The following is a 57,203-nucleotide window of genomic DNA, read 5'->3' as shown; positions in this document are numbered from 1 at the left end:
CGTCCACAGGTCGCGGAGCATCCAGTCGCAGGTCTCCAGCGCGACGCGCCGCGCGAACGGCGACCCGGTCAGCCGCCACCAGTGCGCGTACACGCGGGCCAGCAGCGCGTTGTCGTAGAGCATCTTCTCGAAGTGCGGGACGACCCACTGCGCGTCCACCGAGTACCGCGCGAACCCGCCGCCGAGCTGGTCGTACATCCCGCCGCGGGCCATCGCCTCCAGCGTGTGCCCGGCCATCGCGAGGGCCTCCGCGTCGCCGGTGCGGGCGTGGTGGCGCAGCAGGAACTCCAGCGCCATCGACGGCGGGAACTTCGGCGCGCCGCCGAACCCGCCGCGCGCCGCGTCGTAGGACTGCGCCAGTACCTTCACGGCGTGCGCGAGCCGCTCCGGGCCCGGCACCTCGCCGCCTGCGAGGCCCGTCCCGCGCGACGTCAGCGCGGCGACGACCTGCTGCCCCTGCCCGACGACCTCGTCGCGCTGCTCCGTCCACGCCTTGTGGACGGCTTCCAGCAGCGCTTGGAACTGCTGCCGCGGGAAGTACGTTCCGCAGTAGAACGGGTGCCCGTCGGGCGTCATGAACACGGTCATCGGCCAACCGCCCTGACCGGTCATCGCCTGCGTGGCCTCCATGTAGACCGCGTCGATGTCGGGGCGTTCCTCCCGGTCCACCTTGACGTTCACGAACATCTCGTTCATGAGCCGCGCGGTCTCGCCGTCCTCGAAGGACTGGTGCGCCATCACATGGCACCAATGACAAGCGGCATATCCAACAGAAAGGAGCACCGGGACATCTCGCCGGCGCGCCTCGGCGAACGCCCCGGCGCTCCACTCCCACCAGTCGACCGGGTTGCCGGCATGCTGCAGCAGGTACGGGCTGGTGGCGTCCTTGAGCCGGTTCATGCCCCCGATCCTGCCCGATCCGGCGGCCGGTTCACGGCCCGGGCGGACCCGTTTCCGCGGGTTGCCTTCGAGCTCGCCGCCCCTATGATGACGTCCCCGACGACCGTGTCCGTCCGCGGACGGACCGTGACCTCGACACGCGCAAGAACTTCGACTCGTGTCCCTCGCTCCCGCACACGATGAAGTTGGAGCTTCACCATGACCGAAACCCGGCCCCCGCTCCCCGCCTCCCTCGACGACGTCGACGGCTGGTTCCCCAAGGTCGACCAGCGGCTGTTCACCTGGTTCCTGGAGCGCCAGGAACGCCTCGGCCAGCCCGGCGACCTCGTCGAACTCGGTTCCTACCTCGGCAAGAGCGCCATCCTCATGGGGCGCCACCTGCACGACGGCGAGACGTTCACCGTCTGCGACCTGTTCGACTCGCAGGCCCCCGACGCGTCCAACCAGGCCGAGATGGACGGCTCGTACTCCACCCTCACCCGCGCCGCGTTCGAGGCGAACTACCACGCCTTCCACGACGGCCTCCCCGAGATCGTGCAGGCGCCGACCTCGGCGATCCTCGACCACGTCCGGCCGGAGAGCTGCCGGTTCGTGCACGTCGACGCGTCCCACCTGTACGAGCACGTGCGCGGCGACATCCAGGCCGCGCACGTCATGCTCCCCGCCGAGGGCGTCGTCGCCTGCGACGACTACCGCTCCGAGCACACCCCCGGCGTCTCCGCCGCCGTCTGGGAGGCGGTGGCCGTCGAGGGCCTGCACGCGGTGTGCGTCACCCCGCAGAAGTTCTACGGGACGTGGGGCGATGTGAAGGAGGTCCAGGACGAGCTGCTGGAGTGGCTCGGCGACCAGGACGACCTCTGGCACGAGGTGCAGCAGGTGGCCGGGCGGCGGCTCCTGCGCGTCAAGGGCAAGGCCGCCCCGAAGGCCCCGAAGAAGGACCGGGTGCGCGAGCTCAAGGAGCGCCTCGCCCGCGTCGAGGACCAGCGGGCCCGCGCGCAGCACGAGCTCGACTCCGTCCGGAACTCGGTCAGCTTCCGGGTCGGCCGGGCCGCGACCGCGCTGCCGCGGGCGATGCGCCGCCGGCACCCGCACTAGCGAGTCCGGCCGGTCAGCCGTCCAGCGCCGCGAGCGCGGTCTCGATCGCGCGGTGGAAGGTGGGATAGGCGTAGATCATCTCGCGGAGGGCGGCGGTGGGGGCCTCGGTGTGCACGGCCACGGCCAGCGCGCCGAGGACCTCGCCGCCGGCCGGCCCCATCGCGGTCGCGCCGACCAGCACGCCCCACTCGGTGCTCTCGACGAGCTTGATGAAGCCGTCGTTGCCGACCTTCTGGATCCAGCCGCGCGTCGACTCCGGGATCGGCGCGGTCCCGGTGCGGACGGGCAGGTTCTGGTCGCGGGCCTGCGCCTCGGTGAGCCCGACCGACGCGATCTCGGGGTCGGTGAACGTCACCCGCGGCACGGCCCGGTAGGCGGCCTGCGGCCCCTCCTCGCCGAGGATGTCGCGGACCGCGACGGACGCCTGGTACATCGACACGTGCGTGAACGCGCCCTTGCCGGTGATGTCGCCGATCGCCCAGACGCCGTCGGCGGCGCGCATGTGGCCGTCGACGTCGATCTGCCGCGCGTTCTCGTCCAGGCCGACGGCGTCCAGGCCGAGGCCCTTCAGGTTGGGACGGCGGCCCGTCGCGACGAGCAGCCGGTCGGCGGTCAGGGTCTCCTCGCCCAGGTGCAGGTGGAACTCGCCGTTCGCGTACGACGCGCCGGTGACCTTCGCGTCCGTCCGCACGCCGATGCCCTCGCGCTCGAACACCTGCCGCAGCAGCTCGCTCGACTCCGGCTCCTCGTTCACCACCAGCCGGTCGCCGGCCTCGACGACCGTCACGCGGCTGTCGAAGCGCGAGAAGACCTGCGCCATCTCCACCCCGACGACGCCGCCGCCCAGCACCAGCAGCGACTCCGGCACCTCGGTGGCCTGCACGGCCTCCCGGTTCGTCCAGAACGGGACGTCCGCGAGCCCGTCGACCGGCGGAGCCGACGGCGCCGTACCGGTGTTGAGCAGGATGCCGCGGCGGGCCCGGAACACCCGGTCGCCGACCGTCACCTCGCGGGGCCCGGTGATGCGGCCCTCCCCGCGCACGAGCTGCGCGCCCTTGCCGGTGAGCCGGTCCGCGGCGGCCGTGTCCGTCCACGAGTCGGTCGCCTCGTCGCAGATCCGGGCGGCCACCGGCGCCCAGTCCGGCCGGATGATCGAGTCGCCCGCCATCCCGGGGATGCGGGTGCCGTCCGCGATCAGCCCCGCGGCGCGCACCATCATCTTCGTCGGGACGCACGCGTAGTACGGGCACTCCCCGCCGACCAGCCGGGACTCCACGGCCGCCACGGACAGGCCCGCCTCGGCCAGCCGGCCCGCCGCGTCCTCCCCGCCGGGCCCGAGACCGATGACGACGACATCGACTTCTTCAGCCATGCCCGGAGTCCTGCCCATGTTGAGCCGGGGTCTCACTGTGACGGGCGAGGTTTTGCGGCCCGCCGGGGCGGCAGCGGGATGCGGTCCAGGTCGTGGACGAGCGTGATCGCGCCGCCGAACGCGGCGGCGGCCTCGTCCTCGAAGCGGTGCTCGTCCTCGGCGCGGTAGCGCTCGGAGAAGTGCGTGAGGACGAGGTGCCGGGCGCCGGCGTCGGCCGCGACCCGGCCCGCCTGCCCCGCCGTGAGGTGCCCGAACCGGGCTGCGAGCGGGGAGTCCTCGTCCAGGAACGTCGACTCGATGACCAGCATGTCGACGCCGTCGGCGAGGTCGCGGACGCCGTCGCAGCGGCGGGTGTCCATGACGAAGGCGACCTTCTGCCCCGGGCGCCGGGTGCTGCACTCCTCCAGGGCGACCGTCGTGCCGTCCGGCGCGGTCACCCGCCCGCGCTCCTGGAGCTCGCGGACGAGCGGCCCCCGCACCCCCTTCGCGGCGAGCCGCTCGGGCAGCATCGTCACGCCGTCCGGCTCCTCGACCCGGTACCCGTACGCCTCCACCGGGTGCGACAGCCGCCGCGCGACCAGCGAGAACGGCGCGTCGTCCAGGTCCAGCTCGGTCCGCTCGCCCGACACCGGCCACTCGCGGACGACCTCGGTGTCGTGGAACGCCGACGCGTACCGCAGCCGCTCCCAGTACTCCGCGCCGCTCGCCGGGAACACCGCGTTCACCGGGTGCTCCACGCCGTCGCGCGCGATCCGCTGCACGATGCCGGGCACCCCGAGGCAGTGGTCGCCATGGAAGTGCGTCACGCAGATCCACGTCACGTCGTTCGCGGCGACCCCGGCGTGCGCCATCTGCCGCTGCGTCCCCTCGCCCGGGTCGAACAGCAGCCCCTGCCCGTCCCAGCGCAGCAGGTACCCGTTGTGGTTGCGGGCCTTGGTGGGCACCGCGCTGGCGGAGCCGAGGACGATCAGATCGCGAACCGACATCCCCCCATGGTGCCGGGTGAGGGCTCATGCAAGCGCTTGGTTATTCTGACCGCGTCCTGGACCGATGCGAGCAAGGGAGAGCCGCGTGGCCGGAAGCAAGCGTGACAAGATCAAGATGACTCCGGACGAGGTCGCCGCCTACCTCGCGGGCAACTTCAAGGTCCAGGTCGCCACCATCGGCAAGGACGGCGAGCCGCACCTCGTCACCATGTTCTACGCGCTGCTCGACGGCAAGATCGCGTTCACCACGTACCACTCGTCGCAGAAGGTCGTGAACCTGCGCCGCAACCCCACGATGACCTGCCTCGTCGAGGACGGCGTCGAGTACAACGAGCTGCGCGGCGTCGCGCTGTACGGCCGCGGCCTGGTCATCGACGACCGCGACGAGCTGCACAAGGTCGGCTACGTCGTCGGCTCCCGCATGGCGGGCCTGCCCGTCCCCGAGATCGGCGAGCCGATCGACCCCGCCATGGCCGCCGGCATCGAGCAGGCGATGTCCAAGCGCGTCCTCATCGTCATGGACCCCGACACCGTCGTCAGCTGGGACCATCGGAAGGCGTGAGGCCCTCCCGGCGGCGCGCCGCGGCCTCCGCCTTCGCGGCCTCGACCGGGCCGTAGAGCGCGATCGCGCGGTCGAGGGCGGCGCCCTCGGCCGCGGCGTCGCCGCGCTGCCGCGCCGCGTCCGCGAGGTGCACGAACGCGTCGCCCTCCCGCTCCGGTGCCTCCTCCGCCCGGACGATCTCCAGCGCCTGGCCGAAGAAGTTGGTCGCCGCGACGGGCCGTCCCGCCCGCAGGTATGCCTCGCCGAGGGTGGTCAGGGCGCGGGCCCGGTCGTGGTCGTCGGAGAGCGCGGCGAACTCGTCCGGCAGCGAGCCCAGCAGCCCGATGGCGCGGTCGAGGGCGCCCGTCTCCATCAGCGCGCGGCCGAGGTTGTGCCGCGCGAGCAGCACCGTGCGGCGGTCGCCGTCCCGCTCGGCGAGCCGCAGCCACTCCTCCAGCGCCTCGGCGGCCTCCGCCCAGCGCTCCCGGTGCAGCAGCGCCAGGCCCTCCGCCTCCAGCTCGGCCTCTCCCGCGGCGGTGCCGGCGAGGTAGTGGTCCAGGACGCGGTGCAGCGCCGCGTCCCGCTCCTCCTCGGTGTCCTCGCGGGCGGCCCATTCCCGCGCGTAGTCGCGGACGGGCCCCGGCAGCCGGTACCGGCCGCCGCCCGCGTCCTCGACGAGATCGCGATCGGCGAGCGTCCCCAGCAGGTCGCGGACGCCGTCCTCCGGGACCCCGGCGAGGACGGCCGCAGCGGCGACGCCGAAGTCGTCGCCGGGCTGCAGGCCCAGCAGCCGGAGCAGCCGGGCGGCGTCCGGCGGGAGCGCCCGGTAGGACTCCTCGAATTTCGCGCGCACGTCCGGGTCCTTCCCCCGACGCGGCGGGCCGGAACCGGGCGGCTCAGCGTCCCGCGGGCGCCTCGCCGGTCTCGGCGGGCTCTCCGGCCTCGGTGAACGCGCCGGTCTCGGCGGTCTCGCCGAACGCGACGGGCCGCGTCCCCGGGACGCCGAGGACGCCGAGGTCGCGGCGGTACAGCCGGTAGGCGCGCACGTCCCACAGCGCGAGGGCGGCGACCACGGCCGTCGTGCAGATGTGCAAGGTCAGCGGGTTCAGCGCGGGCGAGATCGCCGCGAGCCCCGCGAGCGCGACCAGCGCGGTGAGGCGGGCCCGGGTGAACTCCCCGAAGACGGCCCGCTTGAACAGGGCGTGCCCGAACACGAACAGGGCCGGGCCGCCGGCCGCGACGGCCGCGAAACCGGCCGTCATGTGCCCGCCGGGATGCGCCATCACCATCTCGTCCGCGACGGCGCCGACGATGATGCCCGCGACCATCACGATGTGGATGAAGGTGTAGGCGGACCGGCCCAGCCGTCCCGGGTCCGGGGACCCGGCGATCCGCTCGGCAGCCTTCTCCGCCGTGTGGTCGAAGTAGATCCACCAGAGCGCGACGGCGCCGGCGAACGCCGACACGAACCCCGCCGCGACCCCCGCGCCCGGCGTGTGCGCGCCCAGCGTCGCGCCCGTGACCAGCACCGACTCGCCCAGCGCGATGATCACGAACAGCTGGCAGCGCTCGGCCATGTGGCCGCCGTCGATGGTCCAGTCGGCCGTGCTGGACCGGCCCAGCAGCGGCGTCGTGTACCCGTGCCACGGGGCCAGGTACTCCAGGACGACGGCGAGCACCCACAGCCCGGCGCGGACGTCCGCCGCGTCCACGAGCGCGCCGCCGATCCACAGCACGGCCGACACCGCCTGCCAGAACAGGACGCGCTGGAAGTTGCGGCCGAGCTCGTGCGCCCAGGTGGCGGCGACGACGAAGACGGTCCGGCCGACCTGGATGGCCACGTAGGCGGCCGCGAACCACACCCCGCCGGAGCCGAACGCGCCGGGCAGCATCGCCGCCATGAACAGCCCGGCGACCATCACGCCGACCAGCACCAGCCGGACCGCCGGATGGTCCGGGTCGAACCAGTTGGTGGTCCAGCACGTGTACATCCACGCCCACCACACCGCGAGCAGGAGCAGCAGCGTCTCGGCGGCGCCGCGGGCGGTCAGGTGCTCCAGCAGCCGGTGCGACAGCTGGGTCACCGCGAAGACGAAGACCAGGTCGAAGAAGAGCTCGAAGAAGGTGACCCGCGCCGCGCCGCCGCGCGACCGCAGCAGGGCGTCCGCCCTGGACGGCCGGCGGGCGGGCAGGGCGGCGGGCGCGGCGGGCCCGGTGCGCGCGTCGCTCATGGGGGGTGCCCGGCCGGCGCGGGCTAGGCGGTGCCGGCGGACTCGTCGCCGGCCTCGCGGTCGGCGGCCGCGGCGGCCTTGGCGGCCTGCGCCCGCTCCCACTCCTGCTGCTTGAGGTCGGCCTCGCGGGGCGCCTGGATCTTCCTCATCTGCTTGTTCATCGAGCGGACGAGGAACACCAGCGCGACCAGCAGCGCCAGGAACACCCCGAAGCCGAGGAAGCCGGGGCTGACCGTGTCGTTGTTGAGCGGAATGGCGTGGGCGAGCGGAAGCACTACAGACACACCTTCTCCCGGATGCCGGCGAACAGGTCGCCCTCCGGCAACTCGGTGTCGACCAGGGACCTGGCCAAATGGTAGTCCTCGGTCGGCCATGCCTCGCGCTGGACGTCCAGCGGGACGCGGAACCAGAACCCGTTCGGGTCGATCTGGGTCGCGTGCGCGAGCAGCGCGCGGTCCCGGGTCTCGAAGTGGTCGGCGCACGGGACGCGGGTCGTGACCTCCCACGTCGCGCGCTTCTCCTTCTCCTCCTCGAAGCGCTCGATCCACTCGTGGTACGGCGACTCCAGGCCCGCCTTCTCCATCGCGGTGTGCAGCGCGAGGATGCGGTCCTTGCTGAACGTCATGTGGTAGTAGAGCTTGAGCGGCTGCCACGGCTCGCCCGCGTCCGGGTAGCGGTCCGGGTCGCCGGCGGCCTCGAACGCCTCCACCGACACCTCGTGGCACTTCACGTGGTCGGGGTGCGGGTAGCCGCCCTTCTCGTCGTAGGTCAGCATCACGTGCGGGCGGAACTCGCGGACGGCGCGCACCAGCGGCTCGCTCGCGGTCTCCAGCGGCTCCAGCGCGAAGCAGCCCTCCGGCAGCGGCGGCAGCGGGTCGCCCTCGGGGAAGCCGGAGTCGACGAAGCCGAGCCAGCGCTGCCCGACGCCGAGGATCTCGCGGGCCCGCGCCATCTCCGCCTCGCGCACCTTGCCGATGTCGGCCTTGACCTCCGGGCGGTCCATCGCCGGGTTGAGGATGTCGCCGCGCTCCCCGCCGGTGCAGGTGACGACCAGGACCTCCACGCCCTCCGCGACGTACTTGGCCATCGTGGCCGCGCCCTTGCTGGACTCGTCGTCGGGGTGGGCGTGCACGGCCATCAGGCGCAGCGGTTCGGCGCCCCCGTCCGGCCCGGCGCACGTCGTATCGTCGATGACCTCGGACACCTGGGGTTCTCCCTCTCAGCGAGCGTTTCTTACCGTGAAGGCGGACCCCGGTTCGGAGCATCCGCGCCTACAGACGAGAATTGTCCCTGACAACGTCCGCACCCCGCACGGAGATTCCCCGCGATGACGACGAGCGTGCCGGCGCCCGAGGCGCCCGCCGAGCCCAAGCGCGGCCGGCTCGGCCTGGTGATCATCGGGATCGTGTGCGCGGTCGCCGCGGGGGGCTTCGGGTTCATCGCCGCGCACGTGGGGCAGACCCCGGGGATCGACGCGCAGCTGATCACCTATGACGCGCGCCCCGCCTCCATCGAGGTGAACTTCTCCATCGCCAAGCCGAAGGAGGACGTGGTGCACTGCACGCTGCAGGCCTTCGACGAGAACATGACCGTGATCGCGAAGAAGGACGTCACGGTCCCGGCGGGGACCTCGAAGGCGGGCATGTCGGAGACGCTGCCGACGCCGCACAAGGCGACCAGCGCCCAGGTGCAGGGCTGCCGGAAGGCGTGACGCCGCGGCGGGGCGGCCGCGCCCGGATCGTCCGTTCGGCGGGCGAAACCCGATTGGCCGGTTGCACACGCCGAGTTCAGGGAACCTTTACCCGCACACACCGGATAGGCTAGAGGTTTCACCCGGCCGCACTTCATGTCGATGTGGCGCCCGCCCGGAAGGGCCGGCGAGGATCGCAACATGTGGATGAGGAGTACCCGTGACCGAGACCCGCGCTGACAACGTCACCTGGCTGACCCAGGAGGCGTACGACCGGCTCAAGGCTGAGCTGGACCACCTGTCGGGCCCGGGCCGCATCGAGATCGCTCAGAAGATCGAGGCGGCGCGGGAGGAAGGCGACCTGCGCGAGAACGGCGGCTACCACGCGGCCAAGGAGGAGCAGGGCAAGATCGAGGGCCGGATCCTCCAGCTCCAGGGCATCCTGGAGAACGCCCGCGTGGGCGAGGCGCCGCGCACCGAGGGCGTCGTCGGCCCCGGCATGACCGTCACGGTCACCTTCGAGGGCGACGACGAGGAGGTCACGTTCCTGCTGGCCTCCCGCGAGGAGGTCGGCGCGCCCATCGACGTCTACTCGCCGAAGTCGCCGCTCGGCGCGGCCATCAACGGCAAGAAGGTCGGCGACAAGGCCACCTACACGCTGCCGAACGGGCGCAGCATGACCGTCGAGATCCTCGACGCGACCCCCTACGGCGGCTGACGCACAGCCGCGATCGCCGCTCCCCGAGCGGCGTCACCGGCCGGGAACCACATCGCGGTCCGCCGTCCCGTTCACCGGGGCGGCGGACCGTCGTTTTGCCCAGGGCCGCCGTCTCGGCCCGGGCCGCTCCTCTGTCCCGCCGCCTCCCGGACGAGGGGGAGGGTGCGGTACGGGATCTGGGTGGCGAGGGAGATCACCGAGGAGGCGCGCTCGACGCCGGCGACGTCCACGAGGACGTCGATGACGCGCTGCAGGTCGGTGTTGCTGCGCGCGACGATGCGGCAGAGCATGTCGCCGGGGCCGGTGATCGTGTGCGCCTCGATCACCTCGGGGACCTGGGCGAGGCGGCGGGCGACGGGGTCGTGCCCGCCGGCCTGCCGCAGCTGCAGGGTGACGAACGCGGTGACGCCGTAGCCGAGCGCCGCCGGGTCGATCTCGGGGCCGAACCCGGCGATGACGCCGTCGCGCGACAGCCGGTCCAGGCGGGCCTGGACGGTCCCGCGGGCGACGCCGAGGCGGCGGGACGCCTCCAGTACGCCGACGCGGGGCTCGGCGGTGAACATCTCGATCAGCCGGCCGTCCAGCTCGTCGATGGGCACGGCGTCCTCCCCGGCTCCTGTGGTCCTGGTCACGCTGTACAGAGCGACCGGTCGTTTCCGGCAGCGACTGTACAGGTTGTGCAGTGATTTCGACGACTCTTGCGCACCTTGTCGACGTCCGTCGAGATTGGTGGGCATGGATGAGTTTCCGGTCAAGGGCATGGACGCCGTCGTGTTCGCCGTGGGCAACGCCAAGCAGGCCGCCCACTACTACTCGACCGCCTTCGGGATGCGCCGGGTCGCCTACCGCGGCCCGGAGAACGGCAGCCCGGACGAGGCGGTGCACGTGCTGGAGTCGGGCGGCGCCAGGTTCGTGTTCCGCGGCCCGGTGAAGGCGGGCACCGCGATCGGCCGGCACATCGCCGAGCACGGCGACGGGATCGTCGACCTGGCGATCGAGGTGCCGGACGTCGAGCACGCCTACCGGCACGCGCTCGCCAAGGGCGCGACGGGCCTGGAGGAGCCGCACGTCCTGGAGGACGAGCACGGCAAGGTGACGATCGCGGCGATCGCCACCTACGGCGAGACGCGGCACTCGCTGGTCGACCGCTCCAACTACACCGGCCCGTACCTGCCGGGCTTCGCGGCCGCGGACCCGATCGTCGAGCCGCAGGAGAAGAGGTTCTTCCAGGCGATCGACCACTGCGTCGGCAACGTCGAGCGCATGGACGAGTGGGCCGAGTTCTACCACCGGGTCATGGGCTTCACCGACATGGCCGAGTTCGTCGGCGACGACATCGCGACCGAGTACTCGGCGCTGATGTCGAAGGTCGTCGCGGACGGCACCCGGAAGGTGAAGTTCCCGCTGAACGAGCCGGCGGAGAGCAAGCGCAAGTCGCAGATCGACGAGTACCTGGAGTTCTACGGCGGGCCGGGCGTGCAGCACATCGCGCTCGCCACGAACGACATCCTCGCGTCGGTCGACCGGATGCGGGCCGCGGGCGTGGAGTTCCTGGAGAGCCCCGACTCCTACTACGAGGACGCCGAGCTGCGCGAGCGCATCGGGCAGGTGCGGGTGCCGATCGAGGAGCTGCAGAAGCGCCGCATCCTCGTCGACCGGGACGAGGACGGCTACCTGCTGCAGATCTTCACCAAGCCGGTGCAGGACCGTCCGACGGTGTTCTTCGAGCTGATCGAGCGGCACGGGTCGCTCGGCTTCGGCAAGGGCAACTTCAAGGCGCTGTTCGAGGCGATCGAGCGCGAGCAGGAGCGCCGCGGCAACCTGTGACGCGGCCGCCGCGCGGCTTGACCGGCCCGGGGACGGCCGGTGTCCGGGGCCGGTCAGGGCCGCGGCGGGCGGACGGCGGCGCGGACCGGCACACTGTGGCGCTATGACCGAACCGCCGAAGAACGCCGAGCCGCCCGAGGACGCGGGGGCGCCGCCGCGCCCGGAGCCGCCGGACCAGGGCTGGGCCTCCCCGGACGCACCGTCCGCGCACACGCCGTCCGGGGAGGCACCGTCCGGGGAGGCTCCGGGCGGCGAGGCACTGCCGGGCGTCCCCGCACCGGCGGAGCCGGCCGACGACCGGCCGCCGCCGTACCAGGGCGCGTACGGCGCGCCTCCCGGGCGCCCGCAGCCGGTGTTCGCGCCCCCGGCCGGGTACCCCGCGCCCGGAACCGGCCAGGCCGGATATGGCCAGGCCCCCTACGCGCAGCAGGCCCCCTACGGGCCCGGGCAGCCGGGCTACGGCCAGGCTCCCTACGCGCAGGCGCCGTACGGCCAGGGCGGCTACGGCCCGCCGTCCTACGGCCCGGGCGAACCGGGCGCGCTCGCGAGCCGGGGGCTTCGGTTCGCCGCCGGGCTCATCGACAGGTTCATCGTCGGCATCTTCAACGTGCCGGTCGCGCTGTTCGCCATCCGCTGGGATCGGTTGCGGGAGGCCGCCGACACCGGGCAGAGCCTCAAGAACCCGCTGGACGCCTACGACATCCCGCGCCTGGTGGTGGGCTACGCCGTCGTGATGCTCCTGAGCGTCGCCTACTACACCGTCCAGCACGCCCTATGGGGCAAGACGATCGGGAAGCGCGCGGTCGGTATCCGCGTCGTGCGGGCGGACGACCACACGGCCGCGAGCTGGGGGCAGATCATCGCCCGGCAGGGGTTCGTCTTCCTGGCGAGCGCGATCACGACGGCGCTGACCTTCCTGGTCCCGTTCGGGGGCCTGTTCGGGTTCGTCGCGATGCTCGACAACGCCTGGATCCTGTGGGACCGCGACCGGCAGGCCGTGCACGACATGGTCGCGGGGACGGTGGTGGTGCGGGCGCCGGCGTGGGCGCCGGACCCGTACGCGCGTACCTGATCCCCGGCCCGGCGGCAACCCTTGATCATCCAGGCGGTAAACATTCCGGTCTCCGCCGACGCGGCGAGGTTTGGACGGACGCGGCGCGGCGAACCTCTCAGACATGACGCAACCGCCCAATGACCCCCAGTCCGGGGACCAGCCGGAGGACCGGCCGCACGGGCAGCAACCACACGGGCAGCCGGGACAGCCGGAGCAGCCGGGCCCGTACACGGGTCCGCCGTACGGCGGGCAGGACCCCTACGGCGGGCAGCCGGGATACGGCCAGCAGCAACCGGGTTACGGCCAGCCCGGCTACGGCGAGCAGCAGCCCTACGGCGGCCAGCCCGGGTACGGGCAACCCGGGTACGGCCAGCCCGGGTACGGCCAGCAGCCGGGGTACGGGCAGGAGCAGCAGCCCTACCCCGGTCAGGGCGACCCGTACGGCGGGCTCCCCCGGTACCAGGGCGGCCCGGGCGAGTACGCCGACCCGTCCGCCGGGCTGGCGAGCCGGTGGGCGCGCCTCGGCGCGGCCATCATCGACGGCATCCTCGTCGGGATCGTCGTCGGGCTGATCTCGCTGCCGTTCGTCAACTGGGACCACGTGTTCCACAACAACGGCACCATGTACGACGGCGCCCGGGTCGGCACCAACGCGGTCAGCATCGTCCTGGGCTTCCTCTACTTCTGGCTGATGACGGCCAGGTGGGGCCAGACGCTCGGCAAGATGCTGCTGAAGATCCGGGTCGTCCGGCAGGACGACGGCATGGCGGTCACGACCGGGCAGGCGGCGGGCCGGGCGGCGTTCTACACCGTCCTCGGCGGCATCTGCGGCTGCATCGGGCTCATCGACGTGCTGTGGATCCTGTGGGACCCGCGCAAGCAGGCGCTGCACGACAAGGTCGCCCGGACGGTCGTGATCAAGGCGGGCGCGCACCTGCCCGACCCGTACGCGCACCGCTGAGGGCGTGCCGCGGGACGGGCCCGAGGTGCCGGGCACGGGCCTGAGTTGCCGGGCACGGCCCGTCCCGGGCAGGCTGGGCGGCGTGCATATGGCCGGAAAGTCCCCCAGCCCCCGCCGACGCGGCCGGGGTGCCGCCCGCCGCGGCGCCGCGCCGCGCGGGATCGTGCCGCGCGGCCTCGCGCTCCGCGGCGGCGCCGCGCTGCGCGGCACCGCCGGGCTGGCCGCGCTCGCCGTCGCGGGCTCGCTGACCGCCGCCTGCGAGGTCTCCATCGGGCACGGGAAGTCGGGGTCCGGGCCGTCCTCGGCCGCCGCCGCGGGCCCCGCCGGGCCGACGACCGCCGGCGACCCGTACGTCCCCGGCGACGGGAACGGCGGCTACGACGTCCAGAACTACGACCTGAAGCTGAACATCACGCCGGACGCGTCCACGGAGCTGACCGCGACGGCGACGATCACGGCGACGGCCAAGGAGCAGCTCGGCCGCTTCAACCTGGACCTGACCGGCCTGACCATCTCGTCCATCACCGTGGACGGCAAGCCGGCGCGGCAGCAGCGGGCGGGCAGCGAGCTGGAGGTCACCCCGGCCAAGGAGCTGGCGAAGGGCGCGAAGTTCACCACCGTGGTGAAGTACTCGGGGACGCCGCGCACCATCTCCGACCCGATCCTCGGCACCTACGGGTGGGTCCGGACGTCCGACGGGGTGTTCATCGCCTGCGAGCCGAGCGGCGCGCACACCTGGTTCCCCGCCAACGACCATCCGAGCGACAAGGCCACGTTCGACTTCGAGGTCACGGTGCCGCAGGGGCTGACGGCGATCGCCAACGGCGAGCCCACGACGCCGGTGACCGGATCGGACGGAGGCGGCACGCCCGGTCTTCCCGGCGCGCCCGGCGGCGGCTCGGGCGGCGGTCCGGGCGGCGGGGAGTCGCCCGGCGGCGGGTCGCCGAACGGCGGCCCGCCGGTCGTGCCGGCCGCCGACCGGCGCGCCACGACCACCACGACCTGGCACGTCAAGGAGCCGATGGCGACGTACCTGGCGACCGTGGACGTCGGCCGGTTCGCGGTCCGCACGGGCAAGACCGCCGACGGCAAGCCGGTGATCACCGCGGTGGACCCGAGCGTCCCCGGCGTGAACGTGGACGCCTTCGCCAAGCTGAACGCCGACGTCATCGACCAGTGGTCGAAGCTCTTCGGCCCGTACCCGTTCGACTCCGCCGGCGGGCTGATCGACAACGCGCAGGTCGACTTCGCGCTGGAGACCCAGACCCGCCCGGTGTACGGGGCGTTCGGGCTGCAGCCGACGGTCGTCGCGCACGAGTTGTCGCACCAGTGGTTCGGCGACAGCGTGAGCGTCGGCCGCTGGCAGGACATCTGGCTGAACGAGGGCTTCGCGACGTACGCCGAGTGGCTGTGGGGCGAGAAGTCCGGCGGGCCGAGCGTCCAGCAGCAGTTCGACGAGCGGTACCGGGAGGGGTCGGCGGGCGAGCTGTGGGACGTGCCGCCGGGCAACCCGGGCCGCCGCCAGATGTTCGGCCGCTCGGTGTACGACCGGGGCGGCATGACGCTGGTCGCGCTGCGGAGCCGGATCGGCGAGCCGACGTTCTACAAGCTCCTGCAGACGTGGACGAAGCAGCACAAGTACTCGACCGGCACGACGAAGGAGTTCATCGCGCTGGCGAACGAGGTGTCCGGCAAGAAGCTCGACGCGTTCTTCGACGCGTGGCTGTACCGCAAGGGCCGTCCCGCGAAGTGACCTAGGGACGGCAACGGTCTCGGAAAATGCGGCCGGTTCCCGCACCCGCGGGCCGCGCGTACGGCACCATCCAGCAGTGAACGGACCTTCCGGACCGTCCGCCGTCCGCGGCGGGCGGCCCCCTGGTCGGCTCGCCGGAGCGGCGGGCGGCGGCGCCTTGTCCACAGCCCGCACCGCCGGCCCCCGTTCCGGTTCCACCGCGAAATCCGTCCCGGACCAACGAATTCGAGATGGAAACGCGCTTGAACACCGCCCTGGCACCGGAAATTCTTGATCCACTTGTGTCGTCTCACCCGAGGACGAGATCGATGAGCAGAACCCCCAGAGCTCTTGCCGCCGTGGTGCTCGGCGCCGCGGCGGGCCTCATGGTGTCGGCGGCGGTCCCCGCCGACGCCGACGCCGTGCGGTTCACGCCGGGCGCGCCCGGTGCCGGCGACCCCTACTTCCCGGACATGGGCAACGGCGGCTTCGACGTCTCCCACTACGACATCGCGCTGCGCTACGACCCGAAGAGCAAGGCGATCCAGGCCGTCACCACCGTCACCGCGCGCGCCACGCAGGACCTGTCGCGGTTCGACCTGGACTTCCAGGGCCCCTTGAAGATCTCGTCGCTGACCGTGGACGGCCACAAGGCCGCCTACACGCGCTCCGGCGCGCAGGAACTGGTGATCACGCCGCGGAAGGGGCTGCGCGAGCACCGCCGGTTCCAGGTCCGCGCCGTGTACTCCGGCGTCCCGCAGACCATCAACGACCCGGCGCTGGGCGTCTCCGGGTGGATCCCGACGGCCGACGGCGGGATCATGCTGAACCAGCCGATCGGCGCCGCCACCGTCTACCCGGTGAACGACCACCCGACCGACAAGGCGACGTACTCGTTCACGCTCACCGCGCCGCAGGACCTCACCACGCTCGCCAACGGCGACCTGACGGACAAGCGCACCAAGGCCGGGCTGACCACCACCCACTGGGAGATGCGCAGCCCGATGGCCAGCGAGCTGGCCATGGTCGCGTTCGGCAAGTACGACGTGGTCACCGGGCGCACGAAGGGCGGCGTGCCGAACCTCACCGCGACGGACCGCGCGATGGCGATCTCCGCTGCGGACGCCAAGAAGTTCAACCAGCAGACGGCCGAGGTCGTGGACTTCGAGTCCGGGCTGTACGGCCGCTGGCCGTACTCCTCCACCGGCGGCGTCACGGTGAAGGCGGGCGTCGGCTACGCGCTGGAGACGCAGGGCCGCCCGGTGTACGACCTGGGCCGCCACCCCGGCGCGATCCCGTCCGGGGACCTCCTCGCGCACGAGCTCGGCCACCAGTGGTTCGGTGACTCGGTGTCGCCGAAGCGGTGGGCCGACATCTGGCTGAACGAGGGCTTCGCGACGTACTCGGAGTGGCTGTACAACGCGGCGCACGGCGGCAAGACCGTCCAGCAGGCCTTCGACGACGACTACGCGACCCCGGCGAGCGACGACCTGTGGAAGGGCAAGGTCGCCGACCCGGGCCGCGACCACATCTTCGACGGCCTGGTGTACGACCGCGGCGCGATGGCGATCCACAAGCTGCGCGACACCATCGGCGACAAGGCGTTCTTCAAGCTGCTGAAGGCGTGGCCCGCCCGCTACCGCTACGGCAACGCCTCGACGAAGGACTTCGTCGCGTTCGCCCAGCAGATCTCGCACACGGACGTGAGCGGCTGGGCCGCCAAGTGGCTCTACTCCGAGGGCAAGCCGGCCCTCTGACGTCCCGAACGACGTTCACCTGTGACGTGCCGCCCTCGTCGCCATGTGCATGAGGGCGGCACGCACGCCGCAACCGAAGATCAGCTCAGCGTCAGCGTGTAGCCCTTGGCGCGGAGGCGGCCGATGACGTCCTCGGAGTGGTCGGCGCCGCGGGTCTCCAGGTGCATGAGCACCTCCGCCTCCTCGACGTGCAGCCGCGCGGCGACCCGCTCGTGCATCACGTCCAGCACGTTGACGCCCAGCTCGGCCAGCTCGCTGAGCAGCGTGACGAGCGCGCCCGGACGGTCCTTCAGGCGGCAGCGGACGACCAGGTACCGGCCCGCGCCCGCCAGGCCGTGCCGCAGCACCTTCGACAGCAGCAGCGGGTCGATGTTGCCGCCCGACAGCAGTACGACGACCGGCGGCTTCACCGCGTACGAATGCTCCAGCAGCGCCGCGACGCCGGCCGCGCCCGCGGGCTCCACGACCTGCTTCGCGCGCTCCAGGCACAGCAGCAGCGCCTGCGAGATCGACTCCTCGGTCACCGTGACGACGGCGTCGACCAGCTCGCTGACCAGCCCGTAGGTGATGTCGCCGGGACGGCCGACGGCGATGCCGTCCGCCATGGTGGGCTGCAGCTCGACGCGGACGGGCTGCCCGGCCGCGAGCGACGGCGGGAACGCGGCGGCGCGCTTGGCCTGCGCCCCGACGACCTTGACGCCGGAGTCGCGGCCGAGCTCCTTCGCGGCGCCCTTCACCGCCGCCGCGACGCCCGACATCAGCCCGCCGCCGCCGACGGCGCCGACGACGGTCGCGACGTCCGGGCACTGCTCGAGGATCTCCAGCCCGATCGTCGCCTGCCCGGCGACGACGTCGAGGTGGTCGAACGGGTGGATGAAGACCGCGCCGGTCTCCTCGGCGTGCTTCTGCGCGGCGACGAGGCAGTCGTCGACGGTCGGGCCGGGGAACCGCACCTGCGCGCCGTACCCCTTGGTCGCGGCGATCTTCGGCAGCGGCGCGCCGACCGGCATGAACACCGTCGACGCGCAGCCCAGCATGGACGCGGCGAGCGCGACGCCCTGCGCGTGGTTGCCGGCGCTGGCGGCGACGACCCCGCGGGCGCGTTCGTCCGCGCTCAGCCGGGCGATCCGCACGTACGCGCCGCGGATCTTGAAGGAGCCGGTGCGCTGCAGGTTCTCGCACTTCAGCAGCACCGGCCCGCCGATGAGCTCCGACAGCACCCGGGAGGAGATCAGCGGGGTGGGCACCGCCACGTCGCGCAGGAGGTCCCGTGCGGCGCGTACCTCGTCGATGAAGACGGCACTCATGCCACGATCTTCCCACGGGCGGCACCGGGCCCCGGCCCGCCCGGTTCGGCCCCGCCCGGTTCAGTCCCGCACGGGCCGGCCACGCACGGTCCGGTCGCCGCCCGGTTCAGTCCCGCACGTTCCAGTAGCGGTCGGCGGCGAAGACCAGCGCGGCGGCGCCGATCAGCCCGGCGGTCTGCCCGAGCGCCGCCGGGACGATCTGCGTCTTGCGCGCGAAGGCCATCCACGCGTGCGCCCGGAACGCCTCCTCCACCGGGTCGAACAGCAGCGCGCCCGCCTGCGACACGCCGCCGCCGATCGCGACGACGTCCAGGTCGCACAGGTGGGTCGCCGACGCGATCGCGACGCCGATGGCGTGCCCCGCGCGGCGCATCGCGGCGACCGCGACCGGGTGGCCGCGGCGCGCGTCGGACGCCAGCTCGACGCCCGTGACGTCCTGCCCGCCCGGCCGCCAGCCCTCCCCGCGCGCCCAGGCGACCAGCCCGGGGCCGCGGGCGATCGCCTCCAGGCAGCCGTGCCCGCCGCACTCGCACGGCGGCCCGGACGGCTCGACGACCACGTGGCCGATGTGCCCCGCGTTGCCGCTCGCACCGTCCACGAGCCGCCCGCCGAGGATCAGGCCGCCGCCGACGCCGGTCGACACCACCATCCCGAGCAGGTTGCTGCGCCCGCGCCCCGCGCCGCGCCAGTGCTCGCCGATCGCGACGCAGACGGCGTCGTTGTGCACACGGACGGGCAGCCCCGGGTACCGGTCGCGGAGCCGCTCCCGCAGCGGAAAGCCCCGCCAGGCCGGGATGTTGAGCGGCGACACCTCGGCGGCGGGCCAGGTCATCGGGCCGCCGCAGCCGCAGCCGACGCCCGCGAGCGCCGGCGAGCCCGCGTCGGCGTGCACCTTGTCGAGCAGGCCCTGCAGCGTCCGCCACAGGCCCTCGGCGTCCAGCCCCTCCCCGTTGGGGGTGGCGACGCGGTCGTAGGCGACGACGCGCCCGCCGGGCTCGACGACCGCCGCGGCCAGCTTCGTCCCGCCGATGTCCACCGCGAGGACGGGCGCGGCCCTCCCGCCGCCCGCCGCCGCGGCCTCGGCCGGATCCGCAGCCGCCATCACCGGTCCCCCGCCCGGCCGAACGCCAGGATCGACGCGGTGAACCCGTGCACGTGGTTGCGCCCGGCGACCGGGCCGATCTCGCCGGCGGCGAAGAACCCGCCGACCCCCGCCGGCCCGAACGCCCGGTCCAGCACCTTGGCGTCGTGGTCGGAGTCGGGGAACATCGCCTGCCCCCGCCCGTTGCAGGAGATCAGCAGCGCCCCCTCGACGGGCGCGAGGTCGAACCGGTCGAGCAGCGCGGTCAGCTCCTCCTCCGCGGCGCCCGCGTCGCGGACCTGGAACCGGACGGTCCGCCCCACGTCCACCACGTCGCCGATCGCGATCGCGCCGCTGTCGGTGTCGGCGCCGACCACCCCGCGGACGAGGAAGTCGCCGCGCTCGTGCTCGTCGGCGTACTCGTCCATCGCGACGCCGATCAGCAGGCCGCGGCCGGCCAGCTCCTGCTCGTCCTCGGGCAGCTCCAGGACGATCTGCTCCAGCTTCTCCAGCGCGGGCACGCCCGCCAGCTCGTACAGCACGTTCTCGTCGGCCTTCGTCACCACCATGTCCGGCCCGATCGGGCGGGCGCCCTGGCTGACGACGGTCGCGGCGCTGACGGCGCCGCCGATGACCACGCCGACCGCGCCGTCCTCGTACACGTCGCCGTCCACGAACAGCCGCGCCTCGCCGTGCTCGCCCGCCTCGGCGAGGCCGCCGACGAGCGCGAGGCCGGGCAGCGCGTCGTCGGAGCGCTCGACGAACGCGTCCACCGGGAAGCTGTAGGGGTCGGCCAGCAGCAGCCCGACCACGTCGTCGTCCTGTCCTTCCGGCATGCCGACCACGATCAGCTTGTCCTCGGCCTTCAGCGTCTCCAGCCGGAACGCCTCCAGCCGCGCGCCGGGCAGCACCGCCGCCCACGCGCTGACCGCGCCCGCGTCCTCCACGCCCCGGCCCCCGCCGATCACCCCGGACGCGCTGCAGCCGATCACCAGCGCGGGCGCCACGGCCAGCGCCGCGCGCCGCGCCGCGGCCGCGATCTCCTCCGGGTCGTCCCCGGAGATGAAGACGCAGACCAGGTCGGGCGCCGCGGACAGCGGCGCGAGCGCCTGCTCGACCGCGGACACGGCGGCACTGGACAGATCGGGGCCGAGGGCCAGGCCGTCACCGAATCGCGCCATCGGCGCCGCCTCCCTCTCTCCGTTCACCGGGTCGCATCACACCTCCCAGTCTCCCCCGCCGGACGCATCTGACCCAACATCGAGGTCTCGCTCGGGTCTCGGCGCGCCCGGGCGCGGGGGCCGAGGAATCCGCGGCGGACGGGTGCGATCGCGCGCTCCGGCGACGTAGTGTCGATCGCGTGCGTTCATCCACACCACGCGAGACCACACTGGGCGAGCTGCGCACCAGCGGCCACGTCCAGCGATCGGTGAAGGCCGAGATCCGCCACAACCTGCTCGCCCGGCTGAGATCCGGCGAGCCGCGCTTCCCCGGCATCCTCGGCTTCGACGACACCGTGCTCCCCCATCTCGAGCGCGCCCTGCTCGCCGGCCACGACCTCGTGCTGCTCGGCGAGCGCGGGCAGGGCAAGACGCGGCTGATCCGCACCCTCGGCGGGCTGCTGGACGAGTGGACCCCGGTGGTGGCCGGCTGCGAGATCAACGACCATCCCTACGACCCGGTGTGCGTGCGCTGCCGCCGGCTCGCCGCCGAGCTGGGCGACGAGCTGCCGGTCGAGTGGCGGCACCGCGACGACCGCTACGGCGAGAAGCTCGCCACGCCCGACACGAGCGTCGGCGACCTCATCGGCGACGTCGACCCCATCAAGGTGGCCGAGGGCCGCACCCTCGGCGACCCGGAGACCGTGCACTTCGGCCTCGTCCCGCGCACCAACCGCGGGATCTTCTCCATCAACGAGCTGCCCGACCTGGCCGAGCGGATCCAGGTGGCGCTGCTGAACGTGCTGGAGGAGCGGGACGTGCAGATCCGCGGCTACGCGCTGCGGCTGCCGCTGGACGTGCTGCTCGTCGCGTCCGCCAACCCGGAGGACTACACCAACCGGGGCCGGATCATCACCCCGCTGAAGGACCGCTTCGGCGCGGAGATCCGCACCCACTACCCCCTGGAGCTGGACGCCGAGCTGGCGCTGATCCGGCAGGAGTCCGACTTCGCGGACCTGGCGGGCCTGCCCGCCGAGGTGCCCGACCACCTGATCGAGGTCATCGCCCGGTTCACCCGGCTCGTCCGGGAGTCGACGGCGGTGGACGCGCGGTCGGGCGTGTCGGCGCGGTTCGCGCTGGCGGGCGCGGAGACGGTCGCGGCGGGCGCGGTGCGGCGCGCGGCGCTGGCCGGCGAGGAGCGCGCCGTCGCGCGGGTCTGCGACCTGCCGGCGGTGGTGCCGTCGCTGATGGGCAAGGTGGAGTTCGAGGTCAGCGAGGAGGGCCGCGAGCAGGAGGTGCTGGAGCACCTGCTGCGCCGCGCGGTCGCCGAGACCTACCGGCGCACGCTCGGCCCCGCCGACCTGTCCGGGCTGCTGGACAAGTTCGACTCCGGCGACACCGTCGAGTCGGGCGAGCTGGTGCCCTCCACCGAGCTGCTGCGGCGGATCGGGCAGGTGCCCGGCCTCGCCAAGATCATGGAGCGGCTCGGCATGTCCGGGGAGTCCCCCGAGCAGGCCGCGGCCGCGCTGGAGTTCGCCCTGGAGGGGCTGTTCCTGACCCGGCGGCTGTCCAAGGACGTGCAGGGCGGCCGGGCCGACGGGACGGCGACGTACCGGACCTGAGCGCGGGTCCTGGAGGCGCCATGTCCGAGGAGGTTCGATGAGCCGGTACAGGTACGGCGCGTACGAGGACGGGCCCGACCCGCTCGCACCGCCCTACGACGTCCGCGACGCGCTGGACGCGATGGGCGACTCGGTGCTGGACGGCACCCGTCCCGACGACGCGCTGCGGGAGCTGCTGCGCCGCGGGCTGCCGAACGCGCAGGGCCGCCGCGGCCTCGACGACCTGCTGCGGGAGGTGCGGGAGCGGCGGCGCGCGCTGCGCGAGCGGGGCCGTCTCGACGGCACGCTGGAGGAGGCGCGGGCGCTGCTCGACACGGCGATCGGGCAGGAGCGGGCGGAGCTGTTCCCCGACCCGTCCGACGACGCGCGGCTGCGCGAGGCGGAGCTGGACGCGCTGCCTTCCGACACCTCGCAGGCGATCCGGCGGCTGTCGGACTACCAGTGGCGGTCCGACGCGGCGCGGCGGACGTTCGAGCAGCTGAAGGACCTGCTGCGGCGGGAGGTGCTGGACTCGCAGTTCCAGGGCATGAAGCAGGCCCTGCAGAACCAGGATCCGGCGGCGATGCAGCGCGTCAAGGACATGATGGCGTCGCTGAACGAGATGCTGGAGAAGGACGCGCGGGGCGAGCACACCCAGGCCGACTTCGACCGGTTCATGGACGAGTACGGGGACATGTTCCCCGACCGTCCGGAGAACCTGGAGGAGCTGGTCGACCAGCTCGCCCGCCGCGCCGCCGCGATGGACCGGCTGCTCGCGTCGCTCAGCCCGGAGCAGCGCGCCGAGCTGGCGGGGCTGATGGAGCAGGCCATGCAGGACGCGGGCCTGGCCATGGAGATGACGCGGCTCGGTGACGCGCTGCGCGCGCGCCGTCCCGACCTCGGCTGGGGGCAGCCCGAGCAGATGGACGGTGAGAACCCGCTCGGGATGGGCGACGCGACGACCGCGCTGGCGGAGCTCGCCGACCTGTCGGAGCTGGAGGCGGCGCTCGGCCAGGACTACCCGGGCGCGCGGCTCGACGACATCGACGAGGACGCCGTCCGGCGGGCGCTCGGCCGGCAGGCCGTCGACGACCTCGACGCGCTGCGCCGCCTGGAGAAGGAGCTGGAGAAGCAGGGCTACCTGCGGCGCAACCGCGGGAAGCTGGAGCTGACGCCGAAGGCGGTGCGGCGGCTCGGCGAGACGGCGCTGCGCCGGGTGTTCTCGCAGCTGACGTCCGGCCGGCAGGGCGACCACGACCAGCGCGACGCCGGGCAGGCGGGCGAGCTGACCGGGGCCAGCCGGGAGTGGCGGTTCGGCGACGAGCAGCCCCTCGACGTCGTCCGGACGGTGAGCAACGCGATCCGCCGCAGCGCGATGGAGGGGCCCCCGCCCGGCGCGGCGGCCGGGCTCGTCGCGGCCCCGGCGGCGTCCGTGGAGTCCCTCGCCGCGGCCGAGGTGCTGGAGCCGGTGGGCGCCGACGCGGTGGACCGGCGCGGTCCGGCGCGTCCGGCGAAGGTGCGGCTCGGCGTCGACGACTTCGAGGTGCACGAGACCGAGCGGCGCACCGGCGCGGCGGTCTGCCTGCTGGTGGACCTGTCGTACTCGATGGTGCTGCGCGGGACGTGGGCGGCGGCCAAGCAGACCACGCTGGCCCTGCATACCCTCGTGACCAGCAAGTTCCCGCAGGACGCGATCCAGATCATCGGGTTCTCCAACTACGCGCGGACGCTGCACCCCGAGGAGATGGCCGGGCTCGACTGGGACATGGTGCAGGGCACGAACCTGCACCACGCGCTGATGATCGCGGGACGGCATCTGGACCGGCACCCCGACTTCGAGCCGATCGTCCTGGTCGTCACCGACGGGGAGCCGACCGCGCACCTGCGCCCGGACGGCCGCTCGCTGTTCGACTACCCGCCGTCCACCGACACGCTGGTGCTGACGCTCGCGGAGGTCGACAAGATGACCCGGCGCGGCGCCACGATGAACTTCTTCATGCTGGCCGACGACCGGCGGCTGGTGTCGTTCGTGGAGGAGGTCGCGCGCCGCAACGGCGGCCGGGTGTTCGCGCCGGACGCCGACCGGCTCGGCGAGTACGTCGTCAGCGACTACCTGAGGGTCCGCCGGGGCCGCCGGTAGGCCGCCGAGCCGGTGGCCCGCCGAGCCGGGGCCGCCGGTGGCGCGGCGCCCCGGCGCGCCGGGGACTAGGGTCGGCACATGTCGACCTCCGACCGCATCCTGCTCATCCTGCACATCGGGTTCGCGATCTTCACGCTGGGCCCGCTGACCGCCGCGACGATGTCCACGCCGCGCTACATCCGCCACCGGAACGCCACGGTGGTGCGGTACCTCAACCGCACGACGCAGATCTACGGCGCCGGCACGCTGCTGATCTTCCTGTTCGGGCTGTGGCTGGCGAAGGGCGAGCTCGCGCACGTGTGGCTGTCGGCGTCGATGACGCTGTTCATCGTCGCGCTGGTGCTGCTGCTGATCGTCGAGCGGGACCAGCGGAAGGCCGCGAAGCTGCTGGACGAGGCGGGCCCCGCGTCCGCGGCGGTCGCGGCCGCCGCGCCCCAGGCGGAGGCCGAGGCGGCCGCCGAGGCCGAGGACGGCGGCGAGTCCGGCGCCGCGAAGACCACCGGTGAGACGCCGGTGGCGGCGAGGCCCGCGGCGGGCGAGGTCGCCCAGGTGGAGCGCGGCCGCATCGCCGCCATCTCCGGCGTCATCGCGCTGATCTGGCTGGTGATCCTCGTCCTGATGGTCTGGAACGCCTGACGTCCCGCGGGGCGCGCCCCTCCGGGGTCAGGGGCGCGCCTTCGTGTGCGCCTTGATCCACTGCATGATCTCGGGCGTGATGCCGGGGACGTTCAGCATGTCCGAGGCGTGCATGACACCGTCGACCGTCTGCACCTTGACCTGGACGCCCGCGGCGCGCAGCGCGCTCGCGAGGCCCTGGCTCTGCGTCACCGGCACGAAGTCGCCGGTGGCGTGCAGCAGCAGCATCGGCGCGTCGCCGGCGGACGCGTGGGTGGTGGTGTCGGCGTCCTCGACGCGCTTCCAGCAGTCCGCGGCCTCGGCGGTCGCCTCCGCCGAGCCGGGCACGCAGTGGACGAGGTCGACGACGGCCTGGCGCAGCTTGCGCTGCCGGGACGAGGCGTCGAGCAGCGCGCCGTCCTTGTAGGCCAGGAACGGGTTGTTCGGCGGCGACAGGGCCACGACGCCGCGGACGAGCTCGGTGCCGGTCCCGTGGGTGCCGATCTGCGTCGCGAGCTGCCCGCCGGACGACGAGCCGAGCACGACGATGCGGTCGGGGTCGAGGTTCCACGTGCGGGCGTGCTTCTTCATGAACCGGAGGGCGCCGAGGGCGTCGTCGCGCTGCGCCGGCCACTGCGCCTTCGGCGCGAGCCGGTAGTTCGCCGACAGGACGACGTAGCCGGCGTCGCTCAGCCTCCGCGCGAAGTACTTCCAGCTGTCCTTGCTGCCGCCCAGCCAGTACCCGCCGTGGATGATCAGCACGCCGGGCCGGGTCGCGGTCTGCGCGCCCGTGGCGCCGGCGGGGGCGCGCTTGGCGCCGCGCGCCTTGGCCCGCTGGGCCGGCGTCGGCTGCCAGTAGGCGTCGACGCGCTGGCTCGCGGACGGCCCGTAGTTGTACGTCGCGAACCGCGGGAGCTTGGGCGTCACCATGACGGCCTTGGCGCGGACGACGCCGTCGGTGCCGCCGGCGGTGCCCTGCGGCTCCCCGTCGGGGGCCTGCGACGGCGGCGTGCCGGACGGCGACCCGGTGCCGGGCGAGCCGCTGTCGGAGGGACCGGTGGGGGTCTCGGAGCCGGGGGCGTCCGTGGGGACGTCCGACGGGGCCGACACCGACGGCGTCGGGCTCGGGCCGGGAGTGGTGGCCTGGGCGGCCATCGGCACGGCTACGGCGGAGACACACGTCGCGGCGAACGCCGCCCCACTGACCAGTACTTTGCGCACCCCGGGCCCCTTCGTGAACGAACCTGGCGGGCTGAGTATAGATGTTTGATCACGTGCCTTGCGGGAAGCATGTGGCGTTCGGGGTTTTCGCCCCCCGGCACGGCGACGCCCCCGTCCGCGCGGGCGGGGGCGTCTTCGCAGGTCGGAACGTTACCCCAGGGCGAGCTCCAGATCGCGGAGGAGGTCGTCGGCGTCCTCGATGCCGACCGACAGCCGGACCAGGTCCCCCGGGACCTCCAGCGGCGACCCCGCGGCCGACGCGTGGGTCATCCGGCCCGGGTGCTCGATCAGCGACTCGACGCCGCCGAGCGACTCGCCGAGCGTGAACAGCTTCGTCCGCTCGCACACCCGGACGGCGGCGTCCTCCGAGTCCATCCGGAACGAGACCATGCCGCCGAACGCCCGCATCTGCTTGGCGGCGACCTCGTGGCCGGGGTGGTCGGGCAGCCCCGGGTAGAGCACCTGCCGGACGGCCGGGTGCCGGGTGAGCAGCTCCACGACCTTCTCGGCGTTGGCGCAGTGCCGGTCCATCCGGACGCCGAGCGTCTTGATCCCGCGCAGCGTCAGCCAGGCGTCGAACGGGCCCGCGACGGCGCCCATCGCGTTCTGGTGGAAGGCCAGGCGCTCGCCGAGCCCGCCGTCCGCGACGATCAGCGCCCCGCCGACGACGTCGGAGTGCCCGCCCATGTACTTGGTGGTGGAGTGCACCACGACGTCCGCACCGAGCTCCAGGGGCCGCTGCAGGTAGGGCGAGGCGAAGGTGTTGTCGACGGCGAGCAGCGCGCCCGCGTCGTGCGCGATGCCCGCGAGCATGGCGATGTCGGCGATGCCGAGCAGCGGGTTCGTCGGCGTCTCCACCCAGATCAGCTTCGTCTCGGGGCGGACCGCCGCGCGCACGGCCGCCGCGTCCCCGAGCGGCACCGGGTCGAACGACACGCCCCACGGCTCGGCGACCTTCGCGAAGAGGCGGTAGGTGCCGCCGTAGGCGTCGTTCGGGATGATCACATGGTCGCCGGGTTTGCAGACGGTGCGGATGAGGGCGTCCTCAGCGGCGAGCCCCGACGCGAACGCCAGCCCGCGCGCCCCCGCCTCGATCTCGGCGAGGCATACCTCCAGCGCGGTACGCGTCGGATTGGCCGATCGGGAGTACTCGTAGCCGCCGCGCAGCCCCCCGATCCCGTCCTGCTTGTACGTGGAGACCTGGTAGATCGGCGGGACGACCGCCCCCGTGGCGGGGTCGGGCTCCTGTCCCGCGTGGATGGCCAGGGTCTCGAACCCCCGGTGAACCTCGTTGTCCATGGGTACGAGGCTATCCACCCGCCGCCCCTCCTCTGGGAGGAGGAGCTCCCCCGGAGGTATCAGCCCCCATTTCAGCACGCGGGTTGACGGCAAGGGCGCGCGCGATCCCTACCGTTTAACGAGTATCCCGAGTTGACCCTTTATTTAAGGAAGACGCATGTTCGCTCGGCTCGCGCGCTTCGTCGTGAGACACCCATGGTGGACCATCGTGGCCTGGTTGGTGGCCGCCGGTCTCATCATCACGCTGTCCCCCAAGCTGTCCACCGAGTCCGACCAGGGCGACTTCCTGCCCTCCAAGTACGAGTCGGTGCAGGCGGCCAAGATCGCCCAAAAGGCGTTCCCGCAGCAGGAGGACACCTCCTCCATCGTCGTCGTCAAGCGCTCGGACGGAGGGAAGATCACCCCGGCGGACACCCGGGTGATCGACAAGGCCGCCGCGTCCATGAACGCGCACAAGCCGGCCACCGTGCTGAACTTCCTCACCGGCCAGCAGCTGGTGGCGCCCAACAAGGCCGTCCAGGTCATCTCCGTCCCGATGAAGGGCACCGACCAGGCGGCCAGCGAGAAGCAGGGCGACGCGGTCAAGGAGATACGCAAGCAGCTCCCGACCCTGCTGAAGGGCAGCGGCCTGGAGGCGAAGGTCGGCGGTGACGTCGCCGGCTTCGTCGACAACGAGGACTCGTTCAACAAGTCCTTCGAGATCGTCGGCATCGCCACCTTCGTGCTGATCATCGGGCTGATCCTGGTGATCTTCCGGGCGCCGATCGCCGCGGTGCTGCCGATCGTCGTGATCATGCTGACGATGCAGGTCGCGATGGGCCTCATCGGCACCGCCTCGAAGCTGTTCGGCTTCTCCGGCGACGACAGCCTCAGCACCATCATCCTCATCGTGCTGTTCGGCATCGGCGCCGACTACTACCTGTTCGTGATGTTCCGGTTCCGCGAACGGCTGCGGGCCGGCGAGGACAAGAAGACCGCGATGATCCACGCGGTGGAGCGGGTCGGCGAGGTCATCTCCTCGGCCGCCGCCGCCATCGCCGTCACCTTCCTGGTGCTGCTGCTCGCGACGTTCGGCGTGTTCAGCGCCTGGGGCCCGGCCCTGGCGATCTCCGTCGTCACCATGGGCATCACCTCGCTGACCCTGTTCCCGGCGATCGTCTCGCTGCTCGGCACCGCGGTGTTCTGGCCGTCCAAGGCCTGGAAGAAGCAGCCCAAGGAGCGGGTCTCCGGCGCGATCGGCCGCGGCGTCGGCCGCCACCCGGCGATCGCCGCGCTGGCCGCCGGCGGCGTCATGGTCGTGCTCGCCATCGGCGCGCTCGGCTTCAAGTCCGACTACGACTTCGCCGCCGGGTTCCCGCAGAACACCGAGTCGGCGCAGGCCACCAAGGACATGGAGAAGGGCTTCCCGCCCGGCCTCACCCAGCCCGTCCAGGTGTTCATCAAGAGCGCGAACGGGCAGCCGGTCGGCAAGCAGCAGCTCGCCGAGTTCTCGAAGAAGGCCGAGACCGCGCCCGGCGTCGGGCGCGTCAACCCGGCCGAGCCCGGCAAGGACGGCGTCGCCCGGGTCGACCTGGTGCTGAAGAAGAACCCGGCCTCCAACGAGGCGATCAGCCTGGTCAAGAACGACCTGGCGCCCGCCGTGCACAAGATCGCACCGCCCGGGACGCGCGCCTACGTCGGCGGCCCGACGGCGACCTACGCCGACATCAACGCCGTCAACAACCGCGACCTGTCGGTGATCCTGCCGGTGGCGGCGGTGCTGATCGCGCTGATCCTGGCGCTGCTGCTGCGGTCGGTGGTCGCGCCGCTCTACCTGGTCGTGGCGGTGCTGCTCGGCTTCGCCTCCACGCTCGGCTCCGCGGTGTACGTCTTCCAGTACGCGCAGGGCAAGGAGGGCGTGATCTTCCAGCTGCCGATCATCCTCTACCTGTTCGTGCTGGCCATCGGGACCGACTACAACATCCTGATGACCGCGCGGCTGCGCGAGGAGGCCAAGGAGGGGTACTCCCCCCGGGAGGCGGCGTCCCGCGCCGTCCGGCACGGCGGCCCGACGGTCGCCGCGGCGGGCCTCATCCTGGCCGGCACCTTCTCGGTGATGCTGCTGGCGCCGGTGTCGATGCTCAAGCAGATGGGCTTCTCCGTCGCGATGGGCATCGCGCTGTCGGCCTTCGTGATGTCGACGTTCCTGGTGCCGGGCATCACCGCGATGCTGGGCCACCGGGCCTGGTGGCCGGGCCACGGCGACGAGCCGAAGAAGAAGCTCGGACGCCCCGACCCGATGCAGGACCAGTACGTCGGCACGGGCTACCCGTCCTAGGACGGCACGCCCCCGCGGACGCCGGATTGCGGGGCCCCGGTCAGAAATGCCGCCCACGGGCCGCGGCCCCGCAATCCGGTTCCCTTCCAAGGCGAAGCGCCGAGGACCACACGGTCCCCGGCGCTTCGCCGCGTCCGGGGCCGGAAAGCCCGCCCTGCCCCGGCGTCAGGACGCCGCGGGCGTGACCTTCAGCGGCTCCCCGATCACGACCGAGCCCGTGTAGCTGTAGGTGTCGGTGATCTGCACGCCGGGGCAACTGGTCGGGGCGATGAGCGACAGCTTGGCGCCGAAGGTCAGCGTGCGGGTGGAGTTCGTGTACGTCATCGGGACCCGGTAGTGGGTCGGCAGGGACGCCGCCTCGGGCGGCTGGAGCAGCAACAGGCAGGTGTTCGAGGACAGCGTCTGCGCGGCGAGCGCGGGCATCTCCGCTGCGGCCGCGGGCATCGCGCGGCCGGCGGACCTGAGAGCCGATCGACCCGGTGTCCCGTGACATCGACGACGTCCGATGTGACGCATATCTCATGGATGCGGCGGAGCCCGGGGACGGCCGGCGGTTCGGCCGTCCCCGGGCTCCGGTGGTGCGGGGACGTGGATCAGTTGCTGGCGTCGGCCAGGTAGGCGAGGAGGTCCTGGCGGGTGATGAGGCCCTTCGGCTTGCCGTCCACGAGGACGACGGCCGCGCCCGACTTCTCCAGGACGCCGACGGCCTTGCTCACCGGCTCGCCGGAGCCGATCGTCGGCAGCGGCGGCGACATGTGCGCCTCGACCGCGTCCAGCAGGCCGGAGCGCTCCTTCACCAGGACGTCCAGCAGCTCGCTCTCCACGACCGAGCCGATCACCTCGGCCGCCATCACCGGCGGCTCCTCCTTCATCACCGGCAGCTGCGACACCTCGTACTCGCGCATGATCGAGATGGCGGTCTGCACGCTCTCGTGCGGGTGGACGTGCACGAACTCCGGCAGCGCCCCGCCCTTGCGGGTCAGCACCTCGTCCACGCGGGCCTCTTCGGTGGAGGACGGCAGGAAGCCGTAGTCCTCCATCCAGCTGTCGTTGAAGATCTTGCTGAGGTAGCCGCGGCCGCCGTCGGGCAGCAGGACGACGATGACCGCGTCCGGGCCGGCCTCGGCGGCGACGCGAAGGGCGGCGACGACCGCCATCCCGCAGGAGCCGCCGACGAGCAGGGCCTCCTCGCGGGCGAGGCGGCGGGTCATCAGGAAGGAGTCCTTGTCGGAGACCGCGATGACGTCGTCGCAGATGTCGCGGTCGTAGGTCTCCGGCCAGATGTCCTCGCCGACGCCCTCGGTCAGGTAGGGGCGGCCCGAGCCGCCCGAGTACACCGAGCCCTCCGGGTCGGCGCCGATGATCTTCACGCGGCCGCCGGACACCTCCTTGAGGTACTTGCCGGTGCCGCTGATGGTGCCGCCGGTGCCGATGCCCGCGACGAAGTGGGTGATCCGGCCCTCGGTCTGCTCCCACAGCTCCGGGCCGGTCGTCTCGTAGTGCGACACCGGGTTCTGCGGGTTGGTGTACTGGTTCGGCTTCCACGCGCCGGGGATCTCGGCGGCGAGCCGGTCGGAGACCGAGTAGTAGGAGTCGGGGTGCTCCGGCGAGACGGCCGTCGGGCAGACGACGACCTCCGCGCCGTACGCGCGCAGCACGTCCACCTTGTCCTTGGCGACCTTGTCCGGGCAGACGAAGACGCACTTGTAGCCGCGCTCCTGCGCGACGATCGCCAGCCCGACGCCGGTGTTGCCGGACGTCGGCTCGACGATCGTCCCGCCCGGCTTCAGCGCGCCGGACTCCTCCGCGGCGTCGATCATCCGGACCGCGATGCGGTCCTTCACCGAGCCGCCGGGGTTGAAGTACTCCACCTTGGCCAGCACCTGCGGGCCGCCGTCCTTCGACGGGCCGCCGGTCACCTTGCGCAGCCGAACGAGAGGGGTGTTGCCCATCAGCTCGACGAGCGAGTCGTGTACGTGCACCGCGACGTCCTTGTCGTTCAGTGAGTCGGAATTCAACGGGTCGCGCGCCCGTTCCAGCGGCGTGTGACGCAGGGTGACCGGCGCGGCGTCGGGGGATGCCCCAGCACCGACGGTAGCCGAGATCGGGGGCCGCGGGCATCGAACGGCCCCCGCGGGGGTACAACTCGATCACGGAGGGTCAACGGAACATGCTGAGAGCGTTCACGGCGCGCCGGATCGCGGCGGCCGCGGCCTACGGAGGCGGGGGCATCACGGCCCTCGGCGGCATCACGTTCGGGCTGCTGGTGGCGGAGGCCAAGCTCGCCCGCAAGATCATCCAGGCGACGCCGAACGGGGATCCGCCGGTGGCGGACGGCCTCTACGGCGGGGAGTTCGCCGGCCCGCCGCTGTCCCTGGTGATGCTGGGCGACTCGACCGGGGCGGGGCTCGGCGTGCACACCGCGGCCGAGACGCCGGGGGCGATGCTGGCCTCCGGGCTCGCGGCGATCGCGGGGCGGCCCGTCCGGATGACGAACGTGTCGCGCTCGGGCGCGCGGTCGGCCGAGCTGGCGGGCCAGACCGACCGGGCGCTGGAGGTCCGCCCGGACCTCGCCGTCATCATGATCGGCTCGAACGACGTGACGGGCCGGGTGCCGCCCGGCACGTCCGTGCGGTACTTGTCGGACGCGGTGGTGCGGCTGCGCGCCGCGGGCTGCCAGGTGGTCGTCGGGACGTGCCCGGACCTCGGCACGATCAAGCCGCTGATGCAGCCGCTGAAGTGGATCGCGCGGCGGGCGAGCCGGCAGCTGGCCGCGGCGCAGACGATCGCGGTGGTGGAGCACGGCGCGCGGTCGGTGTCGCTGGGCGACCTGCTCGGGCACGAGTTCGCCGCGGACCCGATCTCGATGTTCAGCGAGGACCGCTACCACCCGTCCGCGCGGGGCTACGCCGCCGCCGCGGCGGCGGTGCTGCCGTCGATGGCGCACGCGCTCGGCCTGGAGCCGGACCTGGACGCGCTGCCCGATCCGCGGCTCGGCGAGGGCGTGCTGCCGGTGTACCTGGCGGCGGCGGAGGCCGCGGAGGTGTCCGGCACGGAGGTGTCGGGCGCGTCCGTCGCGGGCCGCGACCGGGGTCCCCGGGGCCGGTGGGCGCGGCTGCTGCGCCGCCGCTCCGCGCCGTCCGCCGACCCCACGCCGCCGTCCCCGGCCGTCGCTCCGGACATCGCCTGACGCGGCCGGGCGGCCGGGACTCTTCGCCCAGGTGAGTAAGCGGATACTTATTGGACTCACCGTCAACACAGCCGGAGGGGCCGGGTTGCGCGCGGGTGCGGCGCGGGAGCTAGATTGCTCGTGACCGGCGAGTAACACCGTCCGCACGCGACGGTCGCGCCGGGGTCCGGAGACGGCCGCTGAGACAGGAGACCCGCACATGCCCGAGGCAGTCATCGTCGCCACCGCGCGCTCGCCCATCGGACGCGCCTTCAAGGGGTCGCTGAAGGACATCCGGCCCGACGACCTCACCGCCCAGATGATCACCGCCGCGATGGCGAAGGTCCCCCAGCTGGACCCCTCGCAGATCGACGACCTGCTGCTCGGCTGCGGGCTGCCCGGCGGCGAGCAGGGCTACAACATGGCCCGCGTCGTGTCGGTCCTGCTCGGCTGGGACAACGTGCCGGGCGCGACCATCACCCGCTACTGCTCGTCCTCGCTGCAGACCACCCGGATGGCGCTGCACGCGATCAAGGCCGGCGAGGCGGACGTGATCATCTCGGCCGGCGTGGAGACCGTCAGCCGGTTCGCCAAGGGCAGCAGCGACGGGCTGCCCGACACCCAGAACCCGGTGTTCGCCGACGCCCAGGCCCGCACCGCCAAGACCGCCGAGGGCGGCGCCGGCGTGTGGCACGACCCGCGCCAGGACGACCAGGTCCCCGACATCTACATCGCGATGGGGCAGACCGCCGAGAACGTCGCCGGGATGCGCGGCGTCAGCCGGCAGGCGCAGGACGAGTTCGGCGTCCGCTCGCAGAACCTGGCGGAGAAGGCCCTCGCCAACGGGTTCTGGGAGAAGGACATCACCCCGGTCACCCTGCCCGACGGCACCGTCGTGTCCAAGGACGACGGCCCCCGGCCCGGCACCACCTACGAGAAGGTGTCGCAGCTGCAGCCGGTGTTCCGCCCGGACGGGACGGTCACCGCGGGCAACTGCTGCCCGCTGAACGACGGCGCCGCCGCGGTCGTCATCATGAGCGACACCAAGGCCGCCGAGCTCGGCCTCACGCCGCTGGCCCGGATCGTGTCGACCGGCGTCACCGGCCTGTCCCCCGAGATCATGGGCCTCGGCCCGGTGGAGGCGTCCCGCAAGGCCCTCGCCAAGGCCGGCATGACCATCGGCGACATCGACCTCGTGGAGATCAACGAGGCGTTCGCCGCGCAGGTGCTGCCGTCCGCCGAGGACCTCGGCATCGACCTCGACAAGCTGAACGTCAACGGCGGCGCGATCGCGGTCGGCCACCCGTTCGGCATGACCGGCGCCCGGATCACCTCCACGCTGGTGAACGGCCTGAAGTTCCACGACAAGCAGTTCGGGCTGGAGACCATGTGCGTGGGCGGCGGCCAGGGTATGGCGATGGTCCTGGAGCGGCTCTCCTGACGAGCGGCCCCTGCGGTGGCCCGCCTCTGCGGCCCGTATCGGTGGCCCGTACCGAGCGCTCCGGCGCCGGTGCGGGCCACCTGCGTTTTCCGGAGGACATCCCCGTTACGAATGATCTACGTAACGTAATAGATAGGTCCCCGTTAGGGGGTTGTCACATACGGGCCGGTGTTGCAGAGTGCCAGGAAGAGCCCCGCGACCTGGAGGTGCCAATTGTCACTGAACCACTCGCCGGAGACGCACAGCAAGCTGATCGCCCGCATCCCGTTGGTCACAGGACGTGACCTCCCCGAGTGGTTCTCCACGATCGAGAACGGTCCCTCGTTCACCCGCTGCGAGGAACGGAGCAGCTGGCTGGCCGACGAGCACAACCTCTCGCACGGCTACGCCGCGGCTCTCGTCCGCGAGCACGAGCGGGCGCGCCGCGAGCGCCACTACTGACGGCGCTGCGCGAGCCGCCGGACAATCGCATACGGTCGAACTTCATACGGACCTGGTGGGATCCCGCCAACGGATGCCCCCGCCGTCGTGCCGCTGCGCCCGAGCAGCCGCCACGACACTGGCGCAGAGATCCCACGCGCGATCAGCCCCTCGCCGGCCGCGGCGAGGGGCTGATCGGTGCGCACGGGTGCCCCTGGTCGGACTCGAACCGACACAATGGCTCTTTTAGGGAGCCCGCCTCTGCCATTGGGCTACAGGGGCGGCGTCATCATACCGGCACGGTGACCCGCGACACGGCGAGGAGAGCGCACCCGGGCGCGTGCCGCCGGGCGGCGCGACCTGCGGCGGGAGCCCCGGCGGCCCCGGCCTCCCCGGGCGCGCCGCGGCGCCTGGAGCGTCCCGCCGCGGCGCGTGGAGCGTCCCGCCGCGGCTCCTCAGGCGTCGCTCCTCAGGCGTCCTCGGTGGTGCGGCCCGCCGCGAGCTCGAACTCCTGCCGGGGCCACTCCAGCTCGCCGAGCGAGACGATCTCGCGCCGGAAGAACAGCGCGAGCGTCCAGTCCGCGGTGATGCGGAACTTCCGGTTGACGGTCGGCATCCGCGACAGGTGGTACGTGCGGTGCATGACCCACGCGGGCAGCCCGCGCAGCTTGACCCCGTAGACGTTCGCGACGCCCTTGTGCAGGCCGAGGCTCGCGACGGACCCGACGTACTTGTGCTCGTAGGGCTTGCGGGGCTTGCCGCGCAGGTCCGCCACGATGTTGTCGCCGAGCCGCTTCGCCTGCCGCACCGCGTGCTGCGCGTTCGGCGCGGTGAACTCGGCGAAGCCGGACCGGTCCGGGACGGCCGCGTTGTCGCCGGCCGCGTAGACGCCGTCGAGGCCCTCGACGGTCAGCTCGTCGGTCGTCCTGATCCGGCTCTTGTCGTCCAGCGGCAGGTCGCTGGCCTTGACGACGGGGTGCGGCTTCACGCCGGCCGTCCAGACGAGGGTGCCGGCGTCGAACTCCTCGCCGTCGCTCAGCACGATGTGCCGCTTCTCCGCCGACTTCAGCAGCGTCTTCAGCTTCACCTCGATGCCGCGGCGGCGCAGCGCCTCTGTCGTCCACGTCCCCATCTCGGGGCCGACCTCCGGCAGGATCCGGTCGGTCGCCTCGACCATCATCCAGCGCATGTCGGACGGGTCGAGGTCCGGGTAGAACTTGCACGCGTCGCGCGCCAGGTCCTCCAGCTCGGCGAGGGCCTCGATGCCCGCGAACCCGGCGCCGACGAACACGAACGTCAGGGCCCGCCGGCGGACCTCCTCGTCGTCGGGGTTGGAGGCGGCGATGTCGAGCTGGTGCAGCACGTGGTTGCGCAGGAAGATGGCCTCCTCGACGGTCTTGAAGCCGATCCCGCACTCGGCGAGGCCCGGGATGGGCAGCGTGCGGGAGATCGAGCCGAGCGCCACCACGAGCCGGTCGTAGCCGATCGTCCGCTCCGGCACCCCGGCGGTCCGCGCGCCGGCGGGGCGGACGGTGAGGCTGCGCGAGGCATGGTCGATCTTCGTGACGTACCCGTTGACGATCCGGCAGCGCGGCAGGACGCGGCGCAGCGGCGCGACGACGTGCCGCGGTTCCAGGTTCCCGGCCGCCGCCTCCGGCAGGAACGGCTGGTAGGTCATGTAGGACTGGGGGTCGATGACGGTGACGGCGATCTCGCCGCGCCGCAACTCGCCGCGCAGCCGCTTCTGCAGCCGCAGGGCCGTGTACATGCCGACGTAGCCGCCGCCGACGATCACGATGTGCTTGCGCTCGGAAGGCATAACGGGACCGATACCCGCATACGCCAGCGGATCACGCCAAGCCCGTCACACCGGAAAGATCGCCAGAAGGCGCGAACTTCCCCGGACGGCCCGGCATCTCACCGTACGTACCCACCAGAGAGAGGACGGACCGGGACAGGGCCGGACGGGGGCGCCAAGCGACCTCGCGCGATGACCGGAAACAGGGGCCGGCCATCGCCCATCAGGGCCCGCTTGGCCAAGGCCCTGCCCCACCGTCGACGACCCCCACCACGAAGGGGATGCGCGAGCATGCAACGAATCATCTGGGGAACTCTGGCCGCCGCCGCACTGGCCGCAGCCCTCACCGGATGCGACGCCAGTTTCAGCGCCAGCCCCAGCTCCTCCACCCAGGACGGCGGATCTTCACAGACTAGCGCACCCCACGGGGGAAGCGGTACTTCCACCACGTCCGGAACCGGCACCGGGACCGGCACCGGGAAGCGGCCGAACGGGGCCTCCGGGACGCGCCACTGCACCACCTCCGACCTGCACGCGTCCGCGTACTCCAACGGGGACCCCGGCGCCGGGCAGCGGTACGGAACGCTCCAGCTGACGAACAACTCCGGAACGGCCTGCACGACCGGCGGCTGGTCCGGGCTCGGCCTCGCCAACGCCACCGGCGCGCTCCCGACGAAGGTCGTCCGCGAGGGCACCGCCCGCACGATCACGATCCCGGCCGGCGCGTCCGCCTACGAGCAGCTGCACTGGGGCGTCGTCCCGGGCGACGGCGACGACCAGGGCGCCCAGTGCCAGCCCACCGCCAGGGCGCTGCACGTCATCCCGCCCAACCAGACGACGTACCTCAGCGTCAGCTGGATCGGCGGGCCGGTCTGCCAGCAGGGCCAGATCCGGCTCACGCCGATCAAGCTCGGCAAGATGTGAGGCGGGCCGCGCGGACGCGGCGCGCTAGGCGTAGTCGCGGGCGCGGGCGAAGACGGCGTCGAGCATGTCCTCGGTGACCCGTCCGGTGAAGGTGTTCTGCTGGCTCGGGTGGTAGCACCCCAGCAGCAGCACCGGATCCCGGCGGGCCGCCGAGGGCGGCGGCGCCAGCTCCACCTCCGCGGCGTGCCCGAACTTCGGGCGCGGCCGCGGCACCTCGTATCCGGCCTGCTTCAGCGCCGGCCACACGCCCTGCCACGCGAACCCGCCGAGGCACACGATGCACCGGACGCTCCCCGCGACGTCCTCGACCTCGCGCGCCAGCCACGGCAGGCACGTCGTGCGCTCCAGCGGCGTCGGCTTGTTGTCGGGCGGCGCGCACCGCACGGTCGCGGCCATCCGCGCGCCGATCAGCCGCTGCCCGTCGGCCGCGTGCACGCTCGTGGCCTGCGACGCGAGCCCCACCCGGTGCAGCGACGCGAACAGCCAGTCGCCCGACCGGTCGCCGGTGAAGATCCGTCCGGTGCGGTTGCCGCCGTGCGCCGCCGGCGCCAGCCCCACGATCAGGATGCGGGGCTCCGGGTCGCCCCAGCCGGGGATCGGCCGCCCCCAGTACTCCTCGTTCGCGAACGCGCGGCGCCGCTCCACCGCGACCTTCTCCCGCCACTCCACCAGCCGGTCGCAGGCCCGGCACACCGACTGCCGCGCGCACAGCTCCGCGAGGTCCGGCGCCCCGGCGGCGAGCTCGATCACCTCGCCGGCGCCGTGCGCGACGGGCGTGTCCGGGGCGGCGGGGTCGTCCGGCCATCCCGTCCCAGGTGGCACATAGGGCGCGCGCGCATCGGTCATGCCCTCGATCCTCGCACGCCCCGGCGACGGCCCTCGGTACGATGCGGTTCCGCCGGTCGGGGACGCGGGGCGTCCGGCGTGCGCCATTGCCGAGCGGAGGCATGCCTTGTCGCAACCGGGCTGGTATCCCGACCCCTACGGAACCGGCAGCCTGCGCTGGTGGGACGGCCGGACCTGGACCGACCGCCTCAACCCCGAACCCGACCGCCCGCCGCGTCCCCGCACGTCGGAGCAGGGGTACCGGCAGCAGCCCGAGCAGTACGCCGGCTACGGGGGGCAGCCCTCGTGGGGCGGGCCCGCCGCCGTCCAGGGCGTCGCCGCCACCGTCCACGGGCTGCGGTTGCACGCCGACGAGCAGGGCGTCGCGTACGGGCAGTCGGCGCTGGCGTGGCCGCACGTCGAATGGGTCGCCTACTGGGCCGCGCAGATCCCGGCCGGATCCGGCCAGGCCCCCGGCACCCGGTGGATCTTCCAGGCCGGCCGCTACCCGTTCCACGGCGGGCCGCGCGTCGAGGTCGTCATCGAGGCGGGCGGGACCGTCGAGCCGGAGACGGTCTGGGGGCGGCTGATCCAGCTGTGCCAGGCGTGCGCGGAACCGCGGCTGGTCGCCGAGCTGGCCGGGCGCGTCCGCGCCGGCGAGTCGGTGGACGTCGCGCAGGGCCTCACCGTCCACCCGGGCGGCGTGCGCGGCAACCGGGTGTCGCTGAGCTGGACGTCGATCTCCGGCGCCGTCGTCGACGGCGGCCGGGTCTGGATCCGGCAGGCCAGCAGCCCGTCGCCGGTCCTGTACGTCCCGCAGCAGAACCCGAACGCGGTGCTGATCCCCGCGCTGCTGTCGGCCCTCAAGGGCTGATCGGGGCACAGGCGGGGTCAGACCAGCGACCAGGCGATCCCGTCGAGGATGTCGCGCTCGCTGACCACGACCGCGCCGAACCCGTACTCGCGCATGATCCGGTCCAGGATCAGCGCGCCCGCGCCGATCACGTCCACCCGGCCCGGGTGCATGACGCCGATCTCCGCGCGCTCCGCCCGCGTCGCGTGCAGCAGCCGCCGCGTCACCTCGTGCACCTGCGCGGCGGTCACGCGGGACAGGTGGATCCGGGTCGAGTCGTACTCCGGCAGGTCCATCGCGATGCCGGAGACCGTCGTGACGGACCCGGCGAGCCCGACCAGCGTGCGCGCCTCGTCGACCGGGACCGTCCGGCGCACCTCGGCGAGCGCGGCGTCGATGTCGGCGACCGTGTTGGAGATCTGCTCCGGGGACGGCGGGTCGCCGTCGCGCAGGTGCCGCTCGGTCATCCGGACGCAGCCGATGTCGACCGACCGGGCCGCCGTCACCGACGAGCTGCCCAGCACGAACTCGGTGGAGCCGCCGCCGATGTCGACGACCAGGTAGGGGCGGGCCGGACGCAGCGCCGCCAGCTCCCGGGTGGCGCCGGTGAACGACAGCTCCGCCTCCTCGTCCCCGCTGATCACCTCGGGGACGACGCCGAAGATGTCGACGACGCCGCTGACGAAGTCGGCCCGGTTCTCGGCGTCGCGGGTGGCGCTCGTCGCGACGACCCGCGTCTTGATCGGGCCCTCGCCCGTCTCGGACCCGTGCCGCTCGATCAGCTCGGCGTACCCGCGCATCGCGGTGAACGTCCGCTCCAGCGCGGCGGGCGACAGCCGGCCGGTCTCGTCGACTCCCTCGCCGAGCCGGACGATCTCCATCCGGCGCTCGACGTCGGTGAGCGTGCCGCCGTCCGGGCCGGCGGCGATGTCGGCGATCAGCAGGCGGACCGAGTTGGTCCCGCAGTCGATGGCGGCGACGCGCGTCACTTGGCCTCCTCGGCGTCGGTGTCCTTCTGGGCTGCGGGGTCGTCGTGGCCGGCGGGGTCGTCGGGGTCGTTCGCGGGGGCGGCGCAGACGCACGGGCCGGAGCGCCACCACTCGGGCAGCACCGCCAGCGCCTCGCGGCCGAACGGGTTGCCGCCGGGCACCGCCAGCTCGTGCGCGACGAGGGCGTGCAGGCACTTCACCCGCTCGGGCATCCCGCCCGCGCTCTGCATGCCCTCCGGCAGCGGCTCGATGCCGTCCTCGCGGGCCGCCTCGTCACGGCGCCGCAGGTAGTCCTCGTGGGCGGCGGCGTACGCGGCCTTCAGCGAAGGGTCGTCGGCGAGCCGCGCCTGCATCTCCCGCATGGCGCCGCTCCCCTCCAGCGTGCCGATCGCGGACGCCGCCTTCGGGCAGGTCAGGTAGAACAGCGTCGGGAACGGCGTGCCGTCGGGCAGCCGCGGCGCCGTCTCCAGCACCGCCGGGAGCCCGCACGGGCAGCGGTAGGCGACCCCGCGGATGCCGCGCGGCTCCCGCCCGAGCTGCGCCGCCACCGCCGCGACGTCCCGCTCGGACGCCGGTTCGGACCGCGGCTCGCGCGCCGGGGCCGCCGCCCCCGCCGTCCGGCCCGTCGCGGCCGTCCCGGCGCCGGGGAGCGCTCCCCCGGATGCCCCTGTGCAACGTTCGTCGATCATCCGTCCCCACCCGCGGATCCCGCGATCCGTGTCGGCCTGCCGCGCCGCCGGCCCGCCCGCGCCCGGCCCCACCCGCCGGTCGCGGCCGCCCGTCCCGCCCCGCCGCGGAACGGGATCAGCGCGGCCTGTCGGCGGTCTCCACCGACCGCCACAACGTCTCATACCACGGCGGCCGGCTCGCCGGTCCGTCGCTGCGGGCCTTGCGCCCGTCGTCCCCGCCGCCGTCCAGGACGATGTAGCACGTCACGTCCGGACGGCAGTAGTGGAGCCTTCGCGTCGCCTCACGCTCAATGTACGACTTGTCGCCCAGCTGACGCTTGCGTTGGGCGAGTTCGTCCACCTTTTTGCGGGAGGCGGCCTGCTTGCGCTGGAGATCGGAGATCTCCTTGCGCTGCGCGATGTACTCGCGCACAGGGTAGGCGAGGCTCAGCGCGATCGCGCACATCACCACCGCGAGGATCGCGGCCCGGCTGGTCAGCGCCGGGCTGGTGCGGCGCGCGCCGGCCCCCGGGGAGCCGTCCCCCCGGGGGTCGTCCCGCTCGTCCCGGGACATCGGCCCGTCAGGCGCCCTGCGCGTCGAAGCGCGGGAACGCGGCGGCGCCGGCGTAGCGGGCCGCGTCGTCCAGCAGCTCCTCGATGCGCAGCAGCTGGTTGTACTTGGCGACGCGGTCGCTGCGGGCCGGGGCGCCGGTCTTGATCTGGCCGCAGTTGGTCGCGACGGCGAGGTCGGCGATCGTGGTGTCCTCGGTCTCGCCGGACCGGTGGCTCATCATGCAGCGGTAGCCGCTGGTCTGCGCGAGCGACACCGCGTCGAGGGTCTCGCTGAGCGTGCCGATCTGGTTGACCTTGACCAGCAGCGCGTTCGCGGCGCCGGCCTTGATGCCGCGGCCGAGGCGCTCGGGGTTGGTGACGAACAGGTCGTCGCCGACGATCTGGACGCGGTCGCCGACGGCGGCGGTGAGGCCCTCCCAGCCCGTCCAGTCCTCCTCGTCGAGGGGGTCCTCGATGGAGACGAGCGGGTAGTTGCCGAGCAGCTCGCCGTAGTAGGCGGCCATGTCGTCGGACGAGCGCTTGGTGCCCTCGAAGGCGTACTGGCCGTCGGCGTGGAACTCGCTGGCGGCGACGTCGAGGGCGAGCGCGATGTCGCGGCCGGGGGTGAAGCCGGCCTTGCCGATCGCCTCGACGATCAGGTCGAGCGCGTCGCGGTTGCTCGGCAGGTCGGGCGCGAACCCGCCCTCGTCGCCGAGCCCGGTGTTCAGGCCGCGCGACTTCAGCACCGACTTCAGCGCGTGGTAGGTCTCGGCGCCCCAGCGCAGCGCCTCGGCGAACGTCGCCGCGCCGATCGGCGCGATCATGAACTCCTGGACGTCGACGTTGCTGTCGGCGTGCGCGCCGCCGTTCAGGATGTTCATCATCGGGACGGGCAGCAGGTGCGCGTTCGGGCCGCCGACGTAGCGGAACAGCGGCAGCCCGGCGGAGTCGGCGGCGGCCTTGGCGACGGCGAGGCTGACGCCGAGGATCGCGTTGGCGCCGAGCTCGGACTTGGCCGGCGTGCCGTCCAGGTCGATCAGCAGCTGGTCGATCAGCCGCTGGTCGGAGGCGGGGTAGCCGACGAGCTTCTCGTCGATGGTCTCGTTGACGGCCTTGACGGCCTTGCGGACGCCCTTGCCGCCGTACCGCTCGTCCTTGTCGCGCAGCTCGACGGCCTCGAACTGCCCGGTGGAGGCGCCGCTCGGGACGGCGGCGCGGGCCTCGGTCCCGTCGGCGAGCAGTACCTCGACCTCGACGGTCGGATTGCCGCGGGAGTCAAGGATCTCCCGGGCGAGTACGGCCTCGATGGACGACACGGGCAACCCCCTGGTGGTACGGGACAGATCGGTGCGGTCACCGAGCCTATCCCGCGCGCCCCCTCCACCGCCCAACTGGCTCGCCGTTCGGCGGCCGCGGCCGTTACACGACCGTGCCGCGCAAGCGACTTGACGAAATCATTGCCCACCTTATCTACTAAGCACGTCAAACACACTTGGTAAGTAGGGATTACTGACAATGCATCGCAGACTCCGATGGCGCGCGGCCGCCGCGGCACTGATCGTCCTGGCCGGCGCGGGGACGCTCAGCGCCTGTGGCGACGACGGCGGCGATGGGAAGTCCGGTGCGGACACCCAGCTCAGGCTCGGGTACTTCCCGAACATCACGCACGCCACCGCGCTCGTCGGCGTCGAGAAGGGCATCTTCGCCAAGCACCTCGGCAAGGCGCCGAAGACCGCCACCTTCAACGCCGGGCCCGCCGCCGTCGAGGCGCTGTTCTCCGGCGCGATCGACGCGACCTTCGTCGGCCCGAACCCGTCCATCAACGCCTGGGCGCAGTCCCACGGCAAGGCGGTGCACATCATCTCCGGCGCGGCGTCCGGCGGCGTCGCGCTGATCGTCAAGCCGGGGATCAAGAACGCCCAGGACCTCAAGGGCAAGAAGATCGCCACCCCGCAGCTCGGCAACACCCAGGACGTCGCCGTCCGCTACTGGCTCAAGCAGCAGGGCCTCACCGCGAACAAGGACGGCAGCGGCGACGTCAAGATCGTCCCGCAGGAGAACGCGCAGACCCTGCAGACCTTCCAGCAGGGCACCATCGACGGTGCCTGGGTCCCCGAGCCCTACGCCTCCCGCCTGGTCCTCGAGGACAAGGGCGTCAAGCTGCTGGACGAGTCGTCGCTGTGGCCCGGCGGCAGGTTCGTCATCACCAACCTGCTGGTCAGCCAGAAGTTCGAGAAGAAGCACCCGGACGAGGTGAAGAAGCTCCTGCAGGGCGTCGTCGAGGCCACCGACTACATCAACCAGAACAAGGCCGACGCCGAGAAGGTCACCAACGAGGCCCTCACCAAGCTGAGCGGCAAGCCGCTCAAGCCGGACGTCCTGGACTCCGCGTTCAAGTCGATCACCTTCACCGTCGACCCGGTCGCGTCCTCGCTGACCGCGGGCGCCCAGCACGCCGAGCAGATCGGGCTGCTGCAGAAGACCGACCTGAACGGGATCTACAGCCTCGGTCCCCTCAACGACGTGCTCAAGGCGAGCGGGAAGGCACAGGTCAGCGACAAATGACAGAGGCCGTCACGGCCGCCCCGAGCCGGACCGCCGCCGCGGTCCGGCTTCGTGGCGTCTCCAAGGCGTTCGGGTCCGCGAAGACCCGGCTGCTCGCGCTCGACCAGGTGTCGCTGGACGTCGCGCCCGGCGAGTTCGTCTGCCTGCTCGGCGCGTCCGGATGCGGCAAGAGCACGCTGCTGAACCTCGTCGCCGGGCTCGACAAGGTGAGCGCCGGGACGATCGACACCGAGGACGCGCGGGTCGCGCTGATGTTCCAGGAGCCCGCGCTGTTCCCGTGGCTGACCGTCACCGCGAACATCGAGCTGGCGCTGAAGATGCGCGGCGTCCCCCGCCCGGACCGGCGGCCCCGCGCCGCCGAGCTGCTCGACTCGGTGCACCTCGGCGGGTTCGCGAGGAAGCGCCCGCACCAGCTGTCCGGCGGCATGCGGCAGCGCGTCGCGCTCGCCCGCGCCCTCGCCCTGACCGAGGACGACGGCGACGGCGACGGCCGGGGCACCGTCCTGCTGATGGACGAGCCGTTCGGCGCGCTCGACGCGATGACCCGCGACCTGCTGCACGACGAGATCGAGCGGATCTGGCGGCAGCGCGCCCTGTCGGTGCTGTTCGTCACGCACAACGTCCGCGAGGCCGTGCGGCTCGGCGACCGGGTGGTGCTGCTCAGCAGCCGCCCGGGCCGGGTCGTCGAGGAGTTCCCCGTCCCGATGGACCGGCCGCGCCGCGTCGACTCCCCCGAGGTCGCCTCGCTCGCCGCGACCATCACCGACCGGCTGCGCGAGGAGGTCGGACGCCATGGCGCATGACACGACCAGCAGGAACGACACCCCGCTCACCGACACGCCGCCGGCCGACACCCCGCCGGTCGACACCCCGCCCGACCTCACCGCGAACGGCGACGCCCCGGCGGCCGACCGGCTGAACCGCGAGCTCGCGGGCCTCGACGCGCTGGAGCTCGGCGGCGGCACCGGCCGGCGGCTGCTGCAGCGGACCTGGTCCGCCGTCTGGCCGATGGCCGCCGCCGTCGTGATCGCGCTGCTGGCCTGGCAGGCGGTCGTCTGGAGCGGCTGGAAGGAACCGTGGGTGCTGCCCGGCCCCCGCGACACCTTCCCGGTGCTGTGGGACCAGATCACCTCGTCGCGGTTCTGGAAGGCCGTCGCGCTGACGATGCAGCGCGCGATCGTCGGGTTCGCGCTGTCGATCGCGGTCGGCGTCGTGGTCGGCGCCCTGGTGTCGCAGTTCCGGGTGCTGCGCCGCGCGTTCGGATCGCTGATCACCGGGCTGCAGACGATGCCGTCGATCGCCTGGTTCCCGCTCGCCATCCTGCTGTTCAAGCTGAGCGAGAGCGCGATCCTGTTCGTGGTGGTGCTCGGCGCGGCGCCGTCCATCGCCAACGGGCTGATCGCCGGCGTCGACTACACCCCGCCGATCCTGCTGCGCGCCGGGAAGGTGATGGGGCTGCGCGGGTTCAACCTGTACCGGCACCTGGTGCTGCCCGCGTCGCTGCCGTCGTTCATCGCGGGGCTCAAGCAGGGCTGGGCGTTCGCCTGGCGCAGCCTGATGGCCGGCGAGCTGCTGGTGATCATCGGCAGCACCACCTCGCTGGGCGTGCTGCTGTCGCAGGCCCGCGAGCTGAACAACACCGCCGACATGATCTCCTACATGATCGTCATCCTGGTGATCGGGATCGTGATCGACCAGCTGTTCGGGGTGCTGGACCGGGCCGTCCGCGGCCGCTGGGGGCTCGAGGACTGACCGCCGCCTGGAGCGGAGCGCTAGCGGAGCGGAAGGCGGCGGTCAGTCTGCCGTTGCCGGGGGGTGTGGGGGGTCGTCCCCCCACCGAGACACTGACCGCCGGGGGCGCCTTCTGGGCCGACCGATCTTTTACCCGCCGCCCACGGTCGCGTTTGCCCTGCTCAGGCAAGAAACACCGGGTATCGGCAACATACCCGGGAGGTCGCCATCGGTGTCCGGCTCCGCCGTACCGCAGCGGTCCTGACCCGCTGTGTGTGGCGGGTCGCGCTGCACGGCTCGCGGGTCCGGTTCCGGGTGACGGTGACGGCGGCGCTCGCGGCGTTCCTGCTGACCACCGTCCTCTACGCGGTCTTCGTGGTGCTGATCAGGCAGGACGTGAAAGGGGACCTCAACGACGACCTGGCGCGCGAGGGCCGGCGCATCGCCACGGTGATCCACGCCGGCGTCCTGCCGGTCCCGCACGTCTACACGATCGGCGACACGCTCGCGCAGGTCGTCGACGGCCGGCACCGCGTCATCGCGGCGAGCAGCCGGATGCAGGGCCGGCCGCCGCTGGCGTTCCCGCGCCCCCCGCCCGGCAACGACCGCCGCATCGGCCGCAGCTGCGCCGTCGACGCGCCCGGCGGGCCGTGCTTCCAGATCGTCGAGTACCGGGTGGGGATGCCCGGCCCCGGCGCGGAGTACGTCTACACGCTCGCGCCCGAGCCGGGCCTGTTCCCGCGGCCCCTGCTCGCGGCGCTGCTCGCGCTCGGCATCCCGATCGTCACCGCGATCGCCGGGTACGGGACGTGGCTGTCGGCGAGCCAGGCGCTGCGCTCGGTCGAGGCGATCCGCCGGGAGCTGGACGAGATCACCGCCACCGACATCCAGCGCCGCGTCCCCGTCCCGGACCGGCGCGACGAGATCGCGGTGCTCGCCGACAGCATCAACGCCACCCTGGACCGGCTGGAGGAGGCGGTGGCGCGGCAGCGCGCGTTCGTCGTCGACGTCTCGCACGAGCTGCGCAGCCCCCTCGCCGGGCTCCGGATGGAGCTGGAGCTGGCGCTCGCCGACCCCGACGCCACCGACCTGCCCGACACGCTGCGCGCCCTGCTCAACAACACCGACCGGGTGGGGGCCGTCGTCGACGACCTGCTCGCGCTGGCCCGGCTGGAGGCCGACCGCAACTTCCCGCGCGAGACCGTGGACCTGACGGAGCTGGCCGACCAGGAGGTGCTGCGCCGTCCCCGGCGCGCCCGGGTCACCGTCCTGTCGGAGGGCCCGGTGACGGTGACCGCGGGGCGCTCCGAGCTGGCCCGGCTGCTCACCAACCTGATCGACAACGCCGACCGGCACGCCCGGTCCGCGGTCACCGTGATCGTCGGCACCGAGGAGCCGTCGACGGCCGTCGTCGAGGTGATCGACGACGGCCCCGGCATCCTGCCCGAGGACCGCGAGCGGGTCTTCGAGCGCTTCACCCGGCTCAACGAGGGCCGGCACCGCGACGCCGGCGGCACCGGCCTCGGCCTCGCGATCTCACGCGACATCGCCGCCGCGCACGGCGGTTCGCTGATCCTCGCCGACCGCCGCAGCGACGACGAGGGCGCCCGCTTCGTCCTGCGCCTGCCCAGGAAGGGCGCCTCCGCCGGCACCCCCAGCCTCGGCCGGTAGACGGGATCAGGCGCGATCAGGCGAGGTCGGCCGCGGTCAGGGAGACGTCGACCTTCTCGGCGGGGCCCACGCCCATGGCCCGGGCCAGGTTCCGGTAGGTGCGCGCCTCGTCGGGGCGGTTGCGGCGCTCCAGCGTGCGAGCCAGGGCCTCGTGCGCCCAGCCGTTGCACGGGTCCAGGTCGACGAGGCGGCGGAACGCCTCCTCGGCGCGGCCGAGCTGGGCGCTGTGGAAGTAGGCGCGGGCCAGCAGCTCGACGGCGGCGCGGTTGCCGGGCTCCTCGGCGGCGATGGGGGCCAGCAGCCGGGCCGCGCCGGCGTAGTCCTTCGCGTCGAAGAACAGCGTCGCGCGCTCGAAGTCCTCGTAGGTGATCACGTGGCCCCCTCTCACGGGTTGCTTGACGCAACCATGAACCTGAGGCCCGGTTCGTTTGTTCCCCGCTCCGCGGTCCGGCCGCCCCGCCCCGCAGTTAGGCCTGCCGCCCGCGGCTACGCCCCGCCATCCGCGGCTACGCCCCGCCGTCCGCGGCTACGCCATGCCCAGCTCCTCGCGGAGGCGGTGGCGCTCGTTCTCCAGCGCCTCGATCTGCCCGGCGAGCTCCTCGCGGGCCGCGAGGTTCTGGCCGGCGTCGACGAAGTCGGTCGCGTCCGCCGACGGCGCGGGCAGCTCGGCGCGCAGCCGGGAGATGTTCGCGTCGAGGTCGCGGATCCGGGCGCGCTTCTCGTCCTCGGTGCTCATGTGGGCCTCCTAACGGGGGTCTGTTCGGGACTGCATGCCCGCATGGGGGCCGCGATCACCTCAGATCCGGATCACCGTCTTGCCGCGCGCCCCGCCGGCGCGGTTGTCGGCGAGCGCGTCGCCCGCCGCCTCGAGCGGCACCTCGCGCTCGACCGTCACCCGCAGCTCGCCCGCGTCGATGAGGTCGGACAGCCGGTCCAGCATCTCCGCGGACGGCGCGCCGATGTGGTTGACGCCGCGGTGCCCCTGGGCCTCCATGACGTCGGGGTTCACCGACCAGGTGGTGCTGACGTAGGTGCCGCCCGGCCGCAGCAGCTGCGCGAGCCGCTCGGTCCCCTGCGCGTCGCTGACCACGTCGAGGATCGCGTCGATCCCGTCGCCGTGGACGCGGAGCACCTGGTCGTTCAGGTCGCCCTCGGAGTGGTCGACGGTCTCGTCCGCGCCGAGCCGGCGGATCGTGCCGGCCATGTCGTCGCGGGCCGTGGCGATCACCTTGGCGCCGGTGAGCGCGGCGAGCTGCACCAGGGCCTGGCCGACCCCGCCGGTCGCGCCGACGATCAGGACGGTCTGCCCCGTGTCGAGCTCCGCCTCGTCCACCATGGCCATGGCGGTGCCGCAGGCCGTCGGCACCGCGGCGGCCTGCGTGTAGATCATCCCGGCGGGCATCCGGGCGACCGGGCCGTCCTCGGCGGCCAGCGCGTACTCGGCGTAGCTGCCGATGCCGCGCTCGACGTCGCGGAACATCCCGTACACCTGCTCGCCGTGCCGCAGCCGGGTGACGCCCGCGCCGACGGCCTCGACGACCCCGGCGCCGTCCTGGCCGAGGATCAGCGGGAAGCGCGCCTCCACCGAGTCCTTCAGCATCCCGTCGGCGATCTTCCAGTCGACCGGGTTGAGGCCCGCGGCGATCATCTTGACGAGGATCTCGCCGGGGCCGGGCTCCGGCCGCGGCAGGTGCGTGGGCGCCGGCGTGGCGCCGTACTCGGACACGGCGATGGCTCGCATGACGATCGTCCCCCCGATGGACTGCGTACTGGAATCCCCCGTCCGATGATCTACCCCGGTACCGGACGATCACACAGGTGCGCAGGTCAGCCCGGGATTCCGTGGCGCGGACCGCCGGCCTCGTCGCGGCGCTTCGGGCCGCCCGTGCCCTTGCCCGGGCCCTTGCTCGGGCGCAGCGTGATCGTCCCGCCGGGCTGCGCCGACGACGGGGAGACCTCCGCGACCGTCCCCTTCGGGTAGTCGGACTTCACCGGGGCGCCGACCCGCACCTTGAACCCGGCGCCGCGCAGCTTCGCGGCGGCGTCCGCGACCTTCATCCCGCGCACGTCCGGCAGCTTGGCGGTCTCCTCGCCCGACCCCTTGCTGAAGAAGCGCGACGGCGGCCGGACGAACGACGACGCGGGCGTCCCGGCCAGCGCGCCGACCATGCTCTGGTGCCAGATCGGCGCCGGGATCGTCGCGCCGTAGACGGGGCCGTAGCAGCGGCCGTCCATGCACAGGTCCGACATGGGGTGCTTGTAGCCGCCGCGCGGGTCGCCGACCCACACCGCGGACGCCAGGTCCGGGGTGTACCCGGCGAACCAGGCGGCGGAGAAGTTGTCGACGGTGCCGGTCTTGCCGGCGGCGGGACGCCCGATGCCCTGCCCGGCGGCGGTGCCCTTGGTGAGCACGCCGCGCAGCACGTAGTTGACGGCGTCCGCGGTCTCCCTGTCGAGGGCCTGCTCGCAGTGCGCGCTCGGCACCTTGAGGCGGTGCCCGGCCGCGTTGGTGATCTGCGTGATCGCGATCGGCGAGCAGTACCGGCCGCGCGCCCCGAACGCCGCGTAGGCGGCGGCGAGCCGGACCGGCGAGACCTGGTTGATGCCGAGCGTGAACGACGGGTACTGCTGCAGCGGCGCGCCGGTGGCCTGCCGCATGCCGAGCTTCTCGGCCATCTTGACCGTCGGGCAGAGCCCGACCTTCTTCTCCAGCGCGAGGAAGAAGGTGTTCACCGAGTGCTGCGTGCCGGTGACGATGCTGAACGGCTTGCCGCCCTCGCCGTCGCCCGCGTTGTGCAGCGAGGCGCTCGCGTCGCCGACGCGGCGGCCCTTGCAGTCGCGGTAGCCGACCGGCGTGAACTCCTTCGGCGCCATCAGCCGGGTGCCGAACGGCAGGCCCTGGTCGAGGGCCGCGGCCAGCGTGAACGCCTTGAACGTCGACCCGGCCTGCATCCCGATGCTGGAGCCGTGGTCGGCGTCCGCGGCGAAGTTGATCCAGGTCTTGCCGCGCACCTTGTCCGAGCCGAGCTTCCGGTCGACGACCATCGCCTTGATCCGGCCGGTGCCCGGCTCCACCATCGCCTCGGCCGCCGCCTTGTGCGCCGAGTTCCTCGCCGGGACGGCGTCGTCGACGGCGCGCTGCGCGGACTTCTGCGCCCGCCGGTCCAGGGTGGTGCGGATGGTGAGGCCGCCGCGCTTCAGCAGCTTCTCCCGGTCCCCGGACGTCGCGCCGAACACCGGGTTCGCGAGGATCTCCCGCTGGACGTAGTCGCAGAAGAACGGCGCCGTGCTGGTCACGCAGCCGCTCTTGACGTCCTGGACCTTCAGCCGGACCGGCTGCCGCTCCGTCGCCGCGGCGGTGTCCTGGGTGATGTACCCGAGGTCGGCCATCCGCTGCAGGACCGTGTCGCGGCGCTTGCGGGCCGCCTCCGGGTGCCGGGTCGGATCGTAGGCGAACGGGTACCGGACGACCCCGGCGAGCAGCGCCGCCTCCGCGAGGTTCAGCTGCGAGGCGTGCTTGGAGAAGTACCGCCGCGACGCCGCCTCGATGCCGTAGGCGCCCGCGCCGTAGTAGGCGATGTTGAGGTAGCGGCGCAGGATCTCGTCCTTGGAGTACCGCTGCTCCACCGCCACCGCGTACCGCAGCTCGCGGATCTTCCGGGCCGCGGAGATCTCCTTGGCGGCGTTGCGCTCGGCCGTCGAGTCGGCCTGGGTGAGCAGCAGGTTCTTCACGTACTGCTGGGTGATGCCGGAGCCGCCCTGGGTGACCTCGCCGTTGCCGAGGTCGCTGACGAGCGCGCGCAGCGTGCCCTGCGCGTCGATCGCGCCGTGCTCGTAGAAGCGGCTGTCCTCGATCGCCACGACCGCCTTGCGGGCGATCGGCGCGATCCCGTCGAGCGGGACGTCCACCCGGTTCTGGTAGAAGAACGTCGCGAGCGTCGAGCCGTCGGCGGCGAGGATCCGGGACCGCTGCGGCACGCCGGAGGTGTCGAGGTCGGCGGGGACGCTGTCGAACCAGCGCGCCGAGTCGCGGGCGTTGACCCCGGCGGTGCAGGCCGTCGGCAGCACCAGCAGCGCGACGAGCAGCCCGGCGACGCCGCCGAGGACGCCGAGACCGCGCAGCGCGCGGAACTTCTGGGCGCGGGTGGTGGAGGCGGTCAGCAGCCGGCGGCGACGGCGCACCGGTGACCGGTTCCCGTCCCCGCCGCCGTCCCTGGCCCCGTTCGGCACGCGCTCACTGTAGACGGGCGACTTCCGGCGGACCACCCCATCGGGGATCTTCCGCCCGGGATCCACCGGATCAGCCGTGCGCCCGCCGCCGTTCCCACGCTCTGACACGATCGCGGAATACCCGGGAAACGGCCCGCAACTCCGCTTCGGCGTCGAGTCCGCGATCAGCGGCCTCCCGAACCAGGGCGAACAACCGTATTCCCAGGTCATCGCCGGTGTCCTCGGCGGTGGGGACGAGCTCGTCCGGGGCGTCCATGCGGCCCGCGCGGCGCTGCAGCTGCGCCGCGAGCGTCAGCGCCGGCTGCCCCATCGGGACGCCGTCCAGCGCCGACGCGTCCGCGCCGCTCTTCGCCGCCCGCTCGGCCGCCTTGATCTGCTCCCAGTTCGCGTTGACCTCGTCGGCGCCGGACACCGCCACGTCCGCGAACACGTGCGGGTGCCGCCGGACGAGCTTGTCGACGATCCCGGCGGCGACGTCGTCGATGGTGAACGCGGTGTCGCCGGTGCGCTCGGACGCCACCTCCGAGTGGAACACCACCTGCATCAGCACGTCGCCGAGCTCCTCGCGCAGCGCGCCGTAGTCGCCGTTCTCGATGGTGTCGAGCACCTCGTAGGACTCTTCGAGCAGGTACGGGACGAGCGTCTCGTGGGTCTGCTCCCGGTCCCACGGGCAGTTGCCCCGCAGCCGCTCCATCACCGCGACCAGGTCGAGGAGCCGCGCGCCGGGCAGGTCGTAGGAGCCGTGCAGCACCTCGACGTCCAGCGGGTCGCTGACGACGAGGGCGCCGACCGCGCGCATCAGGTCCTCGTCGCCCTCGGGTGCCGCGATCCACACGACCTGCGCCTCCCGCGCGGCGGCGACGAGGGCGGCCGGGTCGGGGACGGCGGTCTCCTCGGCGGACACCCCCGCGTCGCGCAGGTACGGCAGCAGCGGATGGCCGGGCCGCGCGAGCACCCGCCCCGCCGACCGCAGCGCGTCCCACGCCTTCCAGGTCAGCAGGCCGGGCGCGACCCGGTGCGTCGTCGCCAGCAGCGTCAGGCCCATGCGCGCGCTCCCCGCGACGCCCTGACCACTCGCGCTCCCCGCTTCGCTCCGCTCATGCGCGCCGCCTGCGGGGGGACGACCCCCCGCACCCCCCGGTTCGCTTCGCTCATGCGCACCGCCTGCGGGGGGACGACCCCCCGCACCCCCCGGTTCGCTTCGCTCATGCTCCGTCGGTACCCGTTTCGGCCGACGACAGGTCGTACACGACCGGCCCGATGTCGACCTTGGCCGCGTCGTACCGGCCGAACCGCGGGTTGATCTTGATGTGCATGTCGCGCGCCGCCTGCTGGAACTTCAGGCCCCACTGCTGCGCGGCCTGCACGGTCAGCGGGCTCTGCGCGTTGCTCAGGTCGGCGCCGAACTTCTGCATGACCGCCGTCTGCGTGGCGATGAAGCGCGCCAGGTCCCGGGTCCGCGACCGCGGCAGCCCGCTGGCCAGCGTGATCGAGCCGGCGCCGCCCCGCTGGTCCATGAGCGCCGTGGTCTGGTCGGCCAGCCCGTCCGGCACCCGGACGCCCGCGTCGCGGGCGACGCGGTCGGCGACGCGGAAGTTCACCAGCAGGCTCAGCGCGCCCTCCATGTCCGTCTCGGACTCCTGGTCGGCGAGCCCCGGCGCGAGCCCGCTGGAGTTCGCCCGGATCTGGTTGGCGACCGGGTCGTCCTTGAACTGGCCGCGCCAGTCCCGGACGGTCTGGTCGAGGGAGGTGACGGTGATGCGGTCGCCGCCGACGAGGGCGGCGGTGCCGACGCGGGTCTGGCCGCCGCAGCCGGCCAGCGCGCCGGCCGCCACCACGGCGGCCACCACGACCTTCACGGACTTACCGGGCACGGAATCCTCGTCTCGTCGTTCGTCGCTGTGCGTCGCCCGGCGCGTCGGGACGGCCCTGGTCCCTGATCACCGGCGATCCGGTGCAGCCTATCCCCGCCCGGCGGACGCGGGCGAGGCCTCCAGGAACAGCGCCTCGACCAGGTCCGTCGCCCACTTCAGCAGTTCCTGGTCGCGCAGCGGCCGGCCGCCGAGCGGCGCCGTCTTCGGCGCCGGCACCAGCAGCGTGTCGCTGGCGGCCTTGAGGATGCTCTTCGGGTACAGCCGCTGCAGCCGGACCTGCTTGGAGTCGGGCAGGTCCACCGGCGCGAACTTGATGAAGTTGCCCTGCAGGGTGACGTCGCTGAGCCCCGCCTTGCGCGCCTTGGCACGGAACCGCGCGACCTCCAGCAGGTTCAGCACCGGGACGGGCAGCGGCCCGAACCGGTCCTTCAGCTCGTCGTGCACGGCGCCGATCTCGTCCTCGGACGTGATCGCCGCGATCCGCCGGTAGGCGTCCAGCCGGAGCCGCTCCCCCGGCACGTACTCGTGCGGCAGGTGCGCGTCGACGGGCAGCTCGACCTTGGTCTCGACGGCCTCCGGCTCGGCGCCGCCCTCCTTCAGGTCCCGGACGGCCTCCCCGACCATCCGGACGTACAGGTCGAACCCGACGCCCGCGACGTGCCCGGACTGCTCCGCGCCGAGGATGTTGCCCGCGCCGCGGATCTCCAGGTCCTTCATCGCGACGTACATGCCGGCGCCGACCTCGGTGTGCTGCGCCAGCGTCGCGAGCCGCTCGTGCGCGGTCTCGGTCAGCGGCTGCTCCGGCTGGTACAGGAAGTAGGCGTACGCGCGCTCCCGGCCGCGCCCGACGCGTCCGCGCAGCTGGTGCAGCTGCGACAGGCCGTACATGTCGGCGCGGTCGACGATCAGCGTGTTGGCGTTCGGGACGTCCAGCCCCGACTCCACGATCGTCGTGGCGACCAGCACGTCGTAGTTCTTCTCCCAGAAGTCGACCATGACCTTCTCGAGCTCGTGCTCGTTCATCTGGCCGTGCGCGATCGCGACCCGCGCCTCCGGGACGAGCCGCGCGATGTTCGCCGCGACCTTGTTGATCGACCGGACCCGGTTGTGCACGAAGAACACCTGGCCCTCGCGCAGCAGCTCGCGGCGGATCGCCGCGGCGATCTGCTTCTCCTCGTAGGGGCCGACGAACGTCAGCACCGGGTGCCGCTCCTCCGGCGGCGTCAGGATCGTGGACATCTCCCGGATTCCGGTGAGGCCCATCTCCAGCGTCCGCGGGATCGGCGTCGCCGACATCGCGAGGACGTCGACCTGGGTGCGCAGCCGCTTCAGCTCCTCCTTGTGCTCGACGCCGAACCGCTGCTCCTCGTCGATGATCACCAGGCCGAGCTTCTTGAACTTCGTCCGCGCCGACAGGATGCGGTGCGTGCCGACCACCACGTCCACGGTGCCGTCGGCGAGGCCGCCGAGGGTCGCCTCGATCTCCCCGTCGGTCTGGAACCGGCTGATCGGCTTCACCACGACCGGGAAGGCCGCGAACCGCTCGGCGAACGTCGACAGGTGCTGCTGGACGAGCAGCGTCGTCGGCACCAGCACCGCGACCTGCATGCCGTCCTGGACGGCCTTGAACGCCGCCCGCACCGCGATCTCGGTCTTGCCGTAGCCGACGTCGCCGCAGATCAGCCGGTCCATCGGGACGGGCTTCTCCATGTCGCCCTTCACCTCGTCGATGGCGGCGAGCTGGTCGGGCGTCTCCACGTACGGGAAGGCGTCCTCCAGCTCGCGCTGCCACGGGGTGTCGGTGCCGAACGCGTGCCCGGGGCTCGCCATCCGCGCCGAGTACAGCCGGATCAGCTCCCCGGCGATCTGCTTGACGGCCTTGCGGGCGCGGGACTTGGCCTTCTGCCAGTCGGCGCCGCCGAGCCGGTGCAGGCTGGGCGCCTCCCCGCCGACGTAGCGGGTCAGCTCCTCCAGCTGGTCGGTCGGGACGAACAGCCGGTCGCTCTTGGCGTACTCCAGGATCAGGTACTCGCGGGTGGCGCCCTGCACCGTCCGGCTGACCATCTCCACGTACCGTCCGACGCCGTGCTGCTCGTGGACGACGTAGTCGCCGGGCTTGAGCTGCAGCGGGTCGATGCCGCCGCGCCGCCGCGACGGCATCCGCCGGACGTCCTTGGTGGACGACTTCTGCCCGGACAGGTCCGTCTCGGTGAGCACCGCGAGCTTCACCGGCTCCCAGACGAAGCCGTTCTCCAGCAGCCCGGTGGTGACGGTGACGACGGACGGCTCGGGCGGCGCGGCGACGTCGGCGAGCCGCGCGCCGATGCCCTCCTCGCCGACGAGCTGGACGAGGCGCTCGGCGGGCCCGTGGCCGGCGGTGACCATGACGACGCGCCAGCCGGCGTCGATCCAGCCCTTGAGGTCGCCGACGACGCGGGTGGTGTCGCCGCGGTACGCCTCGGCGGCGTGCACGCCGAGGTTCAGCGCGTCGCCCTCGGGGTTCAGGGCGGTGACGCTCCAGCGCGGCAGGCCCAGCTCGGTGCTGTGCTGCCGGACCTCCTCCAGCGACCGGAACGCGGCGGCGCCGAGGTCGATCGGCGCCTCGCCGCCCGCGGCGGCGTTCACCCAGCTGGCCTCGAGGAATTCCTGGCTGGTGCGGACGAGCTCGACCGAGCGGGTGCGGATCCGCTCCGGCTCGCACACCAGCAGCGCCGACCCCTCGGGCAGCAGGTCGGTGAGCAGCTCCATGCTGTCGGCGAGGACGGGCGAGAACGCCTCCATGCCCTCGACGGTGTCGCCGTCGGCGATCCGGCCGAGGATGTCCTCCAGCGCGGGGTGCTCCTCGGCGAGCAGCTTCGCGCGCTCGCGGACCTTCTCCGTCAGCGGCAGCTCACGGCACGGCGGCGCCCAGAGCCCGTCCTGCGCGACCTCCAGGGACCGCTGGTCGGCCGCCTTGAAGTAGCGGATCTCCTCGACGGTGTCGCCCCAGAACTCCACCCGCAGCGGGTGCTCCTCGGTGGGCGGGAACACGTCGAGGATGCCGCCGCGCACCGCGATCTCGCCGCGCTTCTCGACCAGGTCGACGCGGTGGTACCCGGCGTCGACGAGGCGGCGGACGGCGTCGTCCATGTCGGCGTCCTCGCCCGACACCAGCCGGACCGGCTCCAGGTCGGCGAGGCCCGACACGATCGGCTGCAGGACGGCGCGGACCGGCGTGACGACGACGTCCAGCGCGCCGCCCTTGCCGGGCAGGTGCGCGCCGGCCTCCTCCTCGGTGGGCGCGTCGCCCGCGTCGGGGTGGACGAGCCGGCGCAGCACGGCGAGCCGCTGCCCGACCGTGTCCGAGCGCGGCGACAGCTTCTCGTGCGGCAGCGTCTCCCAGGCCGGGAAGTGCGCCACCCGGCCCGCGCCGATCAGGCTGGTCAGCGCGGCGGTGAGGTCCTCGGCCTCGCGGCCGGTCGCGGTCACCGCCAGCACGGCGCCGTGCCGTCCGCCGGGCCCGGCGGAGCGCGCGGCGACCGCGCGGCTCAGCGCCGCGGCGAGGATCGGCCAGGTGGCGGCGGGGGCTACGACCTCGGTGTCGGTGCGCGCCTGCTTCAGCGCGCGCTCCAGCTCGGCATCGGCGCACGCAAGGTCAACAAGTCCAGAAAGCGTCATTTTCGCCCGTAAGTTCGCATTCACCCCGAGGGGCAGGGCAGCCCGAAGAACCGGAATCCGTGAGCGGACCCGGCACCGCGTACCAGACTACGCGCCCGCGCACGCCGCCGCGCTGGCGACGTCGCAGGCCGCGGGACCGGCGCCCATGATCGCGGAGGGCGACACGGCGGTTACCAAGAATAGGCAAATAGCGGACAGAGCGCAGTCGGGCGATTACGCTGCGAGACTGTG

At 73.0% G+C, this 57,203-nt stretch carries 51 protein-coding genes and 1 tRNA gene (2 of these 52 cut by a window edge); 23 read left to right on the top strand and 29 right to left on the bottom strand.

The features are described 5' to 3' along the window. Positions 1-900: the beginning of a thioredoxin domain-containing protein gene (locus AB0C78_RS08590; RefSeq protein WP_360743727.1), read on the bottom strand. Its footprint begins 1,086 nt before the window's first position; only the first 900 of its 1,986 coding nucleotides appear in the window; the start codon lies at positions 898-900; the stop codon falls past the left edge of the window. A gap of 198 nt (positions 901-1,098) precedes the next feature. On the opposite strand from AB0C78_RS08590, the gene AB0C78_RS08585 reads away from it, so the two are divergent. Then, positions 1,099-1,995: a class I SAM-dependent methyltransferase gene (locus AB0C78_RS08585; RefSeq protein ID WP_360743724.1), complete on the top strand. Its 897-nt coding sequence runs from the start codon at positions 1,099-1,101 to the stop codon at positions 1,993-1,995. Between the two features lie 13 nt (positions 1,996-2,008). Here the strand turns inward: AB0C78_RS08585 and AB0C78_RS08580 are convergent, their stop codons facing one another. Together AB0C78_RS08580 and AB0C78_RS08575 are read right to left on the bottom strand one after the other, a co-directional pair. Next, a complete protein-coding gene (locus AB0C78_RS08580) occupies positions 2,009-3,367 on the bottom strand; it encodes an NAD(P)/FAD-dependent oxidoreductase (RefSeq protein WP_151545580.1) in 1,359 nt (452 codons plus the stop codon). A 32-nt stretch (positions 3,368-3,399) separates the two neighbouring features. After that, entirely contained in the window at positions 3,400-4,353 is a 954-nt protein-coding gene (locus tag AB0C78_RS08575) for a ribonuclease Z (protein WP_360743721.1), read from the bottom strand. An 85-nt stretch (positions 4,354-4,438) separates the two neighbouring features. Between AB0C78_RS08575 and AB0C78_RS08570 the strand changes: the two genes are divergently transcribed. Further along, the gene (locus AB0C78_RS08570; protein WP_360743718.1) at positions 4,439-4,915 is read left to right on the top strand and encodes a pyridoxamine 5'-phosphate oxidase family protein; all 477 of its coding nucleotides are present in this window, start codon (positions 4,439-4,441) and stop codon (positions 4,913-4,915) included. On the opposite strand, the gene AB0C78_RS08565 is transcribed toward AB0C78_RS08570, so the two are convergent. From AB0C78_RS08565 to mca, 4 genes are read right to left on the bottom strand one after another with little or no spacing between them, the layout of a single operon-like run. Further along, on the bottom strand, positions 4,890-5,747 hold the full coding sequence (locus AB0C78_RS08565) for a tetratricopeptide repeat protein (RefSeq protein WP_360743715.1): 858 nt from the start codon (positions 5,745-5,747) through the stop codon (positions 4,890-4,892). The two genes, AB0C78_RS08570 and AB0C78_RS08565, sit on opposite strands and share 26 nt — an antisense overlap. 43 nt (positions 5,748-5,790) lie before the next feature. Then, entirely contained in the window at positions 5,791-7,125 is a 1,335-nt protein-coding gene (locus tag AB0C78_RS08560) for a low temperature requirement protein A (protein WP_360743712.1), read from the bottom strand. Positions 7,126-7,148: 23 nt separating this feature from the next. Further along, positions 7,149-7,400, bottom strand: coding sequence for a hypothetical protein (locus tag AB0C78_RS08555; RefSeq protein ID WP_360743710.1), 252 nt, complete (start codon positions 7,398-7,400; stop codon positions 7,149-7,151). After that, complete coding sequence (mca, locus tag AB0C78_RS08550; protein ID WP_151547190.1) at positions 7,400-8,263, bottom strand: mycothiol conjugate amidase Mca; 864 nt, start codon at positions 8,261-8,263, stop codon at positions 7,400-7,402. The genes AB0C78_RS08555 and mca overlap by 1 nt, the downstream gene beginning before the upstream one ends. Before the next feature lie 189 nt (positions 8,264-8,452). On the opposite strand from mca, the gene AB0C78_RS08545 reads away from it, so the two are divergent. Continuing rightward, positions 8,453-8,836 (top strand): DUF4307 domain-containing protein, encoded by a 384-nt coding sequence (locus AB0C78_RS08545; protein ID WP_360743707.1) that lies wholly within the window; start codon positions 8,453-8,455, stop codon positions 8,834-8,836. 199 nt (positions 8,837-9,035) lie between these two features. Then, entirely contained in the window at positions 9,036-9,533 is a 498-nt protein-coding gene (greA, locus tag AB0C78_RS08540) for a transcription elongation factor GreA (RefSeq protein WP_151547187.1), read from the top strand. 71 nt (positions 9,534-9,604) lie between these two features. Here greA and AB0C78_RS08535 read toward each other — a convergent pair whose 3' ends face one another. Beyond that, entirely contained in the window at positions 9,605-10,132 is a 528-nt protein-coding gene (locus tag AB0C78_RS08535; RefSeq protein ID WP_360743704.1) for an Lrp/AsnC family transcriptional regulator, read from the bottom strand. 136 nt (positions 10,133-10,268) lie between these two features. Here AB0C78_RS08535 and hppD point away from each other — a divergent pair, with 136 nt between their 5' ends. From hppD to AB0C78_RS08510, 5 genes are all read left to right on the top strand, one after another. Further along, entirely contained in the window at positions 10,269-11,360 is a 1,092-nt protein-coding gene (hppD, locus tag AB0C78_RS08530; RefSeq protein WP_360743701.1) for a 4-hydroxyphenylpyruvate dioxygenase, read from the top strand. 103 nt (positions 11,361-11,463) lie between these two features. Next, entirely contained in the window at positions 11,464-12,432 is a 969-nt protein-coding gene (locus tag AB0C78_RS08525) for an RDD family protein (protein WP_360743698.1), read from the top strand. A 103-nt stretch (positions 12,433-12,535) separates the two neighbouring features. Beyond that, positions 12,536-13,375 carry an RDD family protein gene (locus tag AB0C78_RS08520; protein WP_360743695.1) on the top strand — a complete coding sequence of 280 codons (840 nt, stop codon included), beginning with the start codon at positions 12,536-12,538 and terminating at the stop codon, positions 13,373-13,375. An 88-nt stretch (positions 13,376-13,463) separates the two neighbouring features. Beyond that, positions 13,464-15,128 (top strand): M1 family metallopeptidase, encoded by a 1,665-nt coding sequence (locus AB0C78_RS08515; protein ID WP_360743784.1) that lies wholly within the window; start codon positions 13,464-13,466, stop codon positions 15,126-15,128. Positions 15,129-15,436: 308 nt separating this feature from the next. Beyond that, a complete protein-coding gene (locus AB0C78_RS08510; RefSeq protein ID WP_360743692.1) occupies positions 15,437-16,864 on the top strand; it encodes a M1 family metallopeptidase in 1,428 nt (475 codons plus the stop codon). An 80-nt stretch (positions 16,865-16,944) separates the two neighbouring features. On the opposite strand, the gene ilvA is transcribed toward AB0C78_RS08510, so the two are convergent. From ilvA to AB0C78_RS08495, 3 genes are all read right to left on the bottom strand, one after another. Next, on the bottom strand, positions 16,945-18,171 hold the full coding sequence (gene ilvA / locus AB0C78_RS08505; protein WP_360743689.1) for a threonine ammonia-lyase: 1,227 nt from the start codon (positions 18,169-18,171) through the stop codon (positions 16,945-16,947). Between the two features lie 106 nt (positions 18,172-18,277). Continuing rightward, positions 18,278-19,273, bottom strand: a complete 996-nt coding sequence (locus tag AB0C78_RS08500) for an ROK family protein (RefSeq protein ID WP_360743686.1) — start codon at positions 19,271-19,273, stop codon at positions 18,278-18,280. Beyond that, positions 19,273-20,433, bottom strand: coding sequence for an FIST N-terminal domain-containing protein (locus AB0C78_RS08495; protein ID WP_360743683.1), 1,161 nt, complete (start codon positions 20,431-20,433; stop codon positions 19,273-19,275). The genes AB0C78_RS08500 and AB0C78_RS08495 overlap by 1 nt, the downstream gene beginning before the upstream one ends. A gap of 179 nt (positions 20,434-20,612) precedes the next feature. Here AB0C78_RS08495 and AB0C78_RS08490 point away from each other — a divergent pair, with 179 nt between their 5' ends. From AB0C78_RS08490 to AB0C78_RS08480, 3 genes are all read left to right on the top strand, one after another. Beyond that, positions 20,613-22,034, top strand: coding sequence for a sigma 54-interacting transcriptional regulator (locus AB0C78_RS08490; protein ID WP_360743680.1), 1,422 nt, complete (start codon positions 20,613-20,615; stop codon positions 22,032-22,034). A gap of 37 nt (positions 22,035-22,071) precedes the next feature. Then, positions 22,072-24,153 (top strand): hypothetical protein, encoded by a 2,082-nt coding sequence (locus AB0C78_RS08485; RefSeq protein ID WP_360743677.1) that lies wholly within the window; start codon positions 22,072-22,074, stop codon positions 24,151-24,153. Between the two features lie 78 nt (positions 24,154-24,231). After that, positions 24,232-24,789: a hypothetical protein gene (locus AB0C78_RS08480; RefSeq protein ID WP_360743675.1), complete on the top strand. Its 558-nt coding sequence runs from the start codon at positions 24,232-24,234 to the stop codon at positions 24,787-24,789. 27 nt (positions 24,790-24,816) lie between these two features. Here the strand turns inward: AB0C78_RS08480 and AB0C78_RS08475 are convergent, their stop codons facing one another. Further along, positions 24,817-25,989 carry an alpha/beta hydrolase fold domain-containing protein gene (locus AB0C78_RS08475; protein WP_360743672.1) on the bottom strand — a complete coding sequence of 391 codons (1,173 nt, stop codon included), beginning with the start codon at positions 25,987-25,989 and terminating at the stop codon, positions 24,817-24,819. A 150-nt stretch (positions 25,990-26,139) separates the two neighbouring features. Continuing rightward, entirely contained in the window at positions 26,140-27,288 is a 1,149-nt protein-coding gene (locus AB0C78_RS08470) for a cystathionine gamma-synthase (protein WP_360743669.1), read from the bottom strand. 208 nt (positions 27,289-27,496) lie between these two features. Here AB0C78_RS08470 and AB0C78_RS08465 point away from each other — a divergent pair, with 208 nt between their 5' ends. Next, complete coding sequence (locus AB0C78_RS08465; RefSeq protein WP_360743666.1) at positions 27,497-29,605, top strand: MMPL family transporter; 2,109 nt, start codon at positions 27,497-27,499, stop codon at positions 29,603-29,605. Between the two features lie 165 nt (positions 29,606-29,770). On the opposite strand, the gene AB0C78_RS08460 is transcribed toward AB0C78_RS08465, so the two are convergent. Then, positions 29,771-30,049 (bottom strand): hypothetical protein, encoded by a 279-nt coding sequence (locus tag AB0C78_RS08460; RefSeq protein WP_360743663.1) that lies wholly within the window; start codon positions 30,047-30,049, stop codon positions 29,771-29,773. Between the two features lie 149 nt (positions 30,050-30,198). Next, a complete protein-coding gene (locus AB0C78_RS08455; protein WP_360743660.1) occupies positions 30,199-31,587 on the bottom strand; it encodes a cystathionine beta-synthase in 1,389 nt (462 codons plus the stop codon). A gap of 188 nt (positions 31,588-31,775) precedes the next feature. Between AB0C78_RS08455 and AB0C78_RS08450 the strand changes: the two genes are divergently transcribed. From AB0C78_RS08450 to AB0C78_RS08440, 3 genes are all read left to right on the top strand, one after another. Then, positions 31,776-32,795: an SGNH/GDSL hydrolase family protein gene (locus AB0C78_RS08450; protein WP_360743657.1), complete on the top strand. Its 1,020-nt coding sequence runs from the start codon at positions 31,776-31,778 to the stop codon at positions 32,793-32,795. 199 nt (positions 32,796-32,994) lie between these two features. Continuing rightward, positions 32,995-34,215 (top strand): acetyl-CoA C-acetyltransferase, encoded by a 1,221-nt coding sequence (locus AB0C78_RS08445; RefSeq protein ID WP_360743654.1) that lies wholly within the window; start codon positions 32,995-32,997, stop codon positions 34,213-34,215. Positions 34,216-34,428: 213 nt separating this feature from the next. Next, positions 34,429-34,656 (top strand): DUF4287 domain-containing protein, encoded by a 228-nt coding sequence (locus AB0C78_RS08440; RefSeq protein ID WP_151542177.1) that lies wholly within the window; start codon positions 34,429-34,431, stop codon positions 34,654-34,656. A gap of 188 nt (positions 34,657-34,844) precedes the next feature. Here AB0C78_RS08440 and AB0C78_RS08435 read toward each other — a convergent pair. Next, positions 34,845-34,917, bottom strand: a tRNA-Leu gene (locus AB0C78_RS08435). Positions 34,918-35,104: 187 nt separating this feature from the next. Beyond that, positions 35,105-36,454: an NAD(P)/FAD-dependent oxidoreductase gene (locus AB0C78_RS08430; protein WP_360743651.1), complete on the bottom strand. Its 1,350-nt coding sequence runs from the start codon at positions 36,452-36,454 to the stop codon at positions 35,105-35,107. 270 nt (positions 36,455-36,724) lie between these two features. Here AB0C78_RS08430 and AB0C78_RS08425 point away from each other — a divergent pair, with 270 nt between their 5' ends. Then, complete coding sequence (locus AB0C78_RS08425; RefSeq protein ID WP_360743648.1) at positions 36,725-37,357, top strand: DUF4232 domain-containing protein; 633 nt, start codon at positions 36,725-36,727, stop codon at positions 37,355-37,357. 24 nt (positions 37,358-37,381) lie between these two features. Here the strand turns inward: AB0C78_RS08425 and AB0C78_RS08420 are convergent, their stop codons facing one another. Further along, positions 37,382-38,203 carry a uracil-DNA glycosylase gene (locus tag AB0C78_RS08420; protein WP_151542174.1) on the bottom strand — a complete coding sequence of 274 codons (822 nt, stop codon included), beginning with the start codon at positions 38,201-38,203 and terminating at the stop codon, positions 37,382-37,384. A gap of 106 nt (positions 38,204-38,309) precedes the next feature. Between AB0C78_RS08420 and AB0C78_RS08415 the strand changes: the two genes are divergently transcribed. After that, positions 38,310-39,056, top strand: coding sequence for a DUF2510 domain-containing protein (locus AB0C78_RS08415; protein WP_360743645.1), 747 nt, complete (start codon positions 38,310-38,312; stop codon positions 39,054-39,056). 17 nt (positions 39,057-39,073) lie between these two features. Here AB0C78_RS08415 and AB0C78_RS08410 read toward each other — a convergent pair whose 3' ends face one another. The 4 genes from AB0C78_RS08410 to eno form a co-directional block, all read right to left on the bottom strand. Next, a complete protein-coding gene (locus AB0C78_RS08410; RefSeq protein ID WP_151542172.1) occupies positions 39,074-40,024 on the bottom strand; it encodes a Ppx/GppA phosphatase family protein in 951 nt (316 codons plus the stop codon). Beyond that, entirely contained in the window at positions 40,021-40,572 is a 552-nt protein-coding gene (locus tag AB0C78_RS08405; RefSeq protein WP_360743781.1) for a DUF501 domain-containing protein, read from the bottom strand. The genes AB0C78_RS08410 and AB0C78_RS08405 overlap by 4 nt, the downstream gene beginning before the upstream one ends. Positions 40,573-40,828: 256 nt before the next feature. Continuing rightward, positions 40,829-41,266, bottom strand: coding sequence for a septum formation initiator family protein (locus tag AB0C78_RS08400; protein ID WP_151542170.1), 438 nt, complete (start codon positions 41,264-41,266; stop codon positions 40,829-40,831). A 7-nt stretch (positions 41,267-41,273) separates the two neighbouring features. Continuing rightward, complete coding sequence (gene eno / locus AB0C78_RS08395) at positions 41,274-42,560, bottom strand: phosphopyruvate hydratase (protein ID WP_151542169.1); 1,287 nt, start codon at positions 42,558-42,560, stop codon at positions 41,274-41,276. Positions 42,561-42,759: 199 nt separating this feature from the next. Between eno and AB0C78_RS08390 the strand changes: the two genes are divergently transcribed. From AB0C78_RS08390 to AB0C78_RS08375, 4 genes are all read left to right on the top strand, one after another. Next, the gene (locus tag AB0C78_RS08390) at positions 42,760-43,809 is read left to right on the top strand and encodes an ABC transporter substrate-binding protein (RefSeq protein ID WP_360743639.1); all 1,050 of its coding nucleotides are present in this window, start codon (positions 42,760-42,762) and stop codon (positions 43,807-43,809) included. Further along, the gene (locus AB0C78_RS08385) at positions 43,806-44,612 is read left to right on the top strand and encodes an ABC transporter ATP-binding protein (protein ID WP_360743636.1); all 807 of its coding nucleotides are present in this window, start codon (positions 43,806-43,808) and stop codon (positions 44,610-44,612) included. The genes AB0C78_RS08390 and AB0C78_RS08385 overlap by 4 nt, the downstream gene beginning before the upstream one ends. Beyond that, positions 44,602-45,561, top strand: coding sequence for an ABC transporter permease (locus AB0C78_RS08380; RefSeq protein WP_360743633.1), 960 nt, complete (start codon positions 44,602-44,604; stop codon positions 45,559-45,561). The genes AB0C78_RS08385 and AB0C78_RS08380 overlap by 11 nt, the downstream gene beginning before the upstream one ends. A 252-nt stretch (positions 45,562-45,813) precedes the next feature. Continuing rightward, positions 45,814-47,211, top strand: a complete 1,398-nt coding sequence (locus AB0C78_RS08375; RefSeq protein ID WP_360743630.1) for a HAMP domain-containing sensor histidine kinase — start codon at positions 45,814-45,816, stop codon at positions 47,209-47,211. A gap of 16 nt (positions 47,212-47,227) precedes the next feature. On the opposite strand, the gene AB0C78_RS08370 is transcribed toward AB0C78_RS08375, so the two are convergent. The 7 genes from AB0C78_RS08370 to mfd form a co-directional block, all read right to left on the bottom strand. Next, positions 47,228-47,581: a tetratricopeptide repeat protein gene (locus AB0C78_RS08370; protein WP_360743778.1), complete on the bottom strand. Its 354-nt coding sequence runs from the start codon at positions 47,579-47,581 to the stop codon at positions 47,228-47,230. Positions 47,582-47,737: 156 nt separating this feature from the next. Continuing rightward, entirely contained in the window at positions 47,738-47,947 is a 210-nt protein-coding gene (locus AB0C78_RS08365; protein ID WP_151542163.1) for a hypothetical protein, read from the bottom strand. A gap of 60 nt (positions 47,948-48,007) precedes the next feature. Beyond that, positions 48,008-48,952, bottom strand: a complete 945-nt coding sequence (locus AB0C78_RS08360) for an NADP-dependent oxidoreductase (RefSeq protein WP_360743627.1) — start codon at positions 48,950-48,952, stop codon at positions 48,008-48,010. A gap of 86 nt (positions 48,953-49,038) precedes the next feature. Then, complete coding sequence (locus tag AB0C78_RS08355; RefSeq protein ID WP_360743624.1) at positions 49,039-51,441, bottom strand: transglycosylase domain-containing protein; 2,403 nt, start codon at positions 51,439-51,441, stop codon at positions 49,039-49,041. Positions 51,442-51,511: 70 nt separating this feature from the next. Next, the gene (locus AB0C78_RS08350; RefSeq protein WP_360743621.1) at positions 51,512-52,486 is read right to left on the bottom strand and encodes a MazG family protein; all 975 of its coding nucleotides are present in this window, start codon (positions 52,484-52,486) and stop codon (positions 51,512-51,514) included. Positions 52,487-52,646: 160 nt separating this feature from the next. Continuing rightward, a complete protein-coding gene (locus AB0C78_RS08345; RefSeq protein WP_360743618.1) occupies positions 52,647-53,315 on the bottom strand; it encodes a hypothetical protein in 669 nt (222 codons plus the stop codon). 87 nt (positions 53,316-53,402) lie between these two features. Continuing rightward, positions 53,403-56,972 carry a transcription-repair coupling factor gene (gene mfd / locus AB0C78_RS08340; RefSeq protein ID WP_360743615.1) on the bottom strand — a complete coding sequence of 1,190 codons (3,570 nt, stop codon included), beginning with the start codon at positions 56,970-56,972 and terminating at the stop codon, positions 53,403-53,405. Between the two features lie 228 nt (positions 56,973-57,200). Here mfd and AB0C78_RS08335 point away from each other — a divergent pair, with 228 nt between their 5' ends. Then, positions 57,201-57,203, top strand: the beginning of a protein-coding gene (locus tag AB0C78_RS08335; RefSeq protein ID WP_360743612.1) for a class I SAM-dependent methyltransferase. The gene runs 963 nt beyond the window's last position; 3 of the gene's 966 nt are visible here — the first part of the coding sequence; its start codon is at positions 57,201-57,203; its stop codon lies beyond the right edge, outside the window.

It is taken from the genome of Actinomadura sp. NPDC048394, assembly GCF_040651755.1.
GTDB classification, from domain to species: domain Bacteria; phylum Actinomycetota; class Actinomycetes; order Streptosporangiales; family Streptosporangiaceae; genus Spirillospora; species Spirillospora montaniterrae.
Note: the sequence above shows the minus strand (reverse complement) of the source record. Positions and strands in the feature narration are given on the sequence as shown.

Coding starts and splice junctions, on each gene's coding strand:
- AB0C78_RS08450 (WP_360743657.1), top strand. CDS start 31,776: ATGCTGAGAGCGTTCACGGCGCGCCGGATCGCGGCGGCCGCGGCCTAC.
- AB0C78_RS08380 (WP_360743633.1), top strand. CDS start 44,602: ATGGCGCATGACACGACCAGCAGGAACGACACCCCGCTCACCGACACG.
- AB0C78_RS08495 (WP_360743683.1), bottom strand. CDS start 20,433: ATGGCGCGATTCGGTGACGGCCTGGCCCTCGGCCCCGATCTGTCCAGT.
- AB0C78_RS08445 (WP_360743654.1), top strand. CDS start 32,995: ATGCCCGAGGCAGTCATCGTCGCCACCGCGCGCTCGCCCATCGGACGC.
- AB0C78_RS08585 (WP_360743724.1), top strand. CDS start 1,099: ATGACCGAAACCCGGCCCCCGCTCCCCGCCTCCCTCGACGACGTCGAC.
- AB0C78_RS08365 (WP_151542163.1), bottom strand. CDS start 47,947: ATGAGCACCGAGGACGAGAAGCGCGCCCGGATCCGCGACCTCGACGCG.
- AB0C78_RS08485 (WP_360743677.1), top strand. CDS start 22,072: ATGAGCCGGTACAGGTACGGCGCGTACGAGGACGGGCCCGACCCGCTC.
- AB0C78_RS08360 (WP_360743627.1), bottom strand. CDS start 48,952: ATGCGAGCCATCGCCGTGTCCGAGTACGGCGCCACGCCGGCGCCCACG.
- AB0C78_RS08510 (WP_360743692.1), top strand. CDS start 15,437: ATGAGCAGAACCCCCAGAGCTCTTGCCGCCGTGGTGCTCGGCGCCGCG.
- AB0C78_RS08385 (WP_360743636.1), top strand. CDS start 43,806: ATGACAGAGGCCGTCACGGCCGCCCCGAGCCGGACCGCCGCCGCGGTC.
- AB0C78_RS08470 (WP_360743669.1), bottom strand. CDS start 27,288: ATGGACAACGAGGTTCACCGGGGGTTCGAGACCCTGGCCATCCACGCG.
- AB0C78_RS08525 (WP_360743698.1), top strand. CDS start 11,464: ATGACCGAACCGCCGAAGAACGCCGAGCCGCCCGAGGACGCGGGGGCG.
- AB0C78_RS08420 (WP_151542174.1), bottom strand. CDS start 38,203: ATGACCGATGCGCGCGCGCCCTATGTGCCACCTGGGACGGGATGGCCG.
- AB0C78_RS08425 (WP_360743648.1), top strand. CDS start 36,725: ATGCAACGAATCATCTGGGGAACTCTGGCCGCCGCCGCACTGGCCGCA.
- AB0C78_RS08430 (WP_360743651.1), bottom strand. CDS start 36,454: ATGCCTTCCGAGCGCAAGCACATCGTGATCGTCGGCGGCGGCTACGTC.
- AB0C78_RS08480 (WP_360743675.1), top strand. CDS start 24,232: ATGTCGACCTCCGACCGCATCCTGCTCATCCTGCACATCGGGTTCGCG.
- AB0C78_RS08390 (WP_360743639.1), top strand. CDS start 42,760: ATGCATCGCAGACTCCGATGGCGCGCGGCCGCCGCGGCACTGATCGTC.
- AB0C78_RS08575 (WP_360743721.1), bottom strand. CDS start 4,353: ATGTCGGTTCGCGATCTGATCGTCCTCGGCTCCGCCAGCGCGGTGCCC.
- AB0C78_RS08580 (WP_151545580.1), bottom strand. CDS start 3,367: ATGGCTGAAGAAGTCGATGTCGTCGTCATCGGTCTCGGGCCCGGCGGG.
- AB0C78_RS08545 (WP_360743707.1), top strand. CDS start 8,453: ATGACGACGAGCGTGCCGGCGCCCGAGGCGCCCGCCGAGCCCAAGCGC.
- AB0C78_RS08515 (WP_360743784.1), top strand. CDS start 13,464: ATGGCCGGAAAGTCCCCCAGCCCCCGCCGACGCGGCCGGGGTGCCGCC.
- ilvA (WP_360743689.1), bottom strand. CDS start 18,171: ATGAGTGCCGTCTTCATCGACGAGGTACGCGCCGCACGGGACCTCCTG.
- hppD (WP_360743701.1), top strand. CDS start 10,269: ATGGATGAGTTTCCGGTCAAGGGCATGGACGCCGTCGTGTTCGCCGTG.
- AB0C78_RS08400 (WP_151542170.1), bottom strand. CDS start 41,266: ATGTCCCGGGACGAGCGGGACGACCCCCGGGGGGACGGCTCCCCGGGG.
- AB0C78_RS08500 (WP_360743686.1), bottom strand. CDS start 19,273: ATGGCGGCTGCGGATCCGGCCGAGGCCGCGGCGGCGGGCGGCGGGAGG.
- AB0C78_RS08520 (WP_360743695.1), top strand. CDS start 12,536: ATGACGCAACCGCCCAATGACCCCCAGTCCGGGGACCAGCCGGAGGAC.
- AB0C78_RS08350 (WP_360743621.1), bottom strand. CDS start 52,486: ATGGGCCTGACGCTGCTGGCGACGACGCACCGGGTCGCGCCCGGCCTG.
- AB0C78_RS08460 (WP_360743663.1), bottom strand. CDS start 30,049: ATGCCCGCGGCCGCAGCGGAGATGCCCGCGCTCGCCGCGCAGACGCTG.
- mfd (WP_360743615.1), bottom strand. CDS start 56,972: ATGACGCTTTCTGGACTTGTTGACCTTGCGTGCGCCGATGCCGAGCTG.
- mca (WP_151547190.1), bottom strand. CDS start 8,263: ATGGCCGTGCACGCCCACCCCGACGACGAGTCCAGCAAGGGCGCGGCC.
- AB0C78_RS08560 (WP_360743712.1), bottom strand. CDS start 7,125: ATGAGCGACGCGCGCACCGGGCCCGCCGCGCCCGCCGCCCTGCCCGCC.